Here is a 57,112-nt window from a genome sequence, read left to right as displayed (position 1 = left end):
GCGAGCCGCGCACCCGCACCGGCCTGGTGGACTGGCGGAGGATGCACGCCGACGCCCGCGAGCTGCTCAAGGGCTACGGCATCGACGACGACGTCAGGCGGCCGCTGCACACCCTTGGTGTCGGCGCGCAGCAGATGGTCGCACTGGCCCGCGCGGTCTCGACCGACGCCAAGGTCGTCATCATGGACGAGCCGACGTCGTCGCTGGAGCCGCGTGAGGTCGAGACGCTGTTCGAGGTGCTGCACCGGCTGCACGCGCAGGGGATCGCGATCGTCTACGTCAGCCACCGGATGGACGAGCTGTACCGCGTGTGCGACAGCGTCACCGTGCTGCGCGACGGCCGGGTCGTCCACACCGGACCGCTGAAGCCGCTGCCGCGCATCGAGCTCGTCTCGCTGATGCTCGGCCGGGAGATCAGGCAGATCCGCGAGGAAGGCGTCACAGCGTTCGGCGAAGAGCACGAGGTCGAACGCGAGCCGCTGCTCAAGGCCGAGCACCTCAGCGGCCTGCGGAAGCTGCGCGACGTCTCGGTGAGCATCCGGCCCGGCGAGGTCGTCGGCCTGGCCGGCCTGCTCGGCTCCGGCCGCAGCGAGACGGCACGGGCCATCGTCGGCGCGTTCCCCCTGTCCGGCGGCAGCGTCCTGCTCGCCGGGAAACCGCTGAAGCGGGGCAGGATCAAGGCCGCCATGCGCGCGGGCATCGCGCTGCTGGCCGAGGACCGCAAGACCGACGGGATCATCCCGAACCTGTCGGTCCGCGAGAACATCGTGCTCGCCGCGATGCCGGCGCTCTCGCCGTTCGGCCTGGTCAGCAAGGCCAAGCAGGACAAGATCGTCAAGATCTTCATGGAGCGGCTGCGGATCAAGGCGGCGAGTCCCGAGCAGAAGGTGTCGGAGCTCTCCGGCGGCAACCAGCAGAAGGTGCTGCTCGCCCGCTGGCTGGCCACCGGCCCGAAGATCCTGCTCCTCGACGAGCCCACCCGCGGCATCGACGTCGGCGCGAAGGCCGAGGTCCAGGCGCTGATCGACGAACTCGCCCAGGAGGGGCTCGGCGTGCTGCTCATCTCGTCCGAACTCGAAGAGCTGATCGACGGCGCCGACCGCGTGGTCGTGCTGCGCGACGGCGCGGTCGCCGGCGAGCTGACCGGCGACCGCATCACCGAGGAGAACGTCCTGACCGCCATCGCGGCGGAGAACACCGGGGGTGACAACGATGTCTAGCGCCACCCTGACGAGGAGTCCCGACCGCGCGAAAGTCACCGCGTGGCTGCAGAACTACGGCGTCTACCTGGCCGTCGTGGTGCTGCTGCTGTTCAACGTCGTGTTCACCGAGAACTTCCTGTCGGCGGCCAACTTCCGCACCCAGCTGGTGCAGGCGGCGCCGGTCTGCATCGTCGCGCTCGGCATGGCGCTGGTGATCGGCACCGAGGGCATCGACCTCTCGGTCGGCTCGGTGATGGCGATCGCCGCCGCGCTCATCCCGCTCTATCTCGGCGCCGGCCCGCTGATGGCGGTCATCGTGGCCGTCATCGCCGGGATCGTGTCCGGCCTGTTCAGCGGCTACCTGGTCGCCTACCTGGGCATCCAGCCGATCATCGCCACCCTGGCGCTGCTGGTCGGCGGGCGGGGGCTCGCCCTGGTGATCGCCCACGGGCAGCTCGTCCAGCTGCACAACCGCGACTTCCTGGCGCTGGGCACCGGCGACGTCCTCGGCGTCCCGATCATGGTGATCGTCGCGGGCGTGCTGTCCGTGCTGGCCGGGCTGGTCGTGCAGCGCACCACGTTCGGACGGCACCTGGTCGCCATCGGCGGCAACCGCGCCGCGAGCACGCTGGCCGGGCTGCCGGTCAACCGCGTGCTCATCAGCGTCTACGTGATCTCCGGGGCGCTGGCGGCGATCGCCGGTGTGCTGGCGACGTCGCGGCTGGCCGCCAGCGACCCCAGCGACGTCGGCCTGCTGATGGAGCTGTCCGCGATCACCGCGGTCGTCGTCGGCGGCACCCCGCTGACCGGCGGCCGGGTCCGCGTCCTCGGCACCGTCTTCGGCGCGCTGCTCATGCAGCTCGTCCAGGCCACCCTGATCAAGCACAACCTGCCGGACTCGACCGCGCAGATGGTCCAGGCGGCCATCATCGTCGTCGCGGTCTACGTCGCGCGTGAGCGGAGCAGCCGATGACCGCGACCCAGACCCAGGCCCGCAACGCGGCCTTCGCCGGGGTGCTCCAACGCCAGGGCGCGGCCGTCGTGCTCGTCCTCGGCATGGCCGCCGCCTGGTTCGCGTTCCCGCACTTCGGCACCGCGGACAACCTGCGCAACCTGGTGCTGCAGGGGTCGTTCCTCGCCGTGATCGCGCTCGGCATGACGTTCGTGATCATCTCCGGCGGCATCGACCTCTCGGTCGGCTCGAACTACGCGCTCGGCGGTGTCCTCGCCGCGTACGGCGCGCAGTACGGCCTGGTCGTGGCGATCCTGCTGCCCCTGGCGGTGTGTTCGCTGATCGGGTTCGTCAACGGCGTGCTCATCGCCCGCACCGGCATGGCGCCGTTCATCGTCACGCTGGCGTCCCTGCTGTTCGCCAGGGGGCTGCTGCTGGCGTGGACGACCGAAGGCGCGACGACGTACAAAGTGGACCCCGGCTCGGCGTTCCTCTGGCTGGGCCAGGGCACGGTCTTCGGCATCGGCGTCCCGGTCTACCTGACGCTCGTCCTGTTCACCCTCGGCGGCCTGCTGCTGCGCCGCACCCGGTTCGGCCAGTCCGTGTTCGCCATCGGCGGGGCCGAGCAGTCGGCGGTGCTGATGGGCCTTCCGGTGGCCCGCACCAAGGTGAGCCTCTACACGCTCAGCGGCGCGCTCGCCGGGTTCGCCGGCGTGCTCACCGCGGCGTACCTGCAGTCCGGCGTCACGGTGATCGGCGTCGGCACCGAGCTCGACGCGATCTCCGTCGTCGTCATCGGCGGCACGCTGCTCACCGGCGGCGCCGGGACGATCGTCGGCACGCTCGTCGGCGTGCTGCTGCGCACGCTGATCCAGAACGTCATCAACCAGATCGGCACCCTCGACTCCAACTACCAGACGGTGGTGAGCGGGGCCTTCCTGCTCGTCGTCGTGGTGATCCAGCGCCTGCTCGCGCGCTCCCGCACCCGCTGAACTCCCGTCCCCTACCAGGAGGTTCAACGATGTTCCGCCCCGCCCGACTGGCCGCCGCGCTGGCGATGGCCCTCACCGGACTCGCGGTCCCCGCCGCGCACGCCGAGTCCCCGCCGCAGTGGCAGCGGCTCACCCCGCCGCTGTCCACACCGTGGACCAACGACGTCTCACCCGCCAACGCCCTGCCGGACTACCCGAGACCACAGCTGACCCGCGCGAAGTGGCAGAACCTCAACGGGGTCTGGGAGTTCGCCTCGGCCAAGCCCGGCGAGGCCGCTCCGGTGGGCAGGACACTGGGCGAGCGCATCCTCGTGCCGTACCCGGTCGAGTCGGCGCTGTCCGGGATCATGCGCCACGAGACGAACATGTGGTACCGGCGGACGTTCCAGCTGCCGCGCGACTGGCGCGGGCAGCGGATCTTGCTGCACTTCCAGGCGGTCGACTACGACGCCACGGTGATCGTGAACGGCAAGACCGTCGGCCGCCACACCGGCGGTTACGACGCCTGGTCCGTCGACGTCACCGACGCCCTGACCACCGCCCGCGACCAGGAGCTGGTCGTCGGCGTCGCCGACCCGAACGACCAGGGCGGGCAGCCACTCGGCAAGCAGCGCGGGCCCGGTGACGGCATCTTCTACACGCCGTCTTCGGGCATCTGGCAGACCGTCTGGATGGAACCGGTGGCGTCCTCGCGGATCGACCGCCTGGACATCACCCCGGACCTGGGTTCGGTGACGGTGACCGCGGTCGTCGGCGGGCCGGTGAAGCAGCGCGTCGAAGCGGTCGCCTACGACCACGGCCGCCCGGTCGGGCGCGTGTCCGGCGACGCGAACAAGCCGTTGCAGCTCAAGGTGGACCGGCCGCACCTGTGGTCGCCGGACGACCCGTTCCTCTACGACCTGCGGGTGAAGCTCGTCCCGTCGGGCGACGAGGTCGGCTCGTACTTCGGGCTGCGCACGATCGGCCTCGGCAAGACCGCCGACGGCAAGCAGCGGATGCTGCTCAACGGCAAGTTCGTCATGCAGGTCGGCCCGCTGGACCAGGGCTTCTGGCCGGACGGCATCTACACCGCGCCGACCGACGCGGCCCTGAAGTTCGACCTGGAGCAGGAGAAGGCGCTCGGCTTCAACATGGTGCGCAAGCACATCAAGGTCGAGCCGGACCGCTGGTACTACTACGCCGACAAGCTCGGGCTCATGGTTTGGCAGGACATGCCGGCGATGAAGGACGACGTCGAGCCGTCGGCCGCCTCGCGGGTCACCTTCGAGTCCGAGCTGAAGCGGATGATCGACCAGCACCGCAGCTTCCCGTCGATCGTCAGCTGGGTGCCGTTCAACGAAGGCTGGGGCGACTACGAAGTCGGCCGCATCGCCGACCTGGTCAAGTCCTGGGACCCGACGCGGCTGGTGAACGCCGAATCCGGGGTCAACTGCTGCCGGTCCGAACCGGACAGCGGCCGCGGTGACGTCTACGACGACCACAGCTACACCGGCCCGGGCACGCCGATGCAAACCGGCCCGCGCGCGGCGGTCGACGGCGAGTACGGCGGCCTCGGCCTCAAGGTCGCCGGCCACGAGTTCGACGCGGCCGGCAGCTTCGCCTACGAGATGGAGCCGGACAGCGCGACGCTGACCCGGCGCTACGGCGAGCTGCAGCAGCGCCTGCTGCTGGTCGCCCAGCGGTGCGGGGTGTCCGCGGGTGTCTACACGCAGACCACCGACGTCGAGAAGGAGGTCAACGGCTTCTTCACCTACGACCGGCAGGTGAAGAAGATGGACTTCGCGGCGGTCCGCGCGGCGAACCTCGCGGTGATCAAGGGCGCCACCGGGGCCCCGGTGTCCGGTCCCTCGGTGCCCGCCGGCACGCCCGGGATCGACGGCATCGCCGCCTACCCCTTCGACGAGAACGCGGGCACGGTGGCGAAGGACGTCGTCGGCAGCCACGACGCCACGCTCGCCGGCGGGGCGTCCTGGACCGCGGGCAAGAGCGGCTCGGCGCTGGCGGTGAACGGGTCGGGCCAGTACACCGACACCGGTGCCGCACTGGTGAACACCGAAGGCAGCTACAGCGCGGCCGCGTGGGTCGAGTTCAACGCCGTCGGCGACGGTTTCCAGACGGTCGTCAGCCAGGACGGCCCGAGCAACAGCGCGTTCTTCCTGCAGTACTCGGGCCAGGACCACCGGCTCGCGATGAGCTTCGTCGGCACGCGGGCGCTGGCGCCCACGGCCCCGGAGGCGAACCGCTGGTACCACGTGGTGGGCGTCCGCGACGCGGCTTCGGGCACGTTGAAGCTCTACGTCGACGGCCAGCTCGCGGCCACGAAGAGCGTCTGCCTCGGCGAAGCGTCGACGGGCCACACGGTGATCGGCCGCGGCAAGTACGGCGGCAACCCGGTCGACTTCCTCGACGGCGCGGTCGACCAGGTCCACGTCTACGACCGGGCGCTGTCCGACGCGGACGTGAGCGCGCTGTACGCGAGCGGGAAGTAGGAGGTCCGCGAAGAGGCCGCGCCGGGACGCTCCCGGCGCGGCCTTTCCGGTTGACCTGGAGTCCGCTCCAGCCGCTACCGTCGCGGTCATGAGCGAAGATCGTTTCGAACGCGGCATGCAGACCCTGGTCGACCTCAACGGGGAAGAGACCGCCAAGCGGGTGCTGGACGGCCTCGCGGACATCTCGCCGAAGCTCGCCGACAGCGTCGTGTCGTGGGGCTTCGGCGAGATCTACTCGCGGCCGGCGCTCGTGCCGCGCGACCGCCAGCTCGTGACGCTGGGCATGCTGACCGCGCTCGGCGGGTGCGAGCCGCAGCTGGAGGTGCACGTCAATGCCTCGCTCAACGCCGGCCTGAAGCCGGAGGAGATCGTCGAGGCGCTCCTGCAGTCGGCGGCCTACTGCGGCTTCCCGCGGGCCCTGAACGCGACCGCCGTCGCGAAGAAGGTCTTCGCCGAGCGAGGGCTCCTGCCGGTGGCGGACGCGTGAGGGTCGTCCTTTTCGGCGCGACCGGCATGGTCGGCCGGGGCGCGCTGCGCGAGTGCCTGCTCGACGACCGGGTGGAGGCGGTGCTGGCCGTCGGCCGGTCCCCGCTCGGCGAGACGCACCCGAAGCTGACCGAACGCGTCGAGCCGGACCTGTTCGCCCTCGGCCCGATCACCGGCTACGACGTGTGCCTCTACTGCCTCGGCGTGTCCTCGGTCGGCGTCGCGCCGGCGGAGTACGAGCGGATCACCTACGAGCTGACGCTTTCGGTCGCCGGCAAGCTGCCCGAGGGCACCACGTTCGTGTACGTCTCGGGCCAGGGCACCGACAGCACCGAACGCGGCCGGGTGCGCTGGGCCCGCGTCAAGGGCGCCACCGAGAACGCGCTGGCCAGGCTGCCGCTGCGGACGTTCGCCGTCCGACCGGGCTACATCCAGCCGATGCACGGGATCACGTCCAGGACCCCGCTGTACCGGACGCTCTACCGCGTCGCGATGCCGCTGTACCCGCTGCTGCGGCGGCTGCTGCCCGGCTTCGTGACGACCAGCGAGGAGATCGGCCGGGCGATGCTGGAGGTCGCCGAGCACGGCTACGAGAAGCCGGTGCTCGAAAACGCCGACCTCGTCACCGCCGCCGCGCGACGAGCCCGGCCAGCAGGTTCGTGAGGCTCTCCGCCAGCGCCTCCGCGAACGACGGCACCCCGCCCAGCTCGGCCGCGGCGGCCGCGACGGCGGCGGTCGGGTTCGCGTGCGGCCACGCCCCCGAGACCACGATCACCACGCCGGCGGCGAACTGGCGGCCGCCGTCGGCCGACAGCTCCGGCACCCGGGCCCGGACCAGCGCACCGAGCCGCTCGGTGCCGGCCGCCGCCCGGCGCTTGAAGCTGCGGGCGAACTCCGGCGAGATGTTGCGTTCCAGCACCGGCGCCATCGCGCTGACCAGCTCGCACAGCAGCCGCCGCTCGGCCAGCGTCGCCGCGATCGCCCCGGCGACCCGCTCTTCGCGCGCGTAGCCGGGGTCCGGTGGCGCGGGCGGGCCGAGCTCGCCGTCCAGCTCGTCGAGCCACTCCGTCCACGCCGTGTCGAGGACCTCGAGGAAGACGGCCTCGCGGCTGTCGAAGTAGCGGAGCACATTGGACTTCGCGAGCCCGACGCGGCAGGCCAGTTCCCGCAGGCTGATGCCGGCGACCGGGCGCTCGGCCAGCAGCTCCCGCGCGGCGGTGAGGATCGCGGTGCGGCGCGCCTCGACCTGTTCCGGCCGCCGGGCCCGCTGGAATCCGGCGCTCATGGCGCCGACAGTATCCGGCTCAGCTGCGGCTGCCGGCCTCGCGCCGGGTCTTGACCCGCCGGTAGCTCCAGATCAGCAGCGCGAAGAGGATCACCGACGACAGGATCAGGCTCGACCCGGTGCTCCAGCCGCTGAACGGCAGCGACTTCACCGTGCCCCAGACGATCCCCGCCGCCAGCAGTGCCAGCCCGGCCAGCACCGAGCCGGCGATCCGCAGCGGCGACGACACGCTGTCTTCGGCCGCCTTCATCGCGCGGTCGCGCACCGGGTCGACGTACTTCTCGAGCGCCGGGAACTCCGAGGCCAGCAGCAGCAACCCGGCGAGCACGAGCAGCAGCCCGGGGCCGGGCAGGACGAGCAGCAGCACCCCGACCACCAGCAGGATGGCCCCCGCCACCGTGATCAGGATCCGCTTCGTCTGCTTGCCGATGCCCACCGGCCGTCTCCCCTCGTCGGGTCCGATTCTTCCTGGTCGCGGGCTTGCGTGCCACTCACGAGGGCCCGTGCCCTGGCCGTGGCCACGGTCAGGCCCGCCAGCGCGACCACGCCGAGCGCGACCACGAGCCCCGGCCAGACGTAGAGCACTTGGGCGTAGGTACCCCGCCGTCCGGCGAATACCCACCCGAGCAGCTGCGGCAGGAACACCAGCGGCACGAGCGGCAGCAGCGGCGGCCCGAGCCGCCACCAAGGCCGCTTCCGGGCCCGGCGCACGCCGAGCACGGCGAGACCCACGGCGACCAGGGCCAGCGCGCCCAGCACCCGGTCGGCGACCACCCCGGCGGGCAGGGCAGGCTCCGGCGTGCCGCCGCCCAGCAGGCTCGCCAGGTCTTCGGCCAGCAGCTCGGCCTCGTTGTCCAGCGCCATCCCGGTGTTCGCCAGCACGGCGACGCCGTACCCGCCGGGCAGCAGCACCTGCGCCGCGGTGTGGGAGAACCAGTCGCCGGTGTGGGACACCTTCCCGTCCCGGACGCGCCAGCCCAGCGCGTAGTCGCGGCCCGGCGCGGGCGTGTGCGCCAGCGCGGCGGCCGCCGGTGAGACCACCCCGCCGCCGTCCCGCTGCGCCACCAGCCACTTCGCCAGGTCCGCCGCGGTGGTGAGCACGCCGTGGCTGCCGCCGGTGAACCAGTCCGGTTCGGACACCGGGACCTCGATCCCGAAGGCCCGGACGTACCCCCGCGTCCCGGCGGGCGGGGTGTCCACGGTGGTGCTCGCCGTCATCCCGAGCGGGGCGAACAGCCTCGTCTTCAGGTACTCCGCGAACGGCTGCCCGCCGACGACCTCGACGATCCGGGCGGCGACCTCGTAGTTCGGGTTGTGGTAGTGGAATTCGGCGCCGGGCTCGCTCGCCGGCTGGGCGTCCTTCAGCCGGGTGACGGCCTCGGCGAGCGTGTGCGGCTGCGGCAGCGCGAGGTCGGGGAAGGCGGAGTCGGCCATCCCGGACGTCTGGTCCAGCAGCATCCGCACGGTGATCTTCGCGCCGCGCGGATCGGCGAGCCGGAAGTCCGGGAGGTACCGCGTCACCGGGCCGTCCAGGTCCAGCCGGCCCGCTTCGGCGAGCTGCAGGACGGCGAAGGCGGTCATGGACTTGCTCAGCGACGCGACCGGCAACCGGGTTTCCGCGGTGATCGGTGCGCCCGCCGCGTCGTGGCCGTAGCCGGCGACGCGGACGACGTCACCGTTGTGGGTGATGGCGATCGCCGCCCCCGGGAGGCCGGTGTGGTCGAGGTGGGCGCGGACGTAGCCGTCGATGTCCCGCGGAGCCGCCGCGCGCGCCGGGGTCGCGGTGGCCAGCAGCAGCGCCGCGAGCACGAGGAAAAGCCTGGTCATGGCCGGGAAAGTAGGCGGCGGCCACCCCCGGCGGCTGCTGCCGGACGGCGGGATCGACCCCCTACTTTCGGCACCTCTTCTTGACAGGCGGCCTATATTCAACTTGTCGCTTGATAAACTGATAAGTTGAATAAGGGGTGGGATCGTGGCGGGTGTGGTGGCGAGCTTCTGCATGTCGCTGGACGGGTTCGTGGCGCGGCCCGACGACAGCGTCGGACCGCTCTTCGACTGGTACCAGGCCGGAGACGTCGAGGTGCCGATGGTCGGCTACCCGATGACCTTCCGCCTGGCGCCGGCCAGCGCGGAGTACCTCGGCGCGTTCCTCGATTCGGTGCGCCACAGCGCGTTCGTCTGCGGCCGCCGCGTTTTCGAGTACACCCACGGCTGGGGCGGCCGGCCCCCGGGCGGCGGCAAGGCGTTCGTCGTGTCGCACCGGCCACCACCCGCCGGCTGGCCCGCGGACCACCTGGCGCCCTTCACCTTCTGCCCGGACGTCGGGACCGCGGTCGAACGGGCCAAGGCGGCCGGCGACGGGACGGTCGGCGTGTCCGGGCCGTCGATCGCCCAGCAGTGCCTGCGGCTCGGCCTGCTCGACGAGCTGCGGATCGACCTGGTGCCGGTGCTGCTGGGCGAAGGCGTGCGGTACTTCGGGGACCCCGGCACCGGGAAGTTCGCCCTGGAGCGGACCGAGGTGGTGGCCGGCGCCGGCGTCACCCACCTGCGGTACCGCGTCCACCACCGCTGACGGCTACTGCGCCAGGAGCTGTTCGAACGGAACGAACTCCGGCTCACCCGAAGGAACGACCCGTCCCTCGGCAGCCGAAGCGAGCTCCGCGCCGGCCTTCTCGATCCGCCGCTGCAGCGCCCCGGAAGCCTCGCCACTGCCCCAGTCCGACGAAGCCGCGTACACGCCCGTCGCGACCGGATCCGCTTTCAGGTACCCGAACAACGGCCGCAGCTGGTAGTCCAGCACCAGCGAATGCCGTTCCGTGCCACCGGTCGCCGCGAGCAGCACCGGCGTGCCGACCAGGGAATCGGTGTCCAGCACGTCGAAGAACGACTTGAACAGCCCGCTGTAGCCGGCCGTGAACACCGGCGTCACGGCGATCACCGCATCCGCGCCGGTCACCGTCTCGATGGCCGTGCGCAGTTCCGGGCTCGGGAAGCCGGTCAGCAGGTTCTTCGTGATGTCCAAGGCGATGTCCCGCAGCTCCACCACGGAAACCTCGACCGGGGACCCGGCCGCGGCGACCGTCGCCGCGGCCAGGCGGTCCGCCAGCAGGCGGGTCGACGAAGGCACCGAAAGCCCCGCCGTCACGACTGCGAGCTTCATACCGTCACCTCCACCGCGGCCGAAGCCGCCGCCTTCAGGGATTCGTGCGTCGGCGCGTCCGGGACGTGCGCCGGGCGCATCGCGTCCAGTTCCTTGCGCAGCACCGGAACGACGTGCTCACCGAGCAGGTCGAGCTGCTCCAGGACGGTCTTCAGCGGCAGGCCCGCGTGGTCCATCAGGAACAGCTGGCGCTGGTAGTCGCCGAAGTGCTCGCGGAAGGTCAGCGTCTTGTCGATGACCTCCTGCGGGCTGCCGACGGTCAGCGGCGTCTGGTCGGTGAACTCCTCCAGCGACGGGCCGTGCCCGTACACCGGCGCGTTGTCGAAGTACGGCCGGAACTCGTTCCAGGCGTCCTGGGACTTGGGCCGGATGAAGGCCTGGCCGCCGAGGCCGACGATGGCCTGGTCCGCCGAGCCGTGGCCGTAGTGCTCGAACCGCCGGCGGTAGAACGAGATCAGCTGCTGGAAGTGCTCCTTCGGCCAGAAGATGTGGTTGGCGAAGAAGCCGTCACCGTAGTAGGCGGCCTGCTCCGCGATCTCCGGGCTGCGGATGGACCCGTGCCAGACGAACGGCGGGACGCCGTCCAGGGGCCGCGGGGTCGAGGTGAAGCCCTGCAGCGGGGTGCGGAACTTGCCTTCCCAGTCCACCACGTCCTCGCGCCAGAGCCGGCGCAGCAGCGCGTAGTTCTCGATGGCCAGCGGGATGCCCTGGCGGATGTCCTGGCCGAACCACGGGTAGACCGGGCCGGTGTTGCCGCGGCCCATCATCAGGTCGACGCGGCCGTCGGCGAGGTGCTGCAGCATCGCGAAGTCCTCGGCGATCTTCACCGGGTCGTTCGTGGTGATCAGCGTCGTCGACGTCGACAGCACCAGCTTGGACGTCTGCGCCGCGATGTACCCGAGCATCGTCGTCGGCGACGACGGGACGAACGGCGGGTTGTGGTGCTCGCCGGTCGCGAAGACGTCGAGACCGACCTCCTCCGCCTTGAGCGCGATGCGGACCATCGCCTTGATCCGCTCGTGCTCCGACGGCGTGGTTCCGTTCGTGGGATCGGTCGTGACGTCGCCCACCGTGAAGATTCCGAACTGCATGACCTGCTCCCTTCGCGAGCACCATCTTACATGCGCGTTCAACTACTTCCAAGCAAGAGATATTCCGGCCGTCAACCGCGTTGGGGGTACCGGCTAAGGTCAAGGACATGGACGCGGAGCTCGCTCGGCTGGGTTTGGCAGAACGTTCGGTACGACTACTCGCCGGTCGCGACATCTGGGCCTCGATCACCCCCTTGCTCGCCCCGCGCCGGAACCTGGTGGCCGCCTTCGGTCACGTCGGGCCCGGCGCGGCGGCCCTGCTGCCCCTGCAACCCGGCGACACGCTGATCACGGACGCGAGCCTGGACACCGTGCTGTCCGGCGCGACGAGCCCGCACGCGCTGCTGCACTGGGTCAAGGCGGGCGTGATCGTGCACTCGCTGCGGGGGCTGAACGCGAAGCTGGTGATCGCGGAGGACGACCCGTCGTTCGTGGTGGTCGGCTCGGCCGACGTCACCGCCGCCGGCCCGCGGCAGCTGTTCGAGGCCGTCACCCTCTCCCACGAGCGGCACACCGTCGAGGAAGCCCAGGAGGCCTGGCTCGAGTGGTGCGACCTCGCGGGTCCCTCGCTGACCGCCGGTGACCTGGAGCCGCTGCTGGAGCAGTACGGCGCCGGCAAGCCGGTGACGGCCCGCCCGGCGCCGTCGCCCCGGCCCGCGGCGGCACCCGCCCGCCCGGTGGTGACCAGCCGCCCGGTGACGCCGGTCCGCCCCGCGGCCGCGACACCGCCGCCCTCGCCGGTGCGCCCCGCCGCACCCGCGCCGTCGCCGGTCCGCCCGGCCACGCCGCCCGCTTCGCCGGTGCGCCCAGCGGTGCCGGGCTCCCCCGCCGCAGGCTCCCCGGTGCCATCGCCCACCGACCCCGCCCGCCCGGCGCAGCCGGACGCCGGGCACCCGGCCGCCGAAGCCGCGCAAGCCGGCTCGCCCGAGTCACGACCCGAAATCCCGGCCACCACCGAGCCCGCCACGGCGGAACCGGTTGCGGCCGAGCCCGCAGCCGCGGCCCCCGAAGCCACGGACGTGCCGCGGCCGTCCTGGCCGCGGCCGGCCGAGCTGTACCTGGTCAGCCTCGTCGAAGGCGGCGACCCCTCCGCCGAGGCCGAGTACCGGCTCGAAGAGCTGCAGCGCGAGTACAACCACCCCGGCGAAAACGGCGAATCGCCGTTCCGGGTCGAGCTGCTCTGGGCCGACGACGGCCAGGGCCAGGACCCGCCGCGCACGCTCCGCGCGGGAGTGCACGTTATCCCCGTCTACAGCCAGAAGCAGGGCCGTCCCCTCGTCGGATCCCGGATCGAGGCACCCGGTCTCGTCCTGCAGGCGCACATCGACGAGTTCGCCTACCCGCGGCGCACGTACTGCTACGTCCTGACCCGGCAGTCGGCCGCCAAGCCGGCCTTCGGCGAGCTCCGCAAGGCCCTCGCCGCGATCGGCGAGAAGCCGAACTTCCGGAACAGTTTCCAGGTCCCGCGGAAGATCGAAGCCCTGCTGGGCCTGTGGCCCGACCTGGGCTACGACCCCCGGTAAGGGGCGGCGTACGCCACTCCGGAGAGGGCAGCGCGCGAAAGTTGTCGGGGTCGGCGGATATCCTGCACTACGGTGCAGGCGAGTCCGCACCGCCACCAGCACTTTCGCGAGCCACGATCCGGGAGAACGACCCTGTGACTGCCGAGACCTTGTACGGGGCCGACGACCTGACGCATCTCGAGGGTCTCGAAGCCGTCCGCAAACGCCCCGGGATGTACATCGGCTCCACCGACAGCCGGGGCATCAACCACCTCTTCTCGGAGGTGGTGGACAACTCCACGGACGAAGGCGTCGCCGGCCACGCGACGAAGATCGTCGTCACCCTGCACGCCGACGGCAGCGTCCAGGTCGACGACGACGGCCGCGGCATCCCGACCGGCACCCACGCCAAGTCCGGATTGTCCGGCGTCGAGCTGGTGCTGACGCGGCTGCACGCCGGCGGCAAGTTCGGCGGTTCGGGTTACAAGACCTCCGGCGGCCTGCACGGCGTCGGCGCTTCGGCGGTCAACGCACTGTCGCACCGCTTCGACGTCACGGTGAAGCAGGACGGCAAGGTCCACCAGATGTCGTTCAAGCACGGCGTGCCGGGCACGTTCGACGGGCCGGGCCCGAAGGCGAAGTTCACCCGCCGCTCCGGGCTGAACATCACCGGCAAGATGAAGCGCGGCGAGCGCAGCGGCACGTCGATCCGCTACTGGTACGACGCGCGCTACTTCGAGTCCGGCGCGGCGCTCGACGTCGAGGGCGTCCGGTCGAAGCTGCGCAACACCGCCTTCCTCGTCCCGGGCGTCACGTACGTGCTGCGCACGGCGATCGAAGACACGATCAACGAAGAGACGTTCCACTTCCCGAACGGTCTGGCCGACATGGTCGACTTCCTCACCCCTTCGGGCGAGAAGCCGGTCTGCGGCACGCTGCTGATCACCGGCGAAGGCACGTACAAGGAGAACGCGGCCGACGCCGCCGGGGTCATGCAGTCCAATGTGGAGCGGCACGCCGAGGTCGAGGTGGCGCTGCGCTGGGGCACCGGCTACGAGCGCACGGTCGAGTGCTTCACCAACACGATCCGCAACGTCCACGGCGGCACCCACCGCCGCGGCTTCGACCGGGCGATGGCGAAGGCCTTGCAGGAGGCGATCTCCAAGACCCGCGGGCTGCTCAAGCCCAAGGAGGACATGCCGACGATCGAGGACGTCCTCGAGGGCATGACGGCGGTGATCCACGTCCGGCTGCCGGAGCCGCAGTTCACCTCGCAGACCAAGGACGAGCTGTCCACCGCCGGGATCACCCGCGTGCTGCAGGGCATCGTCGACAAGCACGTCAAGGCCTGGACCGAGGATCGCAAGACCAAGTCCGAGGCCAAGGTCGTGCTGCAGAAGGTGGTCGACGCCTCGCGCGTGCGGCTCACCCAGAAGCAGCAGAAGGACGCCGCCCGGCGCAAGACCGCGCTGGAAGGCGCGGCGATGCCGCCGAAGCTGGTCGACTGCCGCACCACCGGCGTCTCCCGCAGCGAGCTGTTCCTGGTCGAGGGCGACAGCGCACTGGGGTCGGCGCGGATGGCGCGCGTGTCGGAGTACCAGGCGCTGCTCCCCCTGCGCGGCAAGATCCTGAACGTCCAGAAGGCCTCGCTGGGCGACACGCTGAAGAACGCCGAGATCGCGTCGATCGTCCAGGTGCTCGGCGCGGGCACCGGGCGCACGTTCGACCTGACGACCATGCGCTACGGCCGGGTGATCCTGATGGCGGACGCGGACGTCGACGGTTCGCACATCCGCACGCTGCTGATCACGCTGTTCGCGAAGTACATGCGCCCGGTGATCGAGGATGGCCGGCTGTACGCGGCGATGCCGCCGCTGCACAAGCTCGTCACGAAGGGCCGCAACCCGGAAACGCACTTCACGTACACGCAGCAGGAGATGGAGACGAAGTTCGCCGAGCTGGAGCGGGCGGGCAAGAACATCGTCACCCCGGTGCCGCGGTTCAAGGGTCTCGGCGAGATGGACGCCGACGAGCTGTGGGAGACCACGATGAACCCGGCCACCCGCTCGGTCCGCCGCATCACCATGGACGACGTCGAGGCCGCCGAAGGCGCGCTGGAGCTGCTGATGGGCGAGAAGGTCGAGCCCCGGCGCAACTGGCTGGTCGCCTCATCGGACCGGATCGACCGCGAAGCCATCGACGCTTAAATTTCTTAGCTACCAAGGAGTTCTGCCGTGGCACGCCGCAAGGGCACCACCACCAAGGTCGATCCCAGCGCGTTCGACTCCCCCGGTGCGCACGTCTTCGACAACTCGCTGAAGACCGAGATCGAAGACTCCTACCTGGAGTACGCGTACTCGGTCATCCACTCGCGCGCCCTCCCGGACGCGCGGGACGGGCTGAAGCCGGTGCACCGCCGGATCCTGTACTCGATGAACGAGAACGGCTACCGCCCGACGCACGCGTACGTGAAGTCGTCCCGCGTGGTCGGCGACGTGATGGGCAAGTACCACCCGCACGGCGACGTCGCGATCTACGACGCGATGGTGCGGCTGGCCCAGGACTTCTCGTTGAACGTCCCGCTGATCGACGGCCACGGCAACTTCGGTTCACCCGACGACGGCCCGGCTGCCAGTCGCTACTGTGTGACCGGCGACACCCGGATCCGCCTGGCCGACGGCTCGAGCCCGCGTATCGCCGATGTCGTCAACCTGCCCGCCGATTCGGAGGCGGACGCCGACTTCGAGGTCCTCGATAAGGACGGCAAGGCCGTCCGGGTCGACAAGGTCTTCAACTCGGGTGTGCACCCGACGGTCCGGGTCACCACGAAATCGGGCTTCTCGATCCGAGGCAGCGAGAACCACCCTGTGCTGTGCCTCGAGGCGCCGATGGGTGTGCCGATGTTCCAGTGGAAGCAGCTGGACGAGGTGAAGCCGGGCACGATCGTGTGCCTCGCCCGCAACGCGTGGAAGAACGTGATCCCGACGGCCCGGGAGTACAACCTCGGCGTCCTTGCTGGCGCCTGGGCGTCCGAGGGCTTCGCCAGTGAGAACTCCGCAGGCTTCGCAAACTCGGACGAGCACTTCTTCGGAGAGGTGCTGCACGCCTACGACAAGGTCGTGCGCGGTGAACGGTATGTCCGCACCCGGCCCTCTCAGCCGAACCGGAAGCGTATCTTCGAGCTCGCCGTTCAGGGCCCAGCCCGCATGGAAGCCTTCCGCACGAGCCCCCTGGCCGAGTTGATCGGTCACCAAGCACGCGAGAAGTTCGTTCCCGCGTGTGTGTGGAACAGCGGCGCAGGGGTCAAGCGCGCCTTCCTGATGGCAGCGTTCGAAGGTGACGGCTGTTGTCGCAAGAATGGCGAGACCTACACGGTTGACTACACCACCTACAGCGAGCGGCTGGCCGCGGAGCTGCAGGAACTGCTCTCGGAGTTCGGCGTCATCGCAGTTCACCGGCGCTACACGCGGGCGAGCGGCTCGGTGGAACACCGGCTGGTCGTCTCCGGCTTGCGCAACGTGCGCGCGTTCGCCGAGCGGGTCGGGTTCCTGAAGACCAAGCAGGCGAGGCTGCAGGAGCTCGTCCAGCGGTCGGTCCTCCGCCCTCACCGACTCAGCTCGGATCACGTCCCGTTCGTGGCCGACTACGTCCGCGGAGCGCTCGAGTTCGACAAACGGGGCAGCGGGCGCAAGTGGCTGACCCAGCACAACTTCGATCGCATCGAGCGCTGGGAAACCGAGCGGCTGCGGATCATCGACCGGATCAAGGACACCGAGGTCTTGGCCACGATCCTGCCGATCATGGACTCGGGGTACCGGTTCGAAGAGGTCATCGAGGCGGTCGCCGCGGATCCGGCCGAGGTCTACTCCGTGCGCGTCACCACGGATGACCACTCGTTCTTGGCCGGCGGTTTCGTCAACCACAACACCGAAGCGCGCATGTCGCCCGAGGCGATGCAGCTGGTCGGCGAGCTCGGCGAGGACACCGTCGACTTCCGGCCGAACTACGACGGTTCGCTGGAAGAGCCGTCCGTTCTCCCCGCGGCGTTCCCGAACTTGCTGGTCAACGGCACCTCCGGGATCGCGGTCGGGATGGCGACCAACATGATCCCGCACAACCTCGGCGAGGTCATCGCCGCGGCGCGGTGGCTGATCACGCACCCGTCCGCGACGCTCGACAAGCTGATGGAGTTCGTGCCCGGCCCGGACCTGCCCACCGGCGGCAAGCTGCTGGGCCTGGACGAGGTCCGCCGCGCGTACGAGACCGGCCGCGGCGTGGTCCGGATGCGCGCGAACGTCGAAACCGGGCCCCTCGAGGGCAGCCGCGGGCGGCAGGCGATCACCGTCACCGAGCTGCCCTACGGCGTCGGCCCGGAGAAGGTGATCGAGAAGATCACCGACGAGGTCAACAAGTCCAAGCGGCTCACCGGCATCGCCGACGTCAAGGACCTCACCGACCGCGAGAACGGCACCCGGCTGGTGATCGAGTGCAAGGTCGGCGTCAACCCGCAGGCCCTGCTCGCCGACCTCTACCGGCTCACGCCGCTGGAGCAGTCGTTCGGCATCAACAACCTGGTGCTCGTCGACGGCCAGCCGCAGACCCTCGGTCTGAAGGAGCTCCTGGAGGTCTTCCTCCGGCACCGCTACGACGTCGTCACGCGGCGCACGAAGTACCGCCGCCGCAAGCGTGAAGAGCGCCTGCACCTGGTCGACGGCCTGCTGATCGCCCTGCTCAACATCGACAAGGTGATCCGGCTGATCCGCGAAAGCGAAAACGCGCAGGCCGCGAAGGACGGCTTGATGACGCGCTTCAAGCTGTCGGAGATCCAGGCGACGTACATCCTGGACACGCCGCTGCGCCGGCTCACGAAGTACGACCGCCTCGAACTCGAGTCGGAGCAGGAGCGGCTGCGCGAGGAGATCGCGGAGCTGTCCAAGATCCTCGACGACGAGTCGGTGCTGAAGAAGCTCGTTTCTTCGGAGCTGGCGAAGATCGCGAAGGACTTCCCGACCGAGCGCCGCACCGCGCTGATCGACGGCGACCTGAAGGAGGTCCTGGCCGCGTCGAAGCCTTCGGGCCCGCTCGAAGTGGCGGACGACCCGTGCCAGGTGATCCTGTCGGCGACCGGGCTGGTGGCCCGCACCGCAGCCGAGTCCGAGGAGGCGACGGAGACGCGCCGCCGCAACGGCCGGGTGAAGCACGACGCCGTGGCCGCCGTGGTCCACACGACCGCGCGCGGGCAGGTGCTGCTGGTGACCAGCCGCGGCCGCGCGTTCAAGACGGACGTGCTGCCGCTGCCGGTGCTGCCCGAGCAGGCGGGCACGGTCTCCCTGCGCGGCGGCATGGCGGCTCGCGAGCTGGTGCCGCTGGAGAAGGGCGAGACGGTGATCGGCATCGCGCCGCTGGGCGAGCAGGCGGCGGGCTCCCCGGGCCTGGCGCTGGGCACCCGGGCGGGCGTGGTGAAGATCTGCGCGCCGGAGTGGCCGGTCCGCTCGGACGAGTTCGAAGTGATCTCCCTGAAGGACGGCGACGAGGTCGTCGGCGCCACGTGGCTGACGGACGGTTCGGAGACGCTGGCCTTCGTCTCGTCGGAGGCATCACTGCTGAAGTACGCGGCGTCGCTGGTCCGCCCCCAGGGCCTCAAGGGCGGCGGCATGGCGGGCATGAACGTGGGCGCTGGCTCGGTGGTGTTCTTCGGAGCGGTCCGCACGGACGACGACGAGCACGGCGAGCCCCTGGTCATCACGGCGACGGGCCAGAGCGTGAAGGTGACCCCGTTCAGCGAGTACCCGGCCAAGGGCCGGGCAACGGGCGGCGTCCGCGCCCAGAGGTTCCTCAAGGGCGAGACGGCGTTGCGGGTGGCCTGGATCGGCCCCCGCCCGGCAGGAGCGGCCCGCAACGGCGACCCGGTGGAGCTGCCGGAGATCGACGTCCGCCGCGACGGCTCGGGCCACGCCCACCCGGGCCCGGACGTGGTGGGCCACCTTATCGAGCGCGACTGAAGGTCGTGAGTGGTAAGGCGGGTTAGAACCCGACTTACCACTCACGACCGGTTAGGCGACCTTGAACGACTGAGCGGCGCCGCCGCTGCAGGCCGCCTGGACCAGCTGGACACTGTCCGCTGTGGACGAACCCGGCACGGTCAGGCACTTGCCGCTGTGGCGGGCGACGAAGTGGTAGTAACCCCCGCCCTCCGGCACCGGCTGCCACTGCTGGTTGTTCCCGCCGCTGTAGGACCACAGCTGCAGGCCGGCGTTGTCCGCCGTCGAGACGTCCGTGACGTCGATGACCTGGGCCGCGTTCGTCCGGTTGTTGATCCGGTCGTAGCCGCCGCTGGTCGGGGCGAACTGGTACTGCTGGGCCGTCGTTCCGTTGCACGTGTATTGCTGGATCACCGTGCCGTTCGCGCTGCCCGCCGAGCGGGCGTCGATGCACTTGCCGGACGCCTTGTTCGTCACCGCGTACCAGGCCGCCGGGTCGATCGTGCCCGGGTCGGTCGGCCCGGTCGAACCGCCGCCGAGCCACTTCAGGCCGTCGAGCACGAAGCGGTTCTGGTCGGCGCTCTCGAACGTCGACGACAGCGCCGTGTTCGTCTCGTAGTTCATCGCGTTGTGGCCGAAGTTGGCGTAGAGCATCTTGTAGTTCTTGTTCGTCCACGCGATCGGGTAGTAGCCGCTGTACCAGGTCTGGTTCGGGTCGGTGCCGATCGGGAACGTGGAGTTGTCCATCGACGCCAGGATCGAGATGTTCGGGTTCTGGCGCAGGTCGTTCTGCCAGGCGTACCACTCCGACGTCGACGACCGGATCGTCGCCGGCAGGTTCGCCGTCGACGGGTGGGTGCGGTTCTCGATCTTCAACGTCTCCGGCGTCGGGCCCCACGTGTTCGACGTGAAGCGGCCGGTGCCGAGGAAGTCGTTGTGGAACCAGTTCGCGTACGACGGTGTCGAGCTGTCGTTGTAGGCCGTGACGTGGAAGCCGAAGAACGCGCCGCCGCCGGCCATGTAGTTCTGGAAGCCCTGGAACTGGGCGGCCGACTGCGGCTGGTCGTCGAGGAACAGCACGACGTCGGCGGTGGCCTTGGTCAGGCTCGTGAGCCGGTTCCAGTCGGTCGTGGCCGTGTAGCTGAAGCCGTTGGCCGACGCCTGCTGCGGGAACCAGACGTTGGCCTCCTTCTCGAAACTGATGTGCGCGGCGTCGTAGGTGCCGCTGTAGAAGGCCAGGACCTTGAACGGCGTCGCGGCCTGCACCGCCGGGGCACCGAGCGAAAGCCCCAGGCAGGCGGCGAAGAACGCCAGGATCCGGATCAGCGGACGGCGGGATCTCATGGGCGGACCTTTCCGGTGGGGGACGGAAATCACCAGGGGCGGTGCGGGTACCGCAGGCCGAACCCGAACGGGAACAGCGCGGGTTGGCCGTCACCGGCGTTGATCGGCTGCTGGTCGGCGCTGCGCATCCAGGTCACCGGCAGCTTGCCGGTCGGGTTGTAGTCGCCGAAGAGGACATCGGCGACGCCTTGTCCTTCGCTGCCCGGCAGCCACGACTCGACGAGCCCGGCCCAGTCCGGCAGCTGCGCGGCGATGTCGAGCGGCCGCCCGGACACCAGCACGACCACGGTCGGCACGCCGGAGTCCTTCAGCTTCTGCAGCGTGGCGAGGTCGGTCGCGTCCAGCCCCATGCCCTGCGGCCGGTCGCCCTTGCCTTCGGCGTACGGCGTCTCCCCCACGACCGCCACGGCGACGTCGTAGCTCTTGTCGATCCCCGTGCCGTCCTTGGCGTAGGTGACGGTCGGGGACTTCTGCCGCAGGCCCTGCAGGATGGTGGTGCCCGGGATGACCGGGCCGCTGGTGCCCTGCCAGCCGACGGTCCAGCCGCCGGACTGGTTGCCGAGGTCGTCGGCGTTCTTGCCGGCCACGAAGATCTTGCCGCGCTTCGAAAGCGGCAGCACGTGGTGCTCGTTCTTCAGCAGCACCTGGGATTCCCGCACGGCCTGGCGCGCGAGGTCGCGGTGCGGCCTGCTGCCGATGGTGTCCAGGAACCGCCGGTCGGTCAGCGGGTGCTCGAACAGGCCGAGCTCGAACTTCTTGGTGAGGATGCGGCGGTTGGCGTCGTCGATCCGGCTCATCGGCACGCGGCCCTGTTCGACGAGCGTCCGCAGCGTGTCGATGAACTTCTGCCACTCGTAGGGCACCATCACCATGTCGATGCCCGCGTTGATGGCGGCTTCGACCTCTTCGGGGGTGAACCCGCTCTTGCCGTCGATCTTGTCGACGCCGTTGTAGTCGGAGACGACGATGCCGGTGAAGCCGAGCTCCTTCTTGAGGACGTCGTTGACCAGGTACGACCCGGCGTGCATCTTGACGCCGTTCCAGCTGCTGTAGGAGATCATCACCGAACCGACCCCGCGCCGGATCGCGGCCTGGAACGGCGGCAGGTGGATCGCGCGCAGCTCCTGCTCGCTGATCTCGGTGTTGCCTTCGTTGACGCCGCCGGTGGTGCCGCCGTCGCCGACGTAGTGCTTGGCGGTGGCCATGACCGACCCCGGCCGGTCCAGCCGGCTGCCCTGCAGCCCGGTGATGATCGACGTCATCTGCGTGGCGAGCTGTGGGACTTCGCCGAAGGACTCGTAGGTGCGGCCCCAGCGGTCGTTGCGGGCGACGCACAGGCAGGGCGCGAAGTCCCAGTCGATCCCGGTGCCGGAGACCTCTTCCGCGGTGGCGCGGCCGATCTTCTCGACGAGCCGCGGGTCGCGCGTCGCGCCGAGGCCGATGTTGTGCGGGAAGACGGTGGCGCCGTAGAGGCCGTTGTGCCCGTGCACGGCGTCGACCCCGTAGACGAGCGGAATCCCGAGCGGCGTGGCGAGCGCGGCCTTCTGGAAGCCGTCGTACATGTCGGCCCAGGTGACGGGCGTGTTCGGGGTGGGCTGCGAGCTGCCGCCGGAGAGCAGCGACCCGAGCCGTCCGGTGGTGACGTCGGCCGGGCTCTTCACCCCGAGCCGTTCGGCCTGCATCATCTGGCCGAGCTTGTCGTCGAGCGACATCCGGGAGAGCAGATCGGCCACCCGGACCCCGACCGGCCGCCAGGAGTCCTTGTAGGCCGGGCGGTTCCCGGCGAGCGCGGGCGTTCCGGAGCCGAGCAGCAGCGCGAGAGCCAGCGCGCCGGTGCCCAGCCTGCGTCCGAGGCGCATCCGGGTCCTCCTCGTCGAGAGACCAAAATTCACGCCTTGGATTAAGACACAGCGATAGGCGGCTGGTCCAGACCTCTCAGCGAACTCGGTTACCGCTCACCGGGACCGTCCCCGGCGGCGGGCTACCCGGCCAGCCGGGCGCGAACGGCAGCGAGCTCGCTGCCGGTGACACCGCCCTCGAGCAGGTACCGCTCGGCGTCGAACCCGTCGAGCGTCGCCAGCACGGCAGCTTCGGCCGTGGTGCCGTGCTTCGCCAGGGCGGCCCGGATGACCGGCCCCTGGTCGTCGGTCCCCATCGCGGCGTAGAGCGCCGGAAGGGCTTCGGCCGACATGGCGTAGTCGGCGGCGATGGCCCGTGGTTCGACGCCGGCCAGCGCGAGCAGCAGGAGCGCGACCAGACCCGTCCGGTCCCGGCCCCCGCCGCAGTGGAACAGCACCCCGCCGGGATCGGCGTGGGCCATCGCCTTGACGACCGCGGCGCAGCGCCCGGCCTTGTGCCGCAGGAAGACGGGGTAGTAGAGCGGGGTCCCGTTGAGCCCGGCACCGTTGATGTGCTGCCAGAGGGCGACGTCGTCGACGTCGTCGAGCGGGACTTCGAGCCGGGCGATCCCGGCCGGGGTGACCGGCCCCGCGGCGTCCGCGGTGAACTGCGCCGAACCCGCCCGCGCGGTCCGGGCGTCCATCCCGGGCCGGATCTCGTCCGCGTTCCGGAGGTCGACGATGGTGCGGACACCCGCGGCACGCGCCTGCGCCCACCCCGCCTCGGTGACGAGCCGCAGGTCCGCCGCCCGGAAGAAGGCCCCGAACCTGGTCGTCTTCCCGGACGTCGTCGGCAGCCCGCCGAGATCCCGGGTGTTGTGGAAACCGGGCCACGAGACCACCCTGCTCGCGCTCAACTCGTCGGTCCCCTCCGGTAGCGTGGAAAACGGGGGCTGCTCAGCGGTCCGAGCGCAGCGAAGCCGGATCGAACGACTCCCAGTACGCGTCCTCGTCCTCGACACCGGCGGCGGGAGCGGGCTCCGGCGACGACGCTGCCGGTTCCATCCGCAAAGCCCGCTGCCGCTGGAACTCCTCGACCGTCATCCCCGGGTCGTCGTCCTCCGCGCGGGCCGGCGCCGGCATCCCCGTCATCTGCTCGATCATGAACGTCATGTCCTCGCCGAGCAGCAGGGCCACCTTGTTGTAGCCGTCCTGCGTGGCCTCGCGCATGGCCGCCTGGGCGATCTCCACCACCAACGGCCCCAGCCGCTCCCCCAGCTCCACCGCCGAAGGGGCCAGCCACAGCCGCAGCAGCTTCCCGCGAGCGTCGACCGTCACCTCGACCTGGCCGTCGAGGTCGTGCGCCGTGCCCGAAGCCGAGGCCAGGAGCTCCTCCACCCGGGCCATCGCCTCTTCGCGGGCGCGGGCCTGGGCGATCAGCTGACGGGTCGTGATCACCGTCGTCCCTCCCCGTACGAGAACGTCTCGGCGTCCGGGTCGTCGTCCGGGATCGGTGCGTAGCCCAGGGTCTCCAGCTGTTCCGGGCCGACCGCGGCCGACAGCGCGTGGTACATCCGGTCGCCCGCACGCCGGGTCGCGCGCTGGGCCAGCTCGAAGATCCGGTCGGCCAGCACCGCGGAGCCGTGCCGCAGCTCGGACCGGTGGATCGACACGCCGGTCAGCAAGCCGCCCGGAGCCACCTGGACCTCGATGCCGCCGGACGAAGCCTTGCCCACCACCGGGCCCGAGCGGGCCAGGCGGGCGGACACCTCCTCGCCCGCCCGCGACGCCTGCTCGGCGATCCGCGCAGCAGCCAGGTCGACGTCGAAGTCAGCCAAAGAAAATCACCCCGTAGGCCGGTAGAAGCCGATGAACGACTGCCCCGCGTTCGTGGTGCGGATCTTGCTGATCTGCACCGGGTCGCCCGCCTCGATCATCTGGCCGTCGCCGATCACCATCGCCACGTGCCCGGACCACACGACGAGGTCGCCGGGCAGCAGCTGGTCGATCGAAGGCACCTCGGCCCCGACCGTCTGCTGCGCCGCCGTCCGCGGCAGCTGCAGGCCGGCGTCCTGGTAGGACGTCATGGTCAGCCCGCTGCAGTCCAGGCCGACGCCCCGGGCGGTGCCACCCCACACGTACGGCACGCCGAGCTGCGCGAGCGCGTTGCGCACCGCCTTGGCCGCCGTTTCGTTCGGTGCCATGACCTGCTTGCCGCCGGGCAGGTTGATCGCGACGCCGGAGCCGGGCTGCGGCGGGATCGCGACCGGCAGCCGCGGCTTGTGCACGGCGCCCCCGCCGCCGCCACCACCGCCGCCGCCGTCCGAGCCGCCGGAATACCCGCTGTTGCTGTTGAACGACGACCCGACCTTGGTCGAGGAAGAAGCCGAGGAGGACGACGTCGACTGCTCTTCGCCGCCGAGCCGGGTGCCGATGGCGGTCAGGTCGTTGATCGTCTGCTCGCTGAACGTCGCGGCCTGCCCGGTCAGCTGGCTGATCTTGGTCTGCAGCTTCATCAGGATGTCGCGCGAAGCGGCGCCGCGGCTCTCGGGCGGCTGGATGGTCTTGACCGCTTCCAGCGCCTTCATCGACGCCGCGATCTCCTTGATGATCTGGTCGCGCACCTGGTCGTTCTTGACCTCGCCGACGTGCAGCGTCTCGGCCGCCTCGGCGACGGCCTTCTCGATCTCGGCGCTCTCGTCGAGGAGGTCCTGGACCTCCTTTTCCAGGCTCTGCGACGTCGCCGCGGCGCGGTCCGTCGTCGAGCCCGAGCTGGCCGAAGTGAGATTGACGCGCTGCTCCGACGCGACGTCGCGGGTGCGCCCCACCGACGTCTGGAGCGCGACGTGCGCATCCCGCGCGCCGCTGATGGCGACCGGGTCGTGGCGCAGCTTCTGCGCGAACTGGTTCGTCGTGTCCAGGTGGTGCCGGACGAGCTGGTCGGTGTGCTCGGTCACGCGTCCTGCCCGAGATCCCCGCCGAGCCGCCGGACGACGTCGCCGTGCTCGCCTTCGACCGCCGCGTAGTTGCGGTCGGTCTGCCGGGCGGCCTCGCCGACCTGCCGCCAGCCGCCGCCGACGCGGTGCATCTTCTCCTGCAGGGCGCGCATCCGGCCGCTGTAGGCGCCGGAGAAGCCGGACTCGCCGCCCATTTCCGAAAAGCCGTGGCCGCCGAGCGTCACGTGCGGGCCGACGTGCTTCTCGGCCGCACCTTTGACGTCTTCGCCGAGCGGGTCGACTTCGCGCGCATACCGCGTGTACGCGCCCTCATCGACGTGAAACCCCGAACCGTCCACTGGCCCTCCCTGTCACCGGGGGTGCGACGTGCGCGCGGCACCCCCGGTTCCCCTGATGCCGGATCAGCCTAGTCGACGTTCCGTACCCGGGTGGGCGAATTGCCCCGGCTCAGCCGGTGACCTTCGCGAGCCAGTTCGGGTCCTGCCAGGACACGATCGCGCCGTTCGCGGTGACCGTCGGTGTGCCGAAACCCTTCTGCCCGCCGCCGAAGTCCTGCGCCAGCTTCGGGTCGTTCTCGATCTGCTGGAACGCCGTGTTCAGCTGCTCGTCGTAGGTGCCGGCGTTGACCGTCTGGGCGAACGCGGGATCGGTGATGCCGACGTTCTTGCCGAGCTCGATCATCTGCGCCTTGTCGTAGCCGCGCTTGCCCTCTTCGGGCTGGTTGGCGAACAGCGCGTCGTGGAACTGGAGGAACTTGCCGGCGTCGGCCGCCGCGAGCGCCGCGTTCGCCGAGTCGAGCGAGTAGCCCGGCGGGCTGGAGCGGTCGTTGAGCAGCGGCACCATGTGGTAGCGCACCTGCAGCTTGCCGTCGTTGATCGCCTGCTCGATCTGGCTCTTGTACTGCTTCTCGAACTCGCCGCAGATCGGGCAGAGGAAGTCGGCGTAGACGTCGATCGAGGCCTTGGCCCCGGCCTTGCCCACGGTGACGGCCACGCCGTCGCGCTTCTGGGTGACGTCGCCCGCCAGCGCGCTCGTGGTCGTGCCCGGGTCGATGACCTTGCCCTCGGTCCGGTTCCGGTCCGAGATCGTCCAGATCACGCCGCCGATGACCAGCACGGCCACGACGACCACGGCGACGACCCCGATGATCACCTTCCGCCGGTCGCCGGAGGTCCCCCTGGCCTGCGCGACCACCTTCGGACCGGCCTGCGCCGCTTGACGGCGCTTCCGCGCCGTCCGCTCAGCTCCACCCACTGTGTATCAGTTCCCTTCCGCGATACCCGAGTAGTCGGTTTCGGGCTCGCCCGAGTTCCCGCGACCTCGTGCCAGCCAGCCGTCGAGCGACAGCCACGTGCGCGGGCGCGCCAGCAGCCAGCCGGCGAGCAGCGCGAACCCCGTGTCGCGGAGGATCTCCTGGGGGTACTCGGTCTGCCCCGCCGCCACGTGGCCGCCGCCGCCGAAGCACCCGCAGTCGATGCTCAGCCCGCGCGCCCACGACTGGGCGATGCCGGCGATGAGCACGACCAGCAGGCCCAGCGCGGCCGCGGCGGCCCACCGGGTCGCCAGGCCCGCGAGCAGCAGCAGGCCGAGCACGAGTTCGACGAGCGGCAGCGCGACGGCCACCACGTCTTCGAGCGCGCCCGGCAGCACCTCGTACGCCTGCACGGCGATGAGCGTCTGACCGGGATCCGCCAGTTTGAGCGCGCCGGAAACGAGCCAGACGGCCGCCAGCCCGAGCCGGGCGAGCGTGCCGACGGTGTTCAGCACGGGTTGGGACGGTCGCACCACGCGCTTAGGCTAACGGTGCGACCTGAGAACAACGTGAGGCGGAGGGAGCGGCCGGATGCGATGGCGCGCGCTCTTCGGCTCGGCGTTGCTGCTGGTCACCGTGTCGGCGTGCGGTCCGGCGAAGGTGTCGCCGACCGACTCGCTCGTCACCCGGGCGAGTGCCGCGGATCACCTGACCATCGGCATCCGGTTCGACGCGCCGGGGCTGTCGGAGCACACCATCGACGGCCGGTTCGTCGGGTTCGACGTCGATGTCGCGACGTTCGTCGCGAGTGAGCTCGGCGTCTCCGCGAAGGACATCACGTGGCGCGAGACGACGTCGGCGACGCGGGAGACGGACCTCACCTCCGGCGCCGTCGACCTGGTCGTGGCGAGCTACTCGATCACGGACAAGCGCAAGCAGGTCGTGTCGTTCGCCGGCCCGTACTTCACCACCGGCCAGGACCTGCTGGTGCGGCGGACGTCGGCCGACATCGCCGGGCCGGAGGCGCTCAACGGGCGGCGGCTGTGCTCGGTCACCGGGTCGACGCCGGCGCAGCAGGTGAAGGACAAGTACGCCCAGGCCGTCCAGCTGGTCGAGTACCCGCGGTACTCCGACTGCGTGACCGCGCTGCTCGCCGGGCAGATCGACGCGGTGACCACGGACGCGGTGATCCTGGCCGGCTACGTCGCGCGCGACCCGGAGCTGCTGAAGATCGTCGGGAAGCCGTTCTCGAAGGAGAACTACGGGGTCGGCCTGCGCAAGGACGACACCCAGGGGGTGGCGGCGGTCGACGACGCGATCCGGAAGATGATCTCCTCCGGCGAATGGCTGCGCTCGCTCAACGCGAACATCGGCCCGTCCGGCTACCAGCTGCCCCCGCCGCCCGAGGTCACCGCGAAGTGAAGCTCCCCGACCTGCCGGTCCGGTCCGTGCTGCCCGACGTCGTCGCCGCGCTGGACGCCCACCTTGCCGCGGTGCTCGTGGCGCCGCCCGGCACGGGGAAGACGACGCTGGTCCCGCTCGCACTGGCCGAGGCGACCGGGGGCCGGGTGGTGGTCGCCGAGCCGCGGCGGCTGGCGGCGCGCGCGGCGGCGGCACGGATGGCCGCGATCCTCGGTGAGCCGGTCGGCGAGACCGTCGGGTACGCCGTGCGCGGCGACCGGAAGGTGTCGGCGCGGACCCGGATCGAGGTCGTGACGTCGGGGCTGCTGGTGCGGCGCGTGCAGGGCGACCCGGAGCTGCCGGGTGTGTCGACGGTGCTGCTCGACGAGTGCCACGAGCGCCACCTGGACGCCGACCTGCTGCTGGCGCTGCTCCTGGACGTCCGCGCCGGGCTGCGGGAGGACCTGCGGCTGCTGGCGACGTCGGCGACGGTCGCGTCCGGGCGGCTGGCTTCGCTGCTCGGCGACGCCCCGGTGGTGACGGCCACGGCGCGGACCTACCCGGTGGATTTCACGTACGTCCCGCCCGCGCGCGGTGAGCGTGTCGAGGCCTGTGTCGCGCGGGCGGTGCGGACGGCGTTGTCCTCGAGCGACGGCGACGTGCTGGCCTTCCTTCCCGGGGCGGGCGAGATCGCTCGCACTTCGGGATTGCTGTCTCTGTCCGATGTGGACGTCCTCCCGTTGCACGGCCGGTTGTCGGCGGCGCACCAGGACGACGCGTTGCGGCCGCGTTCTCGGCGCCGGGTGGTGCTGGCGACGGCGGTGGCGGAGTCGAGCCTGACCGTGCCGGGCGTGCGCGCGGTGGTGGACTCGGGCCTGGCGCGCGTGCCGCGCGTCGACCACCGGCGCGGGCTGCCGGGCCTGGCGACGGTGCGCGTTTCGGCGGCGGTGGCCGCGCAGCGGTCCGGCCGCGCGGGCCGGGAGGCGCCGGGGCGGGCGTACCGCTGCTGGGCCGAGCACGAGCAGGCGACGCTGCCGGCGTACCCCGAGCCGGAGATCCGCACGGCCGAGCTGGCCCGGCTGGCGCTGGAACTGGCGTGCTGGTCGACCCCGGACGGCAGCGGGCTGGCCTGGTGGGACCCGCCGGGCGAAGGCGCGCTGGCGGCCGGCCGGGCGTTGCTGGTGACGTTGGGCGCGACGGCCGAGGACGGCACGGTGACCCCGCGCGGACGGCGGATGGCGGAGCTGGGCCTGCACCCCCGGCTGGCCCGCGCGCTCCTGGACGGTTCTTCGGAGGTCGGCGCCCGCAACGCGGCCGAGGTGGTGGCGCTGCTGGACGCGGGCGCGACGCTGACGGACGTGGCCGCCGAGCTGCGCCGCCTCCGCTCGGCGGCAGACGAGGGTTCGCGGCGCTGGAAGCGCGAGGTCCAGCGACTGGAGGGTCTGGTGTCCCGCAACCGGGCCACGCGCTCCCCGTCCACCATCAGTTCCGCCCCCGATCACGCGGATCCCGGCTCCGATCACGCGAGTCCCGGCTCCAATCACGCGAGATCCGCACCCGATCACGCGAGTCCCGGCTCCAATCACGCGAGCTCCGCACCCGATCACACGAGTCCCGGCTCCAATCACGCGAGATCCGCACCCGATCACACGAGATCCGGCTCCAATCACGCGAGCTCCGGCTCCGATCACGCGAGTTCCGTTCCGGCGTCCGGCGGCCACCGCCCCGATCCCGCGCTGGTCGTCGCCCTCGCACACCCCGAGCGGCTCGCCCGGCGGCGGCCCGGTGGCGCTCCCGTCTACCTGATGGCCGGCGGCACCGCCGCCGAACTCCCGCCCGGCAGCGGCCTCGACGCCGAGTGGCTGGCGATCGCCGAAGCCACCCGCGACCCCGGCCGCGTCCACGGCACCATCCGCCTCGCCGCGGCCACCGACGAAGCCCTCGCCGTCAAGGCCGGCTCGGTGTCCGAAGTGGACGAAGTGAGCTGGGACGGCGACGTCGTCGCCCGGCGGGTGCGCAGGCTCGGCGCCATCGTCCTGTCCGAGAAGCCGCTCAAGAACGCGGACGTGCATGATGCCCTCGTCACCGGGTTGCGCACCGAGGGCCTCGGCCTCCTCAAGTGGAGCCAGGACGCGACCCGGCTGCGGGAGCGGATGGCGTTCCTGCACCGCGTCCTCGGGCCGCCGTGGCCGCCGGTGGACGACACCGCGCTGCTGTCCGATGTGGACAGCTGGCTGGACCTCGGCACCGCGCGCCGGAAGGCCGACCTGGCGAACATCAACGCCGGCACCGCGCTGAAGGCGCTGCTCCCCTGGCCGGAGGCGGCGAAGCTGGACGACCTCGCCCCGGACCGGCTCGAAGTGCCGTCGGGCTCGCACATCCGCGTCGACTACCGCGGTGACCAGCCGGTCCTGGCCGTGAAGCTGCAGGAGACGTTCGGCTGGACCGAAACCCCGGTGCTCGCCGGCGTCCCGGTGGTGCTGCACCTGCTCTCCCCGGCCGGCCGCCCGGCCGCGATCACCGCCGACCTGGCGTCGTTCTGGACGTCCGGCTACTCGGCCGTGCGCGCCGACCTGCGCGGCCGCTACCCGAAGCACCCGTGGCCGGAGGACCCGGCGGCCGCGGTCCCGACCCGCCACACCCGCCGCCGCACCTGACGAAAGTCGGGGGCGGCTCGCGACCGTCGTCCGATGCCCGCGCACCCACGCGGACCGCAGACTTCGAAGCATGATCACAATTCGGGGACTCACGAAGCGCTACGGGGAGAAAACCGTCGTCGACGCGCTCACCTGCGACGTCACTCCGGGCCAGGTGACCGGGTTCCTCGGCCCCAACGGCGCCGGGAAGTCGACGACCATGCGGATGGCCGTCGGGCTCGACCACCCACAGGCGGGCGAAGCCCTGGTCGGCGGGCGGCGCTACGCCGAGCTGCGGCACCCGCTGCGCGAGGTCGGCGCGCTGCTGGACGCCAAGGCCCTGCACCCGGGCCGCAGTGCGGGGAAGCACCTGCTGGCCATGGCCCGCAGCAACGGCATCGCGGCGAGCCGGGTCGAGGAAGTCCTGGCGACCGTCGGGCTGTCCGACGTCGCGGGCAAGCGGGCCGGCCGGTTCTCGCTCGGCATGGGCCAGCGGCTGGGCATCGCCGGCGCGCTGCTGGGCGACCCGGGGGTGCTGCTGTTCGACGAGCCGGTCAACGGCCTCGACCCGGACGGCGTCCGCTGGGTGCGCCGGCTGATGCGCTCGCTGGCGGCCGAGGGGCGCACGGTGTTCGTCTCGAGCCACCTGATGAGCGAGATGCAGCTGACGGCCGACCACCTCATCGTGCTCGGCAGGGGCAGGCTGCTGGCCGACGCCCCGCTGGCGGAGTTCATCGCGGGCCATTCCCGCACGACGGTCTCGATCCGCGTCCCGGCCGACGGCGAGCGTGCGGCACTGGACGAGCGGTTGCGCGCCGAGGGCGGGTTGACGCACCCGGGCGAACCGGGCGAGCTGCTGGTGAAGGGCATCGACGTCACGCGGGCGGGAGACCTGGTGCACGAGCTCGGGATCCGCGTGCACGGGCTGGCCGAGAGGACGGCGTCCCTCGAGCAGGCGTACCTGGAATTGACGGCTTCTTCGGTGGAGTACGAGGTGTCGGCATGACGGCCTCGGTGGTGCGCGGCGGCGGCCTGCCGGGCGCGGTGGCGGCGGAGTGGACGAAGTTCTGGTCGGTCCGGGCACCGTGGTGGTGCCTGGCGGGCGCGACGGCGCTGATGCTGGGCTACAGCGCACTGTCGGGAATCGCCCAGCGCTACCACGGAAACGACCCGCAGGCCGCGCCCACGATCGCCATCGGAGGTGGGTTCTACCTGGCCCAGTTCGCGCTGATCGCGCTGGCAACGCTGTCCGTGACAAGCGAGTACGCAGGCGGCGGCATCCGCTCGACGCTGCTGTGGACACCGGTCCGGTCCCGTCTCGTGCTGGCCAAGGCGGCGGTGCTCCTGCCGGTCCTGTTCACGGCGGGAGCGGCACTGGCCCTGGCCGGAACGGCACTGGCAGGAGCACTGAAGGCAGGCCACGGCCTGCCATCGACCTTCCCGGCGGTGGCCACGGCAACGGCGGGAATGGGCGGTTACTTCGCGCTGCTGGGTCTGTTGTGCACGGGCTTCGCCTGGGCACTGCGCAGCGCGGCGGGGACGTTGGTGTCGGTGATCGTGCTGCTGGTCCCGCTGCCGCTGATCGTGGCATCGCTGGGCCTGCCGGAGCTGGTGTCGTACTTTCCGGCGACAGCGGGCATCAACGCAATGGTCGAGCCGGGCCACCCGAACCCGGTGACGATGTCCCCGGCACCGTATGCACCGTGGGTGGGCTTGGCGATCTGCGCGGCTTGGGCCGCGACGGCCTTGCTGGCCGGCACGGCGGTGTTGCGCCGCCGAGACGCCTGACAGCCCCTCGAGATGCCGCACCGGCAAGACCGGCGTCGCCACCCAGACCTCCGCCCACTCCGGCAGGATTGATTTGCGCCGCCGCGAAACCTGACCCGGAACTCCCCACCTTCGAGCCTGGCCGAGCGGATCCGGATCGCCGGCCAAGGCGACGGCCCGCGTCGGCGCCGGCGTCACCGGGTGGACGCCGCCGCGTCTCCCCCGACCAGTCCCGCCTGGTACGCCGTGATCGCCGCCTGCACCCGGTTCTTCGCGCCGAGCCGGGTCAGGATGGTGCTCACGTGCGCCTTCACCGTGCCCTCGACGACGAACATCTTCGCCGCGATGTCCGCATTGGACAGTCCGGAACCCAGCAGGGTCAGCACTTCCCGCTCACGCGGGGTCAGCGCGGCGATCCGCTCGCGGGCCGCGGCGGCGCGGGTCAGCTGCCCGCCGGAGAGCCGGGCGATCACCCGCTGCGCCACCTTGGGCGAGAGGAACGCGGCGCCGCCGGCGACGGCGTGGATGCCGGACAGGAGCTCGCGCGGGTCACCCGACTTCAGCAGGAACCCGCTCGCGCCGAGGCCGAGCGCGCGCTCGATGTAGTCGTCCTCGCCGAACGTGGTCAGCATGATCACGCCGGTCGCGGGCAGCAGGCGGCGGATCTCGGCGGCCGCGCCGAGGCCGTCCAGCCCCGGCATCCGGATGTCCAGCAGCACGACGTCGGGGTGGGTGGCGAGGACCTGCGAGACAGCCGAACGGCCGTCGGCGGCTTCGGCGACGACCTCGATCCCGGGATCCGCGGCCAGGATCGCCGCCACCCCCGCCCGCATCATCGCTTCGTCGTCGGCCAGCACGATCCTGATCACGGTGTCCCCTCGGTGAATTCGTCCTTGGCGACCAGTTTTCCACCGGCGAAGCACAGCCGGTAGGCCGCGTAGCGGCTGTCGAGCCAGGGCCGCCCGGTGCCGTAGTACTCGCACGCGACGCCGGGCACCGCCGGCTTCGGCGGCTCGTCCCGCACCGGCCGGGCGATGCGCTCGCGCGCGGGCAGCTGCGGCACCACCTCGGCCCGCGGCTGCCCGATCCACAGCCGCTCGTAGCGCCCGGCGGGCAGCTCCGAGGAGTTCCACTGGTAGAGGAACGCGATCCCGGCGACCGCGAGGACCGCCGCGAACAGGGCCACCGGCACGGTGACGGCCTGGATCAGGCTGCGCCGCACGTCGCGCCGGGCCAGCTCGAGGGCCCGGGCGGACGTCGGCTCCGCCACTTCGTCGTCGACGTGCGCCGGCAGTTCGGCCGGCGCGGCGTCGTGCGGCAGCGTCGCGGTGACGGCGAACCCGCCGGCATCGGGACCGGCCCGCAGCGTGCCGCCGACCAGCCGGACGCGCTCGCGCAGCCCGATCAGCCCGACGCGCCCGGACGCGCCCCCGGGCAACGGCCCGGCGGGCGGCGGCGCGTTGACCACGCTGACGTCGGTCCGCGCACCGGTACCGGCCACCCGGACCACGACGGCGGCGCCCGGCGCGTGCTTCGCCACGTTCGTCAGTGCTTCCTGCACCACGCGGTAAGCGGCACGAGCCACCATCGGCGGCGCGCCCGCCATGTCCACTGTGGACTCGATGAGCAGCCCGGACGCCCGCGCCCTGGCGATCAGCTCGCCGAGGTCGCCCTGCACCGGTTCCACCGGCGCGGCGTCCTGGCGCAGCACGCCGATGATCTCGCGCAACCGCTCGGTCGCGGCCGCGGCGCTGGTCCGCAGCTGCGCGGCGGCGTCGCGCTGGGCGTCGTCGAGCCCGCCCGCGATCTCGAGCGCGGCGGCCCGGACGGCGATCAGGCTCAGCTCGTGCCCCAGCGAATCGTGCATGTCACTGGCGATCCGCGCCCGCTCGCGCAGCCGGGCCTGCTCGGCGACCAGCCGCTGCCTGCTCTCCATCTCCTCGGCCCGGCGCCAGCCGGTGCGGGCGAGCTCGCCGCGGACCCGGACGTGCCGGCCGAGCAACCACGGCGACAGCCCGGCGAAGACGAGGATCGCCACCATCGCGGCCCAGTCGCCGAGGCCGTCCGGCCCGACCAGCAGGGACAGCGGCAGGCCGGCGATCGTGACGGCGACGCCGATCAGCACGCCCGGCCGGGCCCGCTCCATCCGCAACCCGGCCTGGTAGCTCATCGCGACCAGGACGAAGACCACCCACACGGGCACGTGGTCGCCGAAGGGGAACGTCACCGCGAGCGCCCCGGCCAGCGCGATGCCCAGCGAGACGACCGGGTAGCGCCTCGCCGTGGCCACCGAACCCACGACCACGGCGAGCCCGCCGGCGACCTCCCACACCGACCGGGCGTTCACGGTGTCCGACACGACGCTGTACGCGAGGAACAGCGCGAGGAGCACGTCGAACACCACGCGCCACCTGCGCTTCGTCACCGTCCGCACGACACCGAAGCTACAAGGCGTGACCGCGGGACGACCACTGCCGAAAGTCAACCCTTCGCCACTGTGAGCACTGCTCTCGAAACCGAGCACCAGTCGCCGACACGGAGGGTGGGTGGCTCGATGCGCATATCCGCACGGCAGCGCCCGCCGTGTTGCATGATGATCCATCATGGCCGAGCGCACACTCGCCGACCAGTTGGGCGGCTACCTCCCCGAAGGCATCGAGGCCCTCGAAGAGCACGAGCGGCAGGACCTCGCCGACGCCCTGCGCGACGCGCGCAGGCGGCAGGCGAAAGCGCTCGCCGAAGCGGGCGAAGAAGGCCTCCGGTACGTCCCCGCGCTGCTGCGCGGCGCGGTCCGGAAGGCAGTCGGCCTGTGACACCGGAACAGCGGACACCGGAACAGCGGACACCGGAGAACCACGCGGCCGAGGCGGAGATCCTCAAGCTGGCCCGCGTCCTCGACGTCGAGCCCGCGCGGCTCGGCTACCTCGCCCGCGTCGACGCCGACGACCTGCAGGCCTTCCGCGAGCAGGTCACCGACACGCTGTTCGACGCCAACGCCGCCGCGCTGCAGCGGATGGCGCTGGCCGCGCGGGTCGTGCCGGTCGGCGTGCTCGCCAAGATCGCCGAGAAGGTGTTCGGCCCGCTGCTGTGCGCCCGGATCGCCGGACTCGTCGACGTCGGGCGCGGGGTCGACGTCGCCAAGCGGCTCAGCCCGCGGTTCCTCGCCGAGGTGGCCGCGGAGCTCGACCCGCGGCGGGCGAGCGCGATCATCAGCCGGATCCCGCTGGACACCGTCCTCGCCGTCGCCGTCGAGCTGGCGGGCAAGGAGGACTGGATCACCCTCGGCCGGTTCGTCGGGCACCTGCCCGATCTCACCGTGCGGCGGGCCCTGGAGCAGATCGACGACCCCGCCCTGCTGCGGATCGCGTTCGTGCTCGACGACAAGCGCCGCGTCGACCACGTCGTCGGCCTGCTCCCGGCCCACCGGCTCGGCCGGCTGGTGACCGCGGCGGGCGCCGACGAGGACCTCTGGACGCCGGCGCTCGACCTGCTGACCCACTTGGGCGAGGCGCGGCGCGCCACGCTGAAACCGATGCTCTCCGGCCTGCCCGAGGGCTTCCGCGACCGCGTTCAGGCGACGATCAAGGAGATCCCGTAGCCGACGATCGCCGCGCAAAGAGCGAAGCAGATGACCGCGCCGGCGAGCGGCGCGGAGCCGGAGCCACCCGCCGAACGGGCGGCGTCGCGGTGCGAGAGCCCGACGACCCCGAAGGAAAAGAGGCTGGTCAGCACGACGACCGCGCCCAGCGCGACGACGAAGACGAGACCGAGGGAACCCCAATCGATGTGCACGGCGCTCCTCAGGCGTTGGCCGGCTGGGCGGCCGGCTCGGACTCGGTGACGGAGTGGGCGTTGACCGGGTTCCGCTTGGACGCCAGGTAGATGCCCAGCGCGACGACGACCCCGACCAGCCCGACCAGCACGGTGCCCCAGGTCCCGAGCGTCGAGACCTCGGCGGCGACCGCGCCGACGATCGCGGCGGCGGGCAGCGTCAGCGCCCACGCCAGGACCATCCGGCCCGCGACGCCCCAGCGGACTTCGGCGAGCTTGCGGCCGAGCCCGGAGCCGATGATGCCGCCGGAGCAGACGTGCGTGGTGGAGAGCGCGAAGCCGAGGTGCGCCGAAGTGAGGATGACCGCCGCGGCGCTCGTCTCCGCGGCAAACCCCTGCGGCGTCTGGATTTCGGTGAGCTTCTTGCCCATGGTCCGGATGATCCGCCAGCCGCCGAGGTAGGTGCCGAGCGCGATCGCGGTGCCGGCGGTGAGGATCACCCACAGCGGCGGACCCGAGTTCGGGGCGAGCGAGCCGGACGCGATCAGCGTCAGCGTGATGACGCCCATGGTCTTCTGCGCGTCGTTCGTGCCGTGGGCGAGCGACACCAGTGACGCCGAGGCGATCTGGCCCGCCTTGAACGTGCGGCCCACCGTGTCCCGCTTCGCACGGGCGGTGATCCGGTAGACGAGGAAGGTGCCCAGCGTGGCGACGATCCCGGCCACGACCGGCGAGGCGAGCGCCGGGATCAGCACCTTTTCGACGACCTTCCCGAAGTGGACGGCGTCGGCGCCCGAGGCGATCCAGGTCGCCCCGATCAGGCCGCCGAACAGCGCGTGGGACGAGCTCGACGGCAGCCCGACCAGCCAGGTCACCAGGTTCCACACGATGGCGCCGACGAGCCCGGCGAAGATGATCACCGGGGTCACCTTCGCGTCGTCGACGATGCCGCCGGAAATCGTTTTGGCGACTTCGACCGAAAGGAACGCCCCGACGAGGTTCAGCACCGCCGAAACGGCGACGGCGACTCTCGGTTTGAGGGCCCCGGTGGCGATGGAGGTGGCCATCGCGTTGGCGGTGTCGTGGAAGCCGTTGGTGAAGTCGAAGGCCAGCGCGGCCACGACCACCACCAGCACGATCAGCGAGAAGTCCATGGGTGGCCCACTTTCGTTGCTGCTCGCCGGCAACGCTACTGATCGACGGGAGCCGCTCCGATCCCTGTCGTGTGACGGCTTACTGAACTCTCCGTGAACCGGGGTGGGGTAAACCCCACCGCGATCCTGGGGTGCAGCCCAGTGCGCCCGCGGACGACCGCGTGAAACCCTCGGAACCGGGCGAAAGGGGGCCGTGATGAACAAGCTGGGGTGGGCGGTCGTCGCGACGGTGACGTCGGCGGTGTTGTTCTTCTTCGGTACCGGCCTGGATCCGGTGCCCGAACTCGCCTGGGTGGCGCCGCTGCCGATCCTGCTGCTCGCGCCTCGCGTTCCCGGCGCCGCCGCGCTGGCCTGCGCGTTCGTCGCGTACGCCGCGGGCAGTTCGGGCAGCTGGAGCTACTTCTGGCATTCCCTGGCGGTCCCCCGCCCCGCCGCGGTCGCGATCCTCGCCGGCAGCGCGCTGTTGTTCGCCTCGGCCACGGGCCTGTTCCGGCTGCTCGTCCGCCGCGGGCACGGCGCACTGGCCGCGCTCGCCGCACCCGCGTTGTGGACCGTGGTGCTCTACGGCGTTTCGCTGCTCAACCCGACCGGCGTGCTGGACACCCTGATGACGACCCAGGCCGACCGGCCGTCCGTGCTGCGGCTCGCCGCGGTGACCGGCGGCTGGGGTGTCGAATTCCTCGTGCTGTTCGTCCCGGCCGCCGTCGCCGCCGCGCTCGCGCCGCGGGTCCGCGGCCTCGCGCGGGTGGCCGGGCTGGTCGTGACCGCCGCGGTGCCGGCCTGCCTCGTCGTCTGGACCACGCCGGCGCCGGCCGGGCCGTCGACGCGGGTGGCTCTGATCGCCATGGACAAGGGCCCGTGGGCGGCCGACGCCGGCACGTTCGAGGGCCGGACCACCCTCCAGGCCTATGTGAACGAGATCGAGCGGCTGCCGGGCGGTGTCCAGGCCGTCGTGCTCCCGGAAGCCGCTTTCGCGGTGGACCAGACCAGCCGGTCGCGGCTCGTCGGCACCTTGTCGGAGGTCGCCCGCTCGCGGAACCTCGACGTCGTCACCGGCGTGGTCGACACGACCCCGGACGGCCGGTTCAACGCCGCGCTCGCGATCCCCCCGTCCGGCGCGCCGGTGGAATACCACAAGTGGCACAACGGGGATTCGCCGAACATCACCTCCGGCACCCAGCTCGCTCAGTTCGCCGGGATCGGGCTGATGGTGTGCATGGACGTCAACTTCGCCGCCCCCAGCACCGATTACGGCAAGAACGGCACCGGCCTGGTCCTCATCCCGGCGTCCGACGAGGACGTCGACGGCTGGGCGCACAGCCGCACCGCGCTGATCCGGGGCGTCGAGAACGGCTTCTCGGTGGCGTGGAGCGCGGCCCGCGGGACCCCGATGCTGGCGGACGCGCAGGGGCACGTCCTGGCCGAGGCCCACACCGGCGGCAGCCCGTTCACGGTGGTCGTCGCCGACGTCCCGACCGGGCCGGGCAAGACGCCGTACGCCCGCTTCGGCGACTGGTTCGCCTGGCTCTGCGGCCTGCTCGCGCTGACCGGCCTGGTGGTCGCCGCCCGCACACCGTCGTTGTCACCCGTCACAACGAGCGCCGGTCAACTCTGAGCGTTTTCCCAGGTCGTCTCCAGCGGTATGTGACCGATCATGATCTGCGTCACGTACTGACGGGTAACTGGAGGCAACGGAATGCGGGTCACCAACGGCGGTGCCAAGCGAACCCTGGCCGTGCTCGCCGCGGCGCTCACCTTCGGCGCGGTCGCGCCGTCGGTCGCGGAAGCGGCCCCGGGCAGCGGCTGGAACGACTGGGGCTGCCGTCCCTCGGCCGCGCACCCGGAGCCCGTCGTGCTCGTGCACGGCCTCGGCGCGAACGACACCGTCAACTGGTTCTTCCACGCACCGAAGATCGCCGCCCAGGGCTACTGCGTCTTCTCCCTGACCTACGGCACGGGCGTCCTCGGCCCCGGTGTCGGCGGGCTGGCGTCCATGCGGGACAGCGCGGCGCAGCTCGGCCGGTTCGTCGACCGGGTCCGGTCCGCCACCGGAGCGGCGAAGGTCGACATCGTCGGCCACTCCGAGGGCAGCACGATGCCCGCGTACTACCTCAAGTTCGGCGGCGGCGCGGCCCGGGTCGCCCACTTCGTCGGCTTCGGCGCCAACTACCGCGGGACGACGCTCGGCGGCCTCGACGCGCTGGCCAAGGCCCTGCTGAACACCGTCCCCGGCCTCGGCGCGGTGCTCCGCACGGCGTGCGGCGCGTGCTCGGAATACCTGGCGCCCTCGGCGTTCCTGGACGACCTGGCCCGCGGCGGCGTGCACGTCGACGGCCCCACCTACACGAGCATCGTGAGCAAGTACGACGAAGTCGTGACGCCGTACACGAGCGGAATCCTCGGCGAGCCGGGCACGACGGACATCGTGCTGCAGGACTTCTGCCCCTCCGACGCCTCGGGGCACCTCGGCCAGGCGGTCGACCCGAACGTCACCGGGCTGGTCCTGCACGCTCTGGACCCGTCCTACGCGCCGGCGTGCACGCCGTTCACCTTGCCGCTGTGAGGGGGTTCTGCCCCAGGTACCGCTGCCCGTTCTCGGCGGATTCCCGCACCGCGGCGAACCCGTAGTCCACCATCGCGGCTTCGTACGCCCCGACGGCCGCCGGCAGCGGCGCCCCGGCCAGCGCGGACGCCAACGCCGCACCATCGCGCAACGCGGTGTTGGCGCCCGCGCCGGCGGCCGGGCTCATCGCGTGGGCCGCGTCGCCGACGAGCGTCACGCGCGAAGGCGCCCACGGCCCGATCGGCACGCTCGTCCGGATCGGCTGTGGGAAGGTCGCCGGGACGTCCCAATGCTCGACCATCGCGCGGGCCAGCGGGTGCCAGCCGCCGACCAGGCGGAGCGCCACCTCCTGCAGGCCGGCCGGCGCCATCGCGGCGAGCTCGGCCTCGGAGTGCCCGATGACCTCCCAGCGCGCGCCCACCGAGCAGGTCATGTACGGCCGGTCGTCGCGCAACCGCAGGTCTGGCACCAGCCGCGCGCACGCTTCGGCGACCGGTTCGGGGTAGTCGACCGGCGCGAACCCGGCCATCGTCCGGTCCGGCCCGATCATCATGGAGAACACCGCGAACATCTCCGGCTCGAACAACGCGCGCGTCTCTGTCGTCAGCGGGATCCGGCCGTAGAGGTGCACCACCCCGGCGTCGACGACCGGGGCGTGCGGGAGGTACTGCCGCCGCACCGGCGAGTTGATACCGTCGGCCCCGACGAGCAGGTCGCCGCGCGCGGAGGTCCCGTCGGCGAAGTACGCGGTCACGCCGTCCGCGTCGGTTTCGTAGCGGGTGAACCGCTTGCCGTAGGCCACTTCCTGGCCGTGCAGCAGGATCTGCCGCACGGTGAAGCGGTTGGTGTTGAGGTGCGTTCCCTCGTCTTCCAAGCGCGTGAGCAGCCGCAACCGGTGGTCGTAGACGTTCGTGTGCGGCAACGCCCGGCCGGCCGTGGCCCGGAAGAGCTCGTGCTGCCGCGGCGGCAGCACCTGGCGCAACGCGGTGTCCCCGACGCCGCTGATGTGCAGCCGGTAGCCCTGCTTGCGCGCACCGGCCGACTCGTCGCGTTCGTAGAGGCGGCAGGGGATTCCGGCGCGGCGCAGGCCGTGCGCGAGGCTCAGGCCACCCAGCCCGGCACCGATGATGATCACAGACACAGCTGTCCCTTCGTCACGGATGAGGAAGGGACGCACAGGTAAGCCTGCGTGAGCGGCCCGGACTAACCCATACCGGACTGTGTCTTCGCGCGTCCTCGCCTTCGACGTTAGCGCACGCGCTCCCCGGCGCGCCACACCGTGTTCGTCAGCGGTACTCCGGGCCGGTACGCCAGGTGCGTCACCGAAGGCGCGTCGAGCACGTGGACGTCCGCCCGCGCGCCGGGCCGCAGCACGCCGACGTCGTCGCGGCGCAACGCCTTCGCGCCGCCCGCCGTCGCGGCCCAGACGGCTTCCTCGATCGTCATGCGCATCTGGAGCACCGCCGTCGCGACGCAGAACGCCATCGACGTCGTGTACGAGCTGCCCGGGTTGGCGTTGCTGGCCAGCGCGACCGTTGCGCCCGCGTCGAGCAGCCGCCGCGCCGGGGCCAGGGCCTGACGCGTCGACAGGTCGCACGCGGGCAGCAGCGTCGCGACCGTGTCGGAGGCCGCCAGCGCCTCGACGTCGGCGTCCGAAAGGTACGTGCAGTGGTCGACGCTCGCCGCGCCGAGCTCCACCGCCAGCCGGACGCCGGGTCCCTCGCCGAGCTGGTTGCCGTGCACCCGCAGGCCGAGCCCGCGCCCGGCGGCGGCCTTCAGCACCCGCGCGGACTGGGCCTCGTCGAACGCCCCCGTCTCGCAGAACACGTCCGCCCAGCGCACGCTTTCCGCCACGGCGTCGAGCATCTCGCCGCAGACCAGGTCCACATAGGACTCTGCGTCGGCGCCGGGCGGCACCAGGTGCGCGCCCAGGAACGTGACCTCGTCGGCGACCTCCCCGGCGATCCGCGCGCTGCGGGCTTCGTCCGCGACCGTGAGCCCGTAACCCGTCTTCGTCTCCAGGCAGGTCGTCCCCTGCCGGGCCGCCTCGTCGACGTGGCGGCGCAGGTTCGCGGCCAGCTGCTCGTCGGTCGCCTCCCGCGTCGCCCCGACCGTGATCGCGATGCCCCCGGCCGTGTAGGGCTTCCCGGCCATCCGCGCCTCGAACTCGGCGGTGCGGTCACCGGCGAAGACGAGGTGCGTGTGGCTGTCGACCCAGCCGGGCAGCACCGCCCGGCCCTCGACGTCGACGCGCTCGTCGGCGTCCGGTGCGTTCGCCGCGGGGCCCACCCAGGCGACGTGCGAGCCGTCGAGGACCAGGGCCGCGTCCGGGAGACGGCCCAGCGCCGGGTCGTTGGTGGTGAGCTCGCCGATCCCCGTGATCAGGACTGCCACAGTGCCTCGATCTCCTTCGCCAGCTGGGTTTCCGGTCGGTCGACGAGCAGGTGCGTGCCGTCGCGCACGACCTCGCGGCCCGCGACGACGACGTGCCGGACATCGGCCGCGGACGCCGCGAACACGACGCCCGACGGCTCGATCCCGGCCGTCCGCACCGAATCCAGGGTCACGGTGACGAGGTCCGCGCCCGCCCCCTCGGCGAGCGCGCCGACCTCGTCCCACCCGATCGCCGCGTGGTCCGTGCCCGCTTCGAGGAGCTCCTCGGCGCCGAACCGGCCGCGTTCTTCGCTGGCCAGCCGGTCGTCCAGCTCCAGCGCCCGGGTTTCTTCGAAGGCGTCGACGACGGCGTTGCTGTCGCTGCCGATGCCCAGCCGCACGCCCGCGTCCCGCAGCGCGCGGGCCGGGCCGATGCCGTCGCCGAGGTCGCGTTCGGTGGTCGGGCAGAAGCACGCCCGCGAACCGCCGAGCCGGCCGATGTCCGACGCCGTCAGGTGCGTGGCGTGCACGGCGACCAGCCGCTCGGTCAGCACCCCGCGCTCGTCCAGCAGCTCGGTGGGGGTGCGGCCGTAGGCGGCCTGGCACTGCTCGTTTTCGGCCCGCTGCTCGGAAAGGTGGATGTGCACGACGCGCCTGCTGTCCACAAGCGACAGCTGATCGGCGGGGACCGCCCGCACCGAGTGGATGGCCGCGCCGACCCGGAACAGCTCGCCTTCTTCCAGTGCGGCGACCCGCGAAGCCCACGCCGACGCCGACCCGTCGGAGAAGCGCCGCTGCACCTCGTCCGGTTCGACGCCGATGCCCCCGGCGAGGTAGCAGGTGTCCAGGAGCGTCAGCCGGATCCCGGCGTCGGCCGCCGCCTGCCGCAGCGCCGCCCCCATCGCGTTCGGGTCGGCGTACGGCTTCCCGCCGGGCGCGTGGTGCAGGTAGTGGAACTCGCCCACGCTGGTGTACCCGCCGAGCACCATCTCGGCGTAGACCCCGCGGGCCAGCCGGTAGTAGGTGTCGGGGTCGAGCCGCGCGGCCAGTGCGTACATCCGCTCGCGCCAGGTCCAGAACGTGCCGCGCTCGTGGTGCGTCCGGCCCCGCAGCGCCCGGTGGAAGGCGTGCGAGTGCCCGTTCGCGAAGCCCGGCAGGGTGAGGCCGCCGAGGATCGTCCCTGTGCGCGGTGCGTCCGGCGTCACCCCGGTGATCCGGCCGCCGGCGACGTCGATCCGCACGCCGGCCGCGATTCCGGCCGGCAGCCAGGCCTGCTCGCACCAGAAAACTGTCGGTGCCGCGCGATACGCTGGAACCGGGGGGCGCCCCCGCGGGCCGGTGGTGGGGTCGGAGATCGGGTCGGGGGTCACTGCGCCAGCCGTTCCAGGGCTGTGGCCAGCGCCGCCGCGCCGGCTTCGACGTCGACGGCCTCGGCGAACTCCTCCGGCGAGTGGCTGATCCCGGTCGGGTTGCGCACGTAGAGCATCCCCGCCGGGACGAACCCGGCGAGGATCGCCGCGTCGTGCCCGGCCCCGGTGGGCAGTTCCGGCGGCGCGCCGAGCCAGCCGCCGAGGTCGCGCCGGAGCGCGTCGTCGAACACGACGTCGCCGGAGTAGGACTCGCGCGTCACCTCGACCCGGCACCCCTCCTCCGCCGCCGCTTCCGAAGCCGCCCGGCTGATTTCGGCGACCAGCCCCGGGGTGCCTTCGCCGGGCACCCGCGCGTCCAGCCACAGGTCCACAGTGGACGCGATCACGTTGGTCCCGCCGGGGGTGGGCACGAGCCGCCCGACGGTCGCCCGCGCGTCCGGTACCCGCGCGGCCAGCCGCCTTGCGGCCGTGACCGTCGCCGCGGCGGGCAGCATCGGGTCCGCGCGGTCGGCCAGCAGCGTCGCGCCGGCGTGGTTGCCCTGCCCCGCGAAGGAGAACCGCCACCGCCCGTGCGCGATCACGGTGCTGCCGACCGCCACCGGCGAGCCGAGGTCGACCAGCCCGCGGCCCTGCTCGACGTGCAGTTCGAGGAACTGCGCGATCCGGCCGAGCCGCTCGGTGTCCGGCCCGATCCGCTCCGGGTCGACGCCCGCCTTCGCGGCTGCCTCGGCGAACGTCACGCCGTCGGCGTCCCGCAGGCCGCGCGCCTTGTCGGCGTCGATCGTGCCGGTGAGCAGCCGCGAACCCAGGCAGGGAACGCCGAACCGGCCGCCCTCCTCCTCGGCGAACACCACGACGGCGAGCGGCCGGCGCGGCCGGACCCCCTTGGCTTGCAGGGCTTCGACCGCGGCCAGCGCGCTGACCACACCGAGCGGGCCGTCGAACGCGCCGCCGCCCGGCACCGAGTCGAGGTGGCTGCCGGTGACCACGGCGTTGCGGCCCGGCGGCCCCCACCACGCCCAGATGTTGCCGTTGCGGTCGGTCTCGACGTCCAGCCCGAGCCCCAGCGCGCGCTCGACGAACCACTCCCGCAGGTCGTGCTCGGGCCGGTCGAACGCGTGCCGCGAATAGCCGCCGCGCTTCGGGTCGCGCCCGATGTCGGCGATCTCGCCGAGGAGCCCCGAGGCGGTCACTCGCCCGCCATCGGCACGCGGACGCCGCGCTCGCCGGCGACCTCGGCCGCGCGGTCGTACCCGGCGTCGACGTGCCGGATGACCCCCATGCCCGGGTCGTTGGTGAGCACCCGCTCCAGCTTCTGCGCGGCCAGCGGCGTCCCGTCGGCGACGCTGACCTGGCCCGCGTGGATGGACCGGCCCATGCCGACACCGCCGCCGTGGTGGATCGACACCCAGCTGGCCCCCGACGAGGTGTTGACCAGCGCGTTCAGCAGCGGCCAGTCCGCGATCGCGTCGGAGCCGTCGGCCATGCCCTCGGTCTCGCGGTACGGCGAAGCGACGCTGCCGGAGTCGAGGTGGTCGCGGCCGATGACGACCGGCGCCTTCAGCTCGCCGCTGGCCACCATCTCGTTGAACCGCAGGCCGGCGAGGTGACGCTCGCCGTAGCCGAGCCAGCAGATCCGGGCGGGCAGGCCCTGGAACGCCACGCGCTCCCCGGCGAGGCGGATCCAGCGGGCGAGGGATTCGTTCTCCGGGAACAGTTCCAGCATCGCGCGGTCGGTGGCCGCGATGTCCTCGGGGTCACCCGACAGGGCGGCCCAGCGGAACGGGCCGTTGCCCTCGCAGAACAGCGGGCGGATGTAGGCGGGCACGAAGCCGGGGAAGTCGAACGCGCGCTCGCAGCCGCCGAGCTTGGCCTCGCCGCGCAGCGAGTTGCCGTAGTCGAAGACCTCGGCGCCGCGGTCGAGGAAGCCGAGCATGGCGTCGACGTGGTCGGCCATCGACTCGCGCGAGCGGTCGGTGAACTCGTCGGGCTTCTTGGCCGCGTAGTCGTGCCAGTCGTCGACGCTGACCCCCTTGGGCAGGTACGAAAGCGGGTCGTGCGCGGACGTCTGGTCGGTGACGATGTCGACCTCGACGTTGCGGCGCAACAGCTCCGGCAGCACTTCGGCGGCGTTGCCGACGACGCCGACCGAGAGCGGCCGCTTCTCCTGCTTGGCCTTGGTGACGCGGGCGATGGCGTCGTCGAGGTCGTCGGCGACCTCGTCCAGGTAACGGGTTTCGACGCGGCGGTGCGCGCGCTGCGGGTCGCACTCGATGACCAGCGCGACACCGTCGTTCATGGTCACGGCCAGTGGCTGCGCACCGCCCATGCCGCCGAGGCCGGCGGTGACGGTCAAAGTCCCGCGAAGCGAGCCGCCGAACTTCTTCTTCGCGACGGCGGCGAACGTCTCGTAGGTGCCCTGGAGGATGCCCTGGGTGCCGATGTAGATCCACGAGCCCGCGGTCATCTGGCCGTACATCGTCAGGCCCTGCTGCTCCAGCCTGCGGAACTCCGGCCAGGTCGCCCAGTCGCCGACCAGGTTCGAGTTCGCGATGAGCACGCGCGGCGCCCACTCGTGCGTGCGGAACACGCCGACCGGCTTGCCCGACTGCACCAGCAGCGTCTCGTCGATGTCCAAAGTGGTCAGTTCGCGGGTGATGGCGTCGAAGCTGGCCCAGTTGCGGGCGGCCTTGCCGGTACCGCCGTAGACGACCAGGTCCTCCGGCCGCTCGGCGACGTCGGGGTCGAGGTTGTTGTGGAACATCCGCAGCGCGGCTTCGGTCTGCCACGACTTGGCGGTGAGCTGGGTGCCGCGGGCGGCACGGACGACGCGGGACACGTTGTTCATCGGACCTCCAGACGGGCGGCGTCGAGGACGGCGCCGGAGCGGACGAGTTCTTCGGCGGCCGCGATCTCGGGCGCCAGGTGGCGGTCCGGACCGGGGCCGTTCACCTTGGTGCGCAACAGGTCCCGGACGCGGCCGGTGACCGGCGACGGCTCGAGCGGCGCCCGGAAGTCCAGCGCCCGGGCCGCCGTCAGCAGCTCGATGGCCAGGACGGTGGTCAGTCCGTCGACGGCCTTGCGCAGCTTCCGCGCGGCCGACCAGCCCATCGAGACGTGGTCCTCCTGCATGGCGCTGCTCGGGATGGAGTCGACCGACGCCGGTACGGCGAGCCGCTTGAGCTCGCTGACCACGGCGGCCTGGGTGTACTGGGCGATCATGTGGCCGGAGTCGACGCCGGGGTCGTCGGCGAGGAACGGCGGCAGGCCGTGCGACCGCGCCTTGTCCAGCATCCGGTCGGTGCGCCGCTCGGCGATGCTGGCGACGTCGGCGATCGGGATGGCCAGGAAGTCCAGCACGTAGGCGACGGGCGCGCCGTGGAAGTTCCCGTTGGACTCCACCCGGCCGTCGGCGAGAACGACTGGGTTGTCCACAGCGGACATCAGCTCGCGTTCGCCGACGAGCTCGGCGTGGGCGAGGCTGTCGCGCGCGGCGCCGTGGACCTGCGGGGCGCAGCGCAGCGAGTAGGCGTCCTGGACGCGGTTGCAGTCCGGGCCGCGGTGGCTTTCGACGATCTGCGAGCCCTGCAGCGCCTGCCACATCCGGCCCGCGGACGTGGCCTGCCCGGGGTGGGGGCGCAGGGCCTGGAGGTCGGCGGCGAACGCGCGGTCGGTGCCGAGCAGGGCCTCGACGCTCATCGCGGCGGTGAGGTCCGCGATGTCGAAGAGCCGGTGCAGGTCGGCGGCGGCGAGCAGGAGCATGCCGAGCATGCCGTCGGTGCCGTTGGTGAGCGCGAGGCCTTCCTTCTCGGCGAGGACGACCGGCTCGATCCCGGCGTGCTTCAGCGCTTCCGCCGCGGGCTTCAGCTGGCCCGCGTGGATCACTTCGCCTTCGCCCATGAGCGCGAGCGCGACGGCGGCCAGCGGCGCGAGGTCACCGGAGCAACCGAGCGAGCCGTATTCGTGGACGATCGGCGTGATGTCGGCGTTGAGCAGGGCCGCAAGCGTTTGCGCAGTGCCCGGCCGGACGCCGGTGTAGCCGCTGGCGAGGGTGCGCAGCCGCAGCAGCATCAGCGCGCGGACGACCTCGGGCTCGACGGCGGGCCCGGCGCCGGCGGCGTGCGAGCGGATCAGGCTGCGCTGCAGCGCGGTCCGGCTCTCGACCGGGATGTGCCGGGTGGCGAGCGCACCGAAGCCGGTCGAGACGCCGTAGGTGGGCGTGACGGCGTGCGCGAGGTTCTCGATGTGCTGGCGGGTCGCGGCGAGGTTCTTCTCGGCGGCGTCCGTGAGCCCGACGGGCGCGTACCCGCGGACGACGTCGACGACCTGGGCGGCGGTCAGGGGCTCCGGGCCCAGGAGCACTTTTTCCGGCATGGGCCCATTGGACATCGTCCTTCCCGCTGGTGGGATGCCTCAACGGGTGGTTCTGTCTGGGATCCCAGACGCTGGGGCTACCCTGGCCGCAAGCGGACGGGAGGTGCGGTGGGTGACAGCAGTGAGGTGCCGGCGCTGCGCCGCGGCCTGGCGGTGCTGAGCCTGCTGGCGACCCGCCCCGGCCCGGTCACCGCGGCGGCCATCGCCCGGGAGGCGGGGCTCCCCCGCTCGACCACCTACCACCTGCTCAACGAGCTCGAAGCGGCCGGTTTCGTCGTGCACCTGCCCGCCGAGCGCCGCTACGGCCTGGGCATCGCCGCCTTCGAGCTGGGCTCGGCCTACCTGCGCCACGACCCGCTCGAGCGCCTGGCCGGGCCGTTGCTGCGCAAGCTCGTCGACCGCGTCGGGCACACCGCCCACCTCGGCGTCCTGCACGGCAACGAGTCGCTGTACCTGATCAAGGAACGCCCGGCCCGGCCCGAGACGCTGGTGACGGAGGTCGGCGTCCGGCTGCCGGGCCAGCTGACCGCGTCCGGCCGGGCGATCCTGCGACACCTGCCCTCCGCCCACGTCCGGGCCCTGTTCCCGGCGCCGTCGGCGTTCGTGCTCCGCACCGGCCGCGGCCCGCGCACGCTGGCCGAGCTGCGCCGCACCCTCACCGCGGAACGCCGGCTCGGCTGGTCGGTCGAGGACGGCCACGTCACCGCCGGCTTCGCGTCGGTGGCCTGCCCGGTCTTCGACCACGGCGCCCGCCCGCTGGCCGCGATCAGCGTCACCCTGCGCCACCACTGCGCGGCGGAACCGTGCGCGGAGACGTGGCCGGACCTCGCGGCGGAGGTGGCGGCGACGGCGGCCGAGCTGACCACCCGCATCGGCGGCCACCCGGCCTGACGGCCGTCGCGGGCCGTCCGGGCGCCGGCGCTGCTGCGAACGGGGCAACTGTCACCGAACGGCTCGATTCCACTCCGGTGGGTGATTACCTTGACTGAACAGCGGTTTCGAGGGGCACCGATGGACGACGCACGCGTGAAGAAGGCCGGTTTCGGCGCGGTGCTCGCCGTCGCCGAATTCCGGGCGATGTGGACCGCCGAGCTGCTGTCGATCTGCGGTGACCAGCTCGCCAGGGTCGCGCTCGCCGTCCTCGTCTTCCAGCGCACGTCGTCGGCCGCCCTGACCGGCCTCACCTACGCCCTGACGTACGTCCCCTCCCTGCTCGGCGGCATCCTGCTGGCCGGTGCGGGCGACCGGTGGCCGCGGCGGGACGTGATGGTCGCGGCCGACCTGGCGCGGGCCGCGCTGGTGGCGGTCATCGCGGTCCCCGGCGTCCCGCTGTGGGTGCTGTGCGTGCTGGTCGCGGTGATGACGACGCTGGGCGGGCCGTTCAAGGCGGCCCAGCAGGCACTGCTGCCGACGGTCCTGGACGGCGAGCGGTACCTCGTCGGGATGGCCCTGCGGAACGTGACGATGCAGGGCGCGCAGCTGGCCGGGTTCGCCGGCGGCGGGGCGCTGATCGCCGCGTTCACCCCGTCGGCGGCGCTGGCCCTGGACGCGGCGACCTTCCTGCTTTCGGCGGTGTTCCTGGTCACCGGCGTCCGGCGGCGGGCGGCGGTCGCACAGGCGGTGCGGCCCGCGTGGCTGTCGACGACCGGCGCCGGCATCCGGCTGATCTGGCGCGACCCGGCGCTGCGGACGCTGGTCGCGCTCAACTGGCTGGCCGGGTTCTACGTCGTCCCGGAGGCGCTGGCCGCGCCGTACGCGGCGGGGATCGGCGCGGGCGCCACGCTGGTCGGGCTGCTGATGGCGGCGGACCCCGCGGGCAGCGTGCTCGGCGGCGTCGTGTTCGGGAAGTGGATCCCGGAGCCCGTGCAGGTCCGCGTGCTGGGCTGGCTGGGGATCGCGGCGGGGCTGCCGCTGGTGGTGTTCGTCTTCCGGCCGGGCCTGGTGGCTTCAGTGGCGCTGCTCGCCGTGTCCGGGCTGCTGGCGACGGGCTACAACATCCAGGGCACGGTCTCGTTCATGCGGCGGGTGCCCGACGCGCACCGCGCGCAGGCCGCCGGGGTGAACTCGGCGGGCCTGATCACCGTGCAGGGCGTCGGTGCGGCCGCGGCGGGCGGGCTGGCCGACGCGCTGGGCCCGGCGCACACCATCGCCGTGGCCGGGGCGGCGGGTGCCGCGCTGGCCGTGCCGATCGCGAGGGCGTGGCGCCGGGTCGGGGTGGAGGAGCGATGACCTCAGTTGTCGCGTCCGCACATGGTGCGCCTCCCTTCGCGACCTCGGGCCGCACCGGTTCCGTCACCGGCCGGACACCATGAGTATGCGGACCGGGGGCGGGTTTCCGCGCTCCGGGCCGCGTTTTCGTGACGTCCTCGTGGCACCGCGACGCTGGGTGCTGTGGCGCCAGGGCCCGCGGGTGGTCGCCTACTGCCTGGTGAGCGAGGCGGTGGCGGTGGTGCTGACGCTGCGGCCGTCCCCGGTCGAGGTGGACCGCCGGACCGCGGCGATCCTGGTGGTGCTGCTGGTCCTCGGGGTGCTGCAGTCGGAGACGGGACGGCGCGTGGAGCGGATCCGCCGTCGCGTGTCGGGGACACCGCACATCAACATGACGTCGGTCTGGACGTTCGCCGGCGTGCTCCTGCTGCCGCCGCTCCTGCTGGCCGTCCTGGTCGGCGGGCTGTACGCGCACCTGGCGGTCCGCAGCTGGTACCGCCTGCAGCGGGTCCCGGCCTCCCGGACGGTCAGCAACGCGGCGATCATCGTGCTCTCCTGCTACGCGGCCCAGTCGGTGCTGCGGGTTTCGGGCTTCCCCGACGTCCGCTCGGCGATGGCGCACAGCTGGGCGGGGACGGCGGCGATCGCGGCCGCGGGCGTGACGTTCTTCGTGGTGAACGCCCTCTTGGTGCTCCCGGCGCGCCGCGAAGTCGGCCGGACGCCGGAGGCGCTGTTCGGCACGTGGGCGGACAACGGCCTCGAGGCGGCGACGCTGTGCCTGGGTGCGTTGAACGCGGTGGCGCTGGCGACGTTGCCGGGTCTGGTGGTGCTGGTGTTCCCGCCGTTGCTGCTGCTGCACCGGACGGTGCTGGTGAAGCAGCTGGAGGTGGCGGCCCACCGCGACGAGAAGACGGGGTTGTACAACACGAGCGGCTGGCACGCGCTGGCCGAGCGGACCCTGGCGGCCACCGCCCGCCAGCGCGGCACGTTCGGGCTGTTGATGCTGGATCTGGACCACTTCAAGCAGGTGAACGACACCTACGGCCACCTCGCCGGCGACGCGGTCCTGAAGGCGGTGGCCCAGTCGATCATTTCGGCGGTCCGCGGCCGGGGGGACGCGGTGGGCCGCTTCGGGGGCGAGGAGTTCGTGGTGCTGCTGCCCGGGATCACCCAGCCGGACATCGGCGCGGTGGCGGAGCGCATCCGCCGGGCGGTCAGCGCGCTGAAGGTCCCGGCGGGCCAGTTGTCGATCGCCGGCCTGACGGTCTCGATCGGCATCGCGGTGTACCCGTCGGCGGGTACGTCACTGCAGCGCCTGCTGGACGCCGCGGACACGGCGCTGTACCACGCGAAGGCAACGGGCCGGAACAAGGTGGTCCACGTGGCGGACCTGGTGTGATCAGGCGGTCCGGTGCCGCATCCCGGCGTCGAGCCCGAGCATGGCGAGCAGTTCGGCGCACTCCCGCGAGTCGGAGGAGTGCCCGGCCACGGTGATCACGGCCCGATCGTTCTGCTCGGCGAGCCGAACGGCCTCTTCGGCTCGGATAACCCCCATCCGGCTGTCCTCGTCGTGGGCAAGAGAGCTGCCGCTTTGCCGGGCCCAGGTCATCTGGCCACCTACTTCCGGCCCCACGGGTGCGGGGCCATGGTCGGGCCCCCAGCATGACACTCACGCAAATTTCACCCACAAGTGGCCCCCACCACAGCCCCAAAACACCCACGGTGGTTCCCCGCCCGACCCAAAGACTCTGCCGGAGAAAGCGAGGGCCCTCGGCACGTTCGTGCAGGCAACGCTGCGAAGCTCGGTTGTCCCGCCACCCCGATGCCCCGATTGTGACGACGGCCGGTGGTACCGCGTCAAGGCGGGAAAGCGTGCCTTGACCCGGCACCACCGGCCGTGTCGGGGCTTCGGATCGGGGTTGCGGGGAGGTCTGGGCGGACGCCGGTTGCGTGCCGGGTCACGCCGGTGAGGTTCACACTTGCCGGACCCCTCCGGGGGTCCAGGGGGCGGAGCCCCCTGGCGGGGGTTTGGGGGTTCGACCCCCAAGGAACACAACGAAGTGAGCCCTGTTTGCGCCTTCCGCAAACAGGGCTCACCTACGAACGAGTGGAGGTGCCGGGAATTGAACCCGGGTCCTCTGGCGTCTCGACAGGGCTTCTCCGTGCGCAGTCCGCTACGTCTCTGCTTGGCTCCCTCAGTCACGCGAACAAGCTGAGGTGACGAGCCCAGCCACTGTTTGCTTCACGACTGTTCCCCGTGGCCGGGACAGCCGCTGAGCCTCCTAGCTGATGCCGGTACCCGGGCCGGAGGCGAACCCGGGCCGACAGAGACGCACTCGCTCAGGCGGCGAGGGCGTACTCGCGCTGACTGGAGTCGGCGCTTATTGGTTTGCGATGACGCTTACGGTGGTCTCTCGCCTGCACCGGCACGCTTCCCCTGACTCAACGTCCAAAGTCGAAACCGTTCACCCCCTTGTCGGGATCACAACCTGCTCATCATAACGCCCGGCGCCACCGCTTTAGTCCGGGTGGGGTGGGGCCAGCCCTACCGCCGGGATGCCCGCTCACACCATGTCGCCGCGCGGGCCGGACCGCGAAGCTGATCAGGCGTCGTGGGATGAAGGGAGCGCGGTCATGGTGAGCGAGAGGCGGGATCCGCCGTTCGGTGGTTCGGTGGTGTTCCTGCTGATGAACCTGCCGTTGGGAGTGCTGGCGTTCGGGTTCCTGACGGCTTTCGTCTCGGCCGGCGCGGGGACCGCCGTGGTCTGGGTCGGGGTGGGGCTGCTCGCTCTGGTCGTGCTCGGGGTGCGGGGGGCCGCGCGGCTGGAGCGGGCGCGGGTCTACGCGCTGCTGGACCGCTACATCGACCTGCCCTACCTGCCGTTGCCCGCCGGCAAGCAGGCCGCGCGGTGGAAGGGGCGGTTGAAGGACCCCTCGACCTGGCGGGACCTGGCCTACTTCGCGCTGCTGTTCCCGGTGGGCCTGGTCGAGTTCGTGCTCGTGACGACGTTCTGGGCGACCAGCCTGGCGCTCGCCGGCCTGCCCGTCTACTTCCGGTGGCTGCCGGGTGGCGAGTACCGATTCCCGGCCTGGGACGTGCCGTGGCTGACCGTGGACTCCACGGTGGAGGCGCTACCGTGGGCAGCGCTCGGGGTGTTGTTCGTCGCGTTGTCGGTGGCGCTGACCAAGGCGCTGGCGGGCACGCACGCCCGGCTGGCGAACGCGCTGCTGGGGCCGACGGTGGCGCAGCGCCGCCGGATGGAGCGCTGGTGGGAAGACGTGGAAGAGAAGAACCTGGTGGCGGGATGAGCGAGGCGCAACAGCCGGAACACCCGCGGCCGCACCCGGCTCGCACGATCGTCTACATGATCGTCAGCTTCGTCTTCCGGCTCCTGCAGTTCGTGTTGATCGTGGTCGGCATCGCGGTGGGTGTCTCGACGGCGGTGATCTGGGTCGGGTTCCCGATCCTGCTGGCGACGACGAGCTTCGTGCGCTGGTCCGGCGACCGCGAACGGAGCTGGCTGGGGACGATGCTGCGGGTGCCGTTGCCCCCGGTGCAGCGGCGGCCGTACGAAGAGGGCCAGCCGCTGCTGCGGCGGTGGATGGTCCGGCTGAGCGACGCGACGACGTGGCGTGACCTGGCGTACCTGATGGCCGCCTTCCCGCTGGCGTGCGCGGAGCTCGCGATCGCGCTGGCGTCGATCGTGCTGCTCCCGATGGCGATCTGGGTGACGCCGTGGCTGGGCTGGCTGCACGGTGAGCTGGCGCTGGCGCTGCTGGGGCCGGACCGCACGAAGCGGCTGGAGCAGAAGGCCGAGCGGCTGCAGGCTTCGCGGGCCCGCGGGGTCGACGCGGCCGAGGCCGAACGCCGCCGCATCGAGCGTGACCTGCACGACGGCGCGCAGCAGCGGCTGGTGGCCGTCGCGATGAGCCTGGGGCGCGCGAAGTCGAAGTTCGACCAGGACCCGCAGGCGGTGCGGGACCTGATCGACGAGGCGCACACGGACGCGAAGCTCGCGGTGTCGGAGCTGCGGGACCTGGCGCGCGGCATCTACCCGGCCGTGCTCGGGGACCGGGGGCTGGACGCGGCGTTGTCGGCGCAGGCGGCGAAGTCGCCGATCCCGGTGGACGTGTCGGTGGCCGTCGAGCCGCGTCCGCCGGCCGCGGTGGAGACGACGGCGTACTTCATCGTCGGCGAGACGCTGACGAACATCGCGAAGCACTCCGGAGCGACCGAAGCCGGCGTGAAGGTGTGGCGGACCGACGACCACGTCGTCGTCGAGATCACCGACAACGGTCACGGCGGCGCGGAAGTGCGTCCCGGCGGCGGGCTGGCCGGCCTGGCCGACCGCGCCGCGACGATCGACGGCGTGATCACCGTGGTCAGCCCCGTCGGCGGGCCGACCGTGATCCGGGCTGACCTCCCCTGCCAATGGTGAATAAGCTGGCTCCCGTTCATCCACGAGCTTGGGGGCCGGATGCGGGTAGTCATCGCCGAGGACGCCGTGCTGCTGCGGGCCGGGGTGACCCGCCTGCTCGCCGACGAGGGCATCGAGACGGCCGCGGCCGTCGACAACGGGGACGACCTCCTCGGCGCCGTCAAGGAACACCGTCCTGACCTGGCGATCGTCGACGTCCGGATGCCGCCGACGTTCACCGACGAGGGCCTGCGGGCGGCGCTGGCGGCGCGCAAGGAGGTTCCCGGGCTGCCGGTGCTGGTGCTATCGCAGTACGTCGAGGAGTCGTACGCGGTGGAGCTGCTCTCGGGCGGCGCCGGCGGGGTGGGCTACCTGCTGAAGGAGCGCGTCGCCGACGTCGCGGACTTCCTGGACGCGGTCCGCCGCGTCGCGGGCGGCGGCACGGCGATCGACCCGGACGTGATCGCCCAGCTGATGGCCCGCGGCCGCCGCAACCCCCTGGACGCGCTGACGGCCCGCGAGTCCGAGGTCCTCGGCCTGATGGCGCAGGGCCTGTCGAACACCGCGATCGCGAACTCGCTGGTCGTTTCGCACGGCGCGGTCGAAAAGCACATCGGCAACATCTTCTCGAAGCTCGGGCTCGAAGCCAGCGCGGAGGAACACCGCCGCGTCCGTGCGGTGTTGACGTACCTGGGCCGGTGATCGACGGAGGGTGACCGGAACTGCCGTAGGGTCGACAAGGGGTCACCCGTTCCGCGGGCGGCACCCGGGTGATCGCTCACCTACGATGAGCGGACCCGTCGGCGAGAGGAGCGCGCAGATGTCCGACGACACCCGCTGCGTCCGCTTCTTCGGCGGCCCGCTCGACGGCCGCGTCCAGGAGCTCGGGGACGCCGAGCCCATCCCCGGCACCGTGATCCGGCACATCCACCTGCACGGTGGCCCGAAGATCGAGACCCGCTACGAACTCGGCCTCACCGAGCACGGCTGGGAGTACCGCCTCGCCGCCGCGCAGCACGAACCCGAGCCGGACGGCCTGAGGTAGGGGAAACCCCCGGGTCGGGCGGGGGTGAACAGGACCCCGAACAGGCCGGTCAGCACCGCTGTCTTCCCCGGTCGAACCGGCCAGGCTGAACAGCATGCACACGAGCCGGGACAGGTTCCTCGACGTCGTCCGGGCGGGGGCCATCCTCGCCGTCATCGCCCAGCACTGGATCATGCCGGTGCTCTCCTACTCCGACGGGCACCTCGCCACCGGCAACGCACTGGCCACGCCGGGCTGGTGGGTCGTCACCTGGCTCAGCCAGGTCATGCCCCTCGTCTTCTTCGCCGGCGGTGCGGCCAACCTGATCTCCTTCCGCCGCGCGGCCTCCACGCGGCTGTGGCTCGCCGGGCGCATCAAGCGCCTGATGGCGCCGGTGCTGCCGCTGCTGGCGGTCTGGCTGATCGTGCCGGACTTCCTGCGCGGCCTCGGCGTCCCGCCGCAGCCGCTGCAGGTCGGCAGCGCGATCGCCGCGCAGCTGCTGTGGTTCCTCGCGGTGTACGTGCTCGTCGTGCTGCTCACGCCGCTCATGGTGGCCGCGCACCGGCGCTGGGGCCTGAAGGTGCCGCTCGTCATGGGGGCGGCGGGCATCCTCGTCGACGTCGCGCGCTTCAACGACTTCGGCTACCTCGGTTACGCCAACGCGATCTTCGTCTGGGTCGCCGTGCACCAGCTCGGCTTCCACTACGTCGAAGGCCGCCTCGGCGAGCTGACCCGCCGCGGCGCGCTGGCGTTGTCCGCGGCCGGGTTCGGCGTCACCGCGGCGATGGTCGCGTTCGGACCGTACCCGGCCAGCATGATCGGCATGCCGGGCGCGCCGGTGTCGAACATGAGCCCGCCGACCGTGCTGCTCGCCTTCCTCGCCGTCGGCCAGATCGGCCTGCTGCTCGCCTTCCGCCCGCAGCTCAACGCCCTCGCGGCGCGTCCCGGTGTCGGCAACGCCCTCGGCTGGCTGGGCGCCCGGTTCATGAGCGTCTACCTCTGGCACATGCCGGCGCTGGTCGTGGTCGCGGGCGTGACGGTGTACGGCCTCGGCTACCGGACCCCGGCGCCGGGCACGGTCTTCTGGCTGATCATGGCGCCGGCGTGGTTCGCGGCGTGCGGGACGGTGCTGCTCGGCCTGCTGCGGCTGTTCGCGCACTTCGAACTGCAGCGCGACACCGGCGCGCTCACCGCCCGGACGCCGCAGCTGGTCGCGGCCGGGCTGATGGCCTCGGGCGGCCTGCTCGGCCTGGCGGCGCACGGGTTCGCCCCGCTCTCGGACGGCATCGCCCGCGGCCCGGTCCCGTGGGTGCTGCTGGCCACGGCCGGGTTCCTCCTGGCGGGCAAGCAGATCCCGGTGACCGACCTGCTCGGCCGCGCGGTCACCGTGACCGAGCGCGCCACGCCGCCCGGCCTCAAGCGCTGACCCCTCGTGAGTGGTGAGGCGGGTTGGATCCGCCACCCCCCCCACACCCCACCCCCCGGCGTGGGTGGTGCGAGTCCCGCGGGGGCCGGTCACGCC

At 71.9% G+C, this 57,112-nt stretch carries 51 protein-coding genes and 1 other RNA gene (1 of these 52 cut by a window edge); 26 read left to right on the top strand and 26 right to left on the bottom strand.

What is annotated here, in order from left to right; genetic code table 11:
- The 6 genes from ACWEGE_RS35590 to ACWEGE_RS35565 all read left to right on the top strand — a co-directional run.
- Positions 1-1,220, top strand: the 3' portion of a protein-coding gene (locus tag ACWEGE_RS35590) for a sugar ABC transporter ATP-binding protein (RefSeq protein ID WP_449664867.1). It extends 346 nt beyond the left edge of the window; only the last 1,220 of its 1,566 coding nucleotides appear in the window; its start codon lies off the left edge, out of view; its stop codon occupies positions 1,218-1,220.
- A complete protein-coding gene (locus ACWEGE_RS35585) occupies positions 1,213-2,175 on the top strand; it encodes an ABC transporter permease (protein ID WP_449664866.1) in 963 nt (320 codons plus the stop codon). Before ACWEGE_RS35590 ends, ACWEGE_RS35585 begins: the two co-directional genes overlap by 8 nt.
- Positions 2,172-3,146, top strand: coding sequence for an ABC transporter permease (locus ACWEGE_RS35580; RefSeq protein ID WP_449664865.1), 975 nt, complete (start codon positions 2,172-2,174; stop codon positions 3,144-3,146). Before ACWEGE_RS35585 ends, ACWEGE_RS35580 begins: the two co-directional genes overlap by 4 nt.
- Positions 3,147-3,175: 29 nt before the next feature.
- Positions 3,176-5,635 carry a LamG-like jellyroll fold domain-containing protein gene (locus ACWEGE_RS35575; RefSeq protein ID WP_449664864.1) on the top strand — a complete coding sequence of 820 codons (2,460 nt, stop codon included), beginning with the start codon at positions 3,176-3,178 and terminating at the stop codon, positions 5,633-5,635.
- 88 nt (positions 5,636-5,723) lie between these two features.
- Positions 5,724-6,122 (top strand): carboxymuconolactone decarboxylase family protein, encoded by a 399-nt coding sequence (locus ACWEGE_RS35570; RefSeq protein ID WP_449664863.1) that lies wholly within the window; start codon positions 5,724-5,726, stop codon positions 6,120-6,122.
- Complete coding sequence (locus ACWEGE_RS35565) at positions 6,119-6,784, top strand: epimerase (RefSeq protein WP_449664862.1); 666 nt, start codon at positions 6,119-6,121, stop codon at positions 6,782-6,784. Before ACWEGE_RS35570 ends, ACWEGE_RS35565 begins: the two co-directional genes overlap by 4 nt.
- On the opposite strand, the gene ACWEGE_RS35560 is transcribed toward ACWEGE_RS35565, so the two are convergent.
- From ACWEGE_RS35560 to ACWEGE_RS35550, 3 genes are read right to left on the bottom strand one after another with little or no spacing between them, the layout of a single operon-like run.
- Complete coding sequence (locus ACWEGE_RS35560; RefSeq protein ID WP_449664861.1) at positions 6,744-7,406, bottom strand: TetR family transcriptional regulator; 663 nt, start codon at positions 7,404-7,406, stop codon at positions 6,744-6,746. The two genes, ACWEGE_RS35565 and ACWEGE_RS35560, sit on opposite strands and share 41 nt — an antisense overlap.
- Positions 7,407-7,425: 19 nt before the next feature.
- A complete protein-coding gene (locus tag ACWEGE_RS35555) occupies positions 7,426-7,842 on the bottom strand; it encodes a PGPGW domain-containing protein (RefSeq protein ID WP_449664860.1) in 417 nt (138 codons plus the stop codon).
- Positions 7,809-9,233: a serine hydrolase domain-containing protein gene (locus ACWEGE_RS35550; protein WP_449664859.1), complete on the bottom strand. Its 1,425-nt coding sequence runs from the start codon at positions 9,231-9,233 to the stop codon at positions 7,809-7,811. The genes ACWEGE_RS35555 and ACWEGE_RS35550 overlap by 34 nt, the downstream gene beginning before the upstream one ends.
- A gap of 145 nt (positions 9,234-9,378) precedes the next feature.
- Here ACWEGE_RS35550 and ACWEGE_RS35545 point away from each other — a divergent pair, with 145 nt between their 5' ends.
- Positions 9,379-9,978, top strand: a complete 600-nt coding sequence (locus tag ACWEGE_RS35545) for a dihydrofolate reductase family protein (RefSeq protein WP_449664858.1) — start codon at positions 9,379-9,381, stop codon at positions 9,976-9,978.
- Positions 9,979-9,981: 3 nt separating this feature from the next.
- On the opposite strand, the gene ACWEGE_RS35540 is transcribed toward ACWEGE_RS35545, so the two are convergent.
- Both ACWEGE_RS35540 and ACWEGE_RS35535 read right to left on the bottom strand, forming a co-directional pair.
- A complete protein-coding gene (locus ACWEGE_RS35540; protein ID WP_449664857.1) occupies positions 9,982-10,566 on the bottom strand; it encodes an FMN reductase in 585 nt (194 codons plus the stop codon).
- The gene (locus tag ACWEGE_RS35535; protein WP_449664856.1) at positions 10,563-11,657 is read right to left on the bottom strand and encodes an LLM class flavin-dependent oxidoreductase; all 1,095 of its coding nucleotides are present in this window, start codon (positions 11,655-11,657) and stop codon (positions 10,563-10,565) included. The genes ACWEGE_RS35540 and ACWEGE_RS35535 overlap by 4 nt, the downstream gene beginning before the upstream one ends.
- 107 nt (positions 11,658-11,764) lie before the next feature.
- On the opposite strand from ACWEGE_RS35535, the gene ACWEGE_RS35530 reads away from it, so the two are divergent.
- The 3 genes from ACWEGE_RS35530 (at position 11,765) to ACWEGE_RS35520 (ending at position 19,161) form a co-directional block, all read left to right on the top strand.
- Positions 11,765-13,180 carry a hypothetical protein gene (locus tag ACWEGE_RS35530; RefSeq protein WP_449664855.1) on the top strand — a complete coding sequence of 472 codons (1,416 nt, stop codon included), beginning with the start codon at positions 11,765-11,767 and terminating at the stop codon, positions 13,178-13,180.
- Between the two features lie 134 nt (positions 13,181-13,314).
- Positions 13,315-15,366 (top strand): DNA gyrase/topoisomerase IV subunit B, encoded by a 2,052-nt coding sequence (locus ACWEGE_RS35525; protein ID WP_449664854.1) that lies wholly within the window; start codon positions 13,315-13,317, stop codon positions 15,364-15,366.
- Positions 15,367-15,393: 27 nt separating this feature from the next.
- The gene (locus tag ACWEGE_RS35520) at positions 15,394-19,161 is read left to right on the top strand and encodes a DNA gyrase subunit A (RefSeq protein ID WP_449664853.1); all 3,768 of its coding nucleotides are present in this window, start codon (positions 15,394-15,396) and stop codon (positions 19,159-19,161) included.
- Between the two features lie 51 nt (positions 19,162-19,212).
- Here the strand turns inward: ACWEGE_RS35520 and ACWEGE_RS35515 are convergent, their stop codons facing one another.
- From ACWEGE_RS35515 to ACWEGE_RS35475, 9 genes are all read right to left on the bottom strand, one after another.
- Positions 19,213-20,484, bottom strand: coding sequence for an RICIN domain-containing protein (locus ACWEGE_RS35515; RefSeq protein WP_449664852.1), 1,272 nt, complete (start codon positions 20,482-20,484; stop codon positions 19,213-19,215).
- Positions 20,485-20,513: 29 nt separating this feature from the next.
- Positions 20,514-22,343 (bottom strand): glycoside hydrolase family 3 protein, encoded by a 1,830-nt coding sequence (locus ACWEGE_RS35510; protein WP_449664851.1) that lies wholly within the window; start codon positions 22,341-22,343, stop codon positions 20,514-20,516.
- A 122-nt stretch (positions 22,344-22,465) separates the two neighbouring features.
- A complete protein-coding gene (locus tag ACWEGE_RS35505; RefSeq protein WP_449664850.1) occupies positions 22,466-23,239 on the bottom strand; it encodes a tyrosine-protein phosphatase in 774 nt (257 codons plus the stop codon).
- A 40-nt stretch (positions 23,240-23,279) separates the two neighbouring features.
- The gene (locus ACWEGE_RS35500; RefSeq protein ID WP_449664849.1) at positions 23,280-23,780 is read right to left on the bottom strand and encodes a YbaB/EbfC family nucleoid-associated protein; all 501 of its coding nucleotides are present in this window, start codon (positions 23,778-23,780) and stop codon (positions 23,280-23,282) included.
- Positions 23,777-24,160 carry a YbaB/EbfC family DNA-binding protein gene (locus ACWEGE_RS35495; RefSeq protein ID WP_449664848.1) on the bottom strand — a complete coding sequence of 128 codons (384 nt, stop codon included), beginning with the start codon at positions 24,158-24,160 and terminating at the stop codon, positions 23,777-23,779. The genes ACWEGE_RS35500 and ACWEGE_RS35495 overlap by 4 nt, the downstream gene beginning before the upstream one ends.
- 6 nt (positions 24,161-24,166) lie before the next feature.
- On the bottom strand, positions 24,167-25,279 hold the full coding sequence (locus ACWEGE_RS35490; protein ID WP_449664847.1) for an NlpC/P60 family protein: 1,113 nt from the start codon (positions 25,277-25,279) through the stop codon (positions 24,167-24,169).
- Complete coding sequence (locus ACWEGE_RS35485; RefSeq protein WP_449664846.1) at positions 25,276-25,617, bottom strand: hypothetical protein; 342 nt, start codon at positions 25,615-25,617, stop codon at positions 25,276-25,278. The genes ACWEGE_RS35490 and ACWEGE_RS35485 overlap by 4 nt, the downstream gene beginning before the upstream one ends.
- A 109-nt stretch (positions 25,618-25,726) precedes the next feature.
- Positions 25,727-26,473 carry a DsbA family protein gene (locus ACWEGE_RS35480; RefSeq protein ID WP_449664924.1) on the bottom strand — a complete coding sequence of 249 codons (747 nt, stop codon included), beginning with the start codon at positions 26,471-26,473 and terminating at the stop codon, positions 25,727-25,729.
- Positions 26,474-26,539: 66 nt separating this feature from the next.
- Positions 26,540-27,046: a MauE/DoxX family redox-associated membrane protein gene (locus ACWEGE_RS35475; protein WP_449664923.1), complete on the bottom strand. Its 507-nt coding sequence runs from the start codon at positions 27,044-27,046 to the stop codon at positions 26,540-26,542.
- A gap of 76 nt (positions 27,047-27,122) precedes the next feature.
- On the opposite strand from ACWEGE_RS35475, the gene ACWEGE_RS35470 reads away from it, so the two are divergent.
- The 4 genes from ACWEGE_RS35470 (at position 27,123) to ACWEGE_RS35455 (ending at position 32,356) form a co-directional block, all read left to right on the top strand.
- Positions 27,123-27,953, top strand: a complete 831-nt coding sequence (locus tag ACWEGE_RS35470; protein ID WP_449664845.1) for a glutamate ABC transporter substrate-binding protein — start codon at positions 27,123-27,125, stop codon at positions 27,951-27,953.
- The gene (locus ACWEGE_RS35465) at positions 27,950-30,589 is read left to right on the top strand and encodes an ATP-dependent helicase C-terminal domain-containing protein (protein ID WP_449664844.1); all 2,640 of its coding nucleotides are present in this window, start codon (positions 27,950-27,952) and stop codon (positions 30,587-30,589) included. Before ACWEGE_RS35470 ends, ACWEGE_RS35465 begins: the two co-directional genes overlap by 4 nt.
- A gap of 70 nt (positions 30,590-30,659) precedes the next feature.
- The gene (locus tag ACWEGE_RS35460; RefSeq protein WP_449664843.1) at positions 30,660-31,574 is read left to right on the top strand and encodes an ATP-binding cassette domain-containing protein; all 915 of its coding nucleotides are present in this window, start codon (positions 30,660-30,662) and stop codon (positions 31,572-31,574) included.
- Positions 31,571-32,356, top strand: coding sequence for an ABC transporter permease (locus tag ACWEGE_RS35455; protein ID WP_449664842.1), 786 nt, complete (start codon positions 31,571-31,573; stop codon positions 32,354-32,356). The genes ACWEGE_RS35460 and ACWEGE_RS35455 overlap by 4 nt, the downstream gene beginning before the upstream one ends.
- Before the next feature lie 173 nt (positions 32,357-32,529).
- Here the strand turns inward: ACWEGE_RS35455 and ACWEGE_RS35450 are convergent, their stop codons facing one another.
- Both ACWEGE_RS35450 and ACWEGE_RS35445 read right to left on the bottom strand, forming a co-directional pair.
- Positions 32,530-33,204, bottom strand: coding sequence for a response regulator (locus tag ACWEGE_RS35450; protein ID WP_449664841.1), 675 nt, complete (start codon positions 33,202-33,204; stop codon positions 32,530-32,532).
- Positions 33,201-34,769: a sensor histidine kinase gene (locus ACWEGE_RS35445; protein WP_449664840.1), complete on the bottom strand. Its 1,569-nt coding sequence runs from the start codon at positions 34,767-34,769 to the stop codon at positions 33,201-33,203. The genes ACWEGE_RS35450 and ACWEGE_RS35445 overlap by 4 nt, the downstream gene beginning before the upstream one ends.
- Positions 34,770-34,938: 169 nt before the next feature.
- On the opposite strand from ACWEGE_RS35445, the gene ACWEGE_RS35440 reads away from it, so the two are divergent.
- A complete protein-coding gene (locus tag ACWEGE_RS35440; RefSeq protein WP_003082038.1) occupies positions 34,939-35,148 on the top strand; it encodes a hypothetical protein in 210 nt (69 codons plus the stop codon).
- The gene (locus tag ACWEGE_RS35435; RefSeq protein WP_449664839.1) at positions 35,145-35,933 is read left to right on the top strand and encodes a hypothetical protein; all 789 of its coding nucleotides are present in this window, start codon (positions 35,145-35,147) and stop codon (positions 35,931-35,933) included. Before ACWEGE_RS35440 ends, ACWEGE_RS35435 begins: the two co-directional genes overlap by 4 nt.
- Here ACWEGE_RS35435 and ACWEGE_RS35430 read toward each other — a convergent pair.
- Together ACWEGE_RS35430 and ACWEGE_RS35425 are read right to left on the bottom strand one after the other, a co-directional pair.
- Entirely contained in the window at positions 35,906-36,127 is a 222-nt protein-coding gene (locus ACWEGE_RS35430; RefSeq protein ID WP_449664838.1) for a hypothetical protein, read from the bottom strand. The two genes, ACWEGE_RS35435 and ACWEGE_RS35430, sit on opposite strands and share 28 nt — an antisense overlap.
- A gap of 8 nt (positions 36,128-36,135) precedes the next feature.
- Positions 36,136-37,260, bottom strand: coding sequence for an anion permease (locus ACWEGE_RS35425; protein WP_449664837.1), 1,125 nt, complete (start codon positions 37,258-37,260; stop codon positions 36,136-36,138).
- Between the two features lie 196 nt (positions 37,261-37,456).
- On the opposite strand from ACWEGE_RS35425, the gene ACWEGE_RS35420 reads away from it, so the two are divergent.
- Positions 37,457-38,875, top strand: a complete 1,419-nt coding sequence (locus ACWEGE_RS35420) for a nitrilase-related carbon-nitrogen hydrolase (RefSeq protein WP_449664836.1) — start codon at positions 37,457-37,459, stop codon at positions 38,873-38,875.
- 81 nt (positions 38,876-38,956) lie between these two features.
- Positions 38,957-39,823: an esterase/lipase family protein gene (locus ACWEGE_RS35415; protein ID WP_449664835.1), complete on the top strand. Its 867-nt coding sequence runs from the start codon at positions 38,957-38,959 to the stop codon at positions 39,821-39,823.
- Here ACWEGE_RS35415 and ACWEGE_RS35410 read toward each other — a convergent pair.
- From ACWEGE_RS35410 to hutH, 6 genes are all read right to left on the bottom strand, one after another.
- On the bottom strand, positions 39,807-40,964 hold the full coding sequence (locus ACWEGE_RS35410; RefSeq protein ID WP_449664834.1) for an FAD-dependent oxidoreductase: 1,158 nt from the start codon (positions 40,962-40,964) through the stop codon (positions 39,807-39,809). The genes ACWEGE_RS35415 and ACWEGE_RS35410 overlap by 17 nt on opposite strands.
- 107 nt (positions 40,965-41,071) lie before the next feature.
- On the bottom strand, positions 41,072-42,217 hold the full coding sequence (gene hutI / locus ACWEGE_RS35405) for an imidazolonepropionase (RefSeq protein ID WP_449664833.1): 1,146 nt from the start codon (positions 42,215-42,217) through the stop codon (positions 41,072-41,074).
- Positions 42,205-43,437, bottom strand: coding sequence for a formimidoylglutamate deiminase (locus ACWEGE_RS35400; protein WP_449664832.1), 1,233 nt, complete (start codon positions 43,435-43,437; stop codon positions 42,205-42,207). The genes hutI and ACWEGE_RS35400 overlap by 13 nt, the downstream gene beginning before the upstream one ends.
- A 125-nt stretch (positions 43,438-43,562) precedes the next feature.
- Positions 43,563-44,759, bottom strand: coding sequence for an allantoate amidohydrolase (locus ACWEGE_RS35395; protein ID WP_449664831.1), 1,197 nt, complete (start codon positions 44,757-44,759; stop codon positions 43,563-43,565).
- The gene (gene hutU, locus ACWEGE_RS35390) at positions 44,756-46,405 is read right to left on the bottom strand and encodes a urocanate hydratase (RefSeq protein WP_449664922.1); all 1,650 of its coding nucleotides are present in this window, start codon (positions 46,403-46,405) and stop codon (positions 44,756-44,758) included. Before hutU ends, ACWEGE_RS35395 begins: the two co-directional genes overlap by 4 nt.
- A gap of 5 nt (positions 46,406-46,410) precedes the next feature.
- Complete coding sequence (gene hutH, locus ACWEGE_RS35385) at positions 46,411-47,940, bottom strand: histidine ammonia-lyase (protein WP_449664830.1); 1,530 nt, start codon at positions 47,938-47,940, stop codon at positions 46,411-46,413.
- A 108-nt stretch (positions 47,941-48,048) separates the two neighbouring features.
- On the opposite strand from hutH, the gene ACWEGE_RS35380 reads away from it, so the two are divergent.
- The 3 genes from ACWEGE_RS35380 to ACWEGE_RS35370 all read left to right on the top strand — a co-directional run bounded on the left by ACWEGE_RS35380 (position 48,049) and on the right by ACWEGE_RS35370 (position 51,547).
- Positions 48,049-48,831, top strand: coding sequence for an IclR family transcriptional regulator (locus tag ACWEGE_RS35380; RefSeq protein ID WP_449664829.1), 783 nt, complete (start codon positions 48,049-48,051; stop codon positions 48,829-48,831).
- 120 nt (positions 48,832-48,951) lie between these two features.
- Positions 48,952-50,169, top strand: coding sequence for an MFS transporter (locus tag ACWEGE_RS35375; protein ID WP_449664828.1), 1,218 nt, complete (start codon positions 48,952-48,954; stop codon positions 50,167-50,169).
- 139 nt (positions 50,170-50,308) lie between these two features.
- Entirely contained in the window at positions 50,309-51,547 is a 1,239-nt protein-coding gene (locus ACWEGE_RS35370; protein ID WP_449664827.1) for a diguanylate cyclase, read from the top strand.
- On the opposite strand, the gene ACWEGE_RS35365 is transcribed toward ACWEGE_RS35370, so the two are convergent.
- Together ACWEGE_RS35365 and ssrA are read right to left on the bottom strand one after the other, a co-directional pair.
- The gene (locus ACWEGE_RS35365) at positions 51,548-51,703 is read right to left on the bottom strand and encodes a hypothetical protein (protein ID WP_449664826.1); all 156 of its coding nucleotides are present in this window, start codon (positions 51,701-51,703) and stop codon (positions 51,548-51,550) included.
- Positions 51,704-52,253: 550 nt separating this feature from the next.
- Positions 52,254-52,621: a transfer-messenger RNA gene (ssrA, locus tag ACWEGE_RS35360) on the bottom strand.
- A 161-nt stretch (positions 52,622-52,782) separates the two neighbouring features.
- Here ssrA and ACWEGE_RS35355 point away from each other — a divergent pair.
- The 5 genes from ACWEGE_RS35355 to ACWEGE_RS35335 all read left to right on the top strand — a co-directional run bounded on the left by ACWEGE_RS35355 (position 52,783) and on the right by ACWEGE_RS35335 (position 57,016).
- Positions 52,783-53,457, top strand: coding sequence for a sensor domain-containing protein (locus tag ACWEGE_RS35355; protein ID WP_449664825.1), 675 nt, complete (start codon positions 52,783-52,785; stop codon positions 53,455-53,457).
- A complete protein-coding gene (locus tag ACWEGE_RS35350; protein ID WP_449664824.1) occupies positions 53,454-54,587 on the top strand; it encodes a sensor histidine kinase in 1,134 nt (377 codons plus the stop codon). The genes ACWEGE_RS35355 and ACWEGE_RS35350 overlap by 4 nt, the downstream gene beginning before the upstream one ends.
- A gap of 39 nt (positions 54,588-54,626) precedes the next feature.
- Positions 54,627-55,268 carry a response regulator transcription factor gene (locus ACWEGE_RS35345; protein ID WP_176172800.1) on the top strand — a complete coding sequence of 214 codons (642 nt, stop codon included), beginning with the start codon at positions 54,627-54,629 and terminating at the stop codon, positions 55,266-55,268.
- A gap of 118 nt (positions 55,269-55,386) precedes the next feature.
- Positions 55,387-55,611, top strand: a complete 225-nt coding sequence (locus ACWEGE_RS35340; protein ID WP_449664823.1) for a hypothetical protein — start codon at positions 55,387-55,389, stop codon at positions 55,609-55,611.
- Between the two features lie 94 nt (positions 55,612-55,705).
- Complete coding sequence (locus ACWEGE_RS35335; protein ID WP_449664822.1) at positions 55,706-57,016, top strand: acyltransferase family protein; 1,311 nt, start codon at positions 55,706-55,708, stop codon at positions 57,014-57,016.
- The last annotated feature ends 96 nt before the right edge of the window (positions 57,017-57,112 follow it).

The sequence above is a fragment of the Amycolatopsis sp. NPDC004747 genome (assembly GCF_053601335.1).
Note: the sequence above shows the minus strand (reverse complement) of the source record. Positions and strands in the feature narration are given on the sequence as shown.

Excerpts from the sequence above, each read along its gene's own strand:
- ACWEGE_RS35585 (WP_449664866.1), top strand. The coding sequence starts at position 1,213 with ATGTCTAGCGCCACCCTGACGAGGAGTCCCGACCGCGCGAAAGTCACC.
- ACWEGE_RS35580 (WP_449664865.1), top strand. The coding sequence starts at position 2,172 with ATGACCGCGACCCAGACCCAGGCCCGCAACGCGGCCTTCGCCGGGGTG.
- ACWEGE_RS35575 (WP_449664864.1), top strand. The coding sequence starts at position 3,176 with ATGTTCCGCCCCGCCCGACTGGCCGCCGCGCTGGCGATGGCCCTCACC.
- ACWEGE_RS35570 (WP_449664863.1), top strand. The coding sequence starts at position 5,724 with ATGAGCGAAGATCGTTTCGAACGCGGCATGCAGACCCTGGTCGACCTC.
- ACWEGE_RS35560 (WP_449664861.1), bottom strand. The coding sequence starts at position 7,406 with ATGAGCGCCGGATTCCAGCGGGCCCGGCGGCCGGAACAGGTCGAGGCG.
- ACWEGE_RS35550 (WP_449664859.1), bottom strand. The coding sequence starts at position 9,233 with ATGACCAGGCTTTTCCTCGTGCTCGCGGCGCTGCTGCTGGCCACCGCG.
- ACWEGE_RS35540 (WP_449664857.1), bottom strand. The coding sequence starts at position 10,566 with ATGAAGCTCGCAGTCGTGACGGCGGGGCTTTCGGTGCCTTCGTCGACC.
- ACWEGE_RS35535 (WP_449664856.1), bottom strand. The coding sequence starts at position 11,657 with ATGCAGTTCGGAATCTTCACGGTGGGCGACGTCACGACCGATCCCACG.
- ACWEGE_RS35530 (WP_449664855.1), top strand. The coding sequence starts at position 11,765 with ATGGACGCGGAGCTCGCTCGGCTGGGTTTGGCAGAACGTTCGGTACGA.
- ACWEGE_RS35515 (WP_449664852.1), bottom strand. The coding sequence starts at position 20,484 with ATGAGATCCCGCCGTCCGCTGATCCGGATCCTGGCGTTCTTCGCCGCC.
- ACWEGE_RS35510 (WP_449664851.1), bottom strand. The coding sequence starts at position 22,343 with ATGCGCCTCGGACGCAGGCTGGGCACCGGCGCGCTGGCTCTCGCGCTG.
- ACWEGE_RS35470 (WP_449664845.1), top strand. The coding sequence starts at position 27,123 with ATGCGATGGCGCGCGCTCTTCGGCTCGGCGTTGCTGCTGGTCACCGTG.
- ACWEGE_RS35460 (WP_449664843.1), top strand. The coding sequence starts at position 30,660 with ATGATCACAATTCGGGGACTCACGAAGCGCTACGGGGAGAAAACCGTC.
- ACWEGE_RS35455 (WP_449664842.1), top strand. The coding sequence starts at position 31,571 with ATGACGGCCTCGGTGGTGCGCGGCGGCGGCCTGCCGGGCGCGGTGGCG.
- ACWEGE_RS35440 (WP_003082038.1), top strand. The coding sequence starts at position 34,939 with ATGGCCGAGCGCACACTCGCCGACCAGTTGGGCGGCTACCTCCCCGAA.
- ACWEGE_RS35425 (WP_449664837.1), bottom strand. The coding sequence starts at position 37,260 with ATGGACTTCTCGCTGATCGTGCTGGTGGTGGTCGTGGCCGCGCTGGCC.
- ACWEGE_RS35420 (WP_449664836.1), top strand. The coding sequence starts at position 37,457 with ATGAACAAGCTGGGGTGGGCGGTCGTCGCGACGGTGACGTCGGCGGTG.
- ACWEGE_RS35415 (WP_449664835.1), top strand. The coding sequence starts at position 38,957 with ATGCGGGTCACCAACGGCGGTGCCAAGCGAACCCTGGCCGTGCTCGCC.
- hutH (WP_449664830.1), bottom strand. The coding sequence starts at position 47,940 with ATGCCGGAAAAAGTGCTCCTGGGCCCGGAGCCCCTGACCGCCGCCCAG.
- ACWEGE_RS35375 (WP_449664828.1), top strand. The coding sequence starts at position 48,952 with ATGGACGACGCACGCGTGAAGAAGGCCGGTTTCGGCGCGGTGCTCGCC.
- ACWEGE_RS35365 (WP_449664826.1), bottom strand. The coding sequence starts at position 51,703 with ATGGGGGTTATCCGAGCCGAAGAGGCCGTTCGGCTCGCCGAGCAGAAC.
- ACWEGE_RS35355 (WP_449664825.1), top strand. The coding sequence starts at position 52,783 with ATGGTGAGCGAGAGGCGGGATCCGCCGTTCGGTGGTTCGGTGGTGTTC.
- ACWEGE_RS35350 (WP_449664824.1), top strand. The coding sequence starts at position 53,454 with ATGAGCGAGGCGCAACAGCCGGAACACCCGCGGCCGCACCCGGCTCGC.
- ACWEGE_RS35345 (WP_176172800.1), top strand. The coding sequence starts at position 54,627 with ATGCGGGTAGTCATCGCCGAGGACGCCGTGCTGCTGCGGGCCGGGGTG.
- ACWEGE_RS35340 (WP_449664823.1), top strand. The coding sequence starts at position 55,387 with ATGTCCGACGACACCCGCTGCGTCCGCTTCTTCGGCGGCCCGCTCGAC.
- ACWEGE_RS35335 (WP_449664822.1), top strand. The coding sequence starts at position 55,706 with ATGCACACGAGCCGGGACAGGTTCCTCGACGTCGTCCGGGCGGGGGCC.